Origin of the sequence: Aureimonas jatrophae (assembly GCF_900104035.1) — a bacterium.
GTDB lineage: Bacteria > Pseudomonadota > Alphaproteobacteria > Rhizobiales > Rhizobiaceae > Aureimonas > Aureimonas jatrophae.
The window spans coordinates 1-54,483 of sequence record NZ_FNIT01000015.1; the positions used below are offsets into that span (position 1 = coordinate 1).

64 protein-coding genes and 1 tRNA gene (1 of these 65 only partly in view) are annotated in these 54,483 nt (G+C 65.0%); 58 read left to right on the plus strand and 7 right to left on the minus strand.

The window, feature by feature from the left end:
- From BLQ76_RS19960 to BLQ76_RS20130, 35 genes are all read left to right on the plus strand, one after another.
- Window positions 1–407, plus strand: a 407-nt coding sequence (locus BLQ76_RS19960; RefSeq protein WP_139184076.1) for an EF-Tu C-terminal domain-related protein, incomplete at its 5' end; no start/stop codon positions are given.
- 164 nt (window positions 408–571) lie between these two features.
- A complete protein-coding gene (gene rpsJ / locus BLQ76_RS19965; RefSeq protein ID WP_006205468.1) occupies window positions 572–880 on the plus strand; it encodes a 30S ribosomal protein S10 in 309 nt (102 codons plus the stop codon).
- A gap of 64 nt (window positions 881–944) precedes the next feature.
- Window positions 945–1,655: a 50S ribosomal protein L3 gene (gene rplC / locus BLQ76_RS19970; RefSeq protein ID WP_090676893.1), complete on the plus strand. Its 711-nt coding sequence runs from the start codon at window positions 945–947 to the stop codon at window positions 1,653–1,655.
- Entirely contained in the window at window positions 1,655–2,275 is a 621-nt protein-coding gene (rplD, locus tag BLQ76_RS19975) for a 50S ribosomal protein L4 (protein ID WP_090676895.1), read from the plus strand. Before rplC ends, rplD begins: the two co-directional genes overlap by 1 nt.
- On the plus strand, window positions 2,272–2,565 hold the full coding sequence (locus BLQ76_RS19980) for a 50S ribosomal protein L23 (protein WP_062016697.1): 294 nt from the start codon (window positions 2,272–2,274) through the stop codon (window positions 2,563–2,565). Before rplD ends, BLQ76_RS19980 begins: the two co-directional genes overlap by 4 nt.
- A gap of 26 nt (window positions 2,566–2,591) precedes the next feature.
- Window positions 2,592–3,428 carry a 50S ribosomal protein L2 gene (gene rplB, locus BLQ76_RS19985; protein ID WP_090676896.1) on the plus strand — a complete coding sequence of 279 codons (837 nt, stop codon included), beginning with the start codon at window positions 2,592–2,594 and terminating at the stop codon, window positions 3,426–3,428.
- An 11-nt stretch (window positions 3,429–3,439) separates the two neighbouring features.
- The gene (gene rpsS / locus BLQ76_RS19990; protein WP_061936381.1) at window positions 3,440–3,718 is read left to right on the plus strand and encodes a 30S ribosomal protein S19; all 279 of its coding nucleotides are present in this window, start codon (window positions 3,440–3,442) and stop codon (window positions 3,716–3,718) included.
- Between the two features lie 2 nt (window positions 3,719–3,720).
- Window positions 3,721–4,107, plus strand: coding sequence for a 50S ribosomal protein L22 (gene rplV / locus BLQ76_RS19995; RefSeq protein ID WP_062016701.1), 387 nt, complete (start codon window positions 3,721–3,723; stop codon window positions 4,105–4,107).
- On the plus strand, window positions 4,107–4,829 hold the full coding sequence (gene rpsC, locus BLQ76_RS20000; RefSeq protein WP_090676898.1) for a 30S ribosomal protein S3: 723 nt from the start codon (window positions 4,107–4,109) through the stop codon (window positions 4,827–4,829). Before rplV ends, rpsC begins: the two co-directional genes overlap by 1 nt.
- A gap of 25 nt (window positions 4,830–4,854) precedes the next feature.
- A complete protein-coding gene (gene rplP / locus BLQ76_RS20005; protein WP_062016705.1) occupies window positions 4,855–5,268 on the plus strand; it encodes a 50S ribosomal protein L16 in 414 nt (137 codons plus the stop codon).
- 12 nt (window positions 5,269–5,280) lie between these two features.
- A complete protein-coding gene (rpmC, locus tag BLQ76_RS20010; RefSeq protein WP_062016707.1) occupies window positions 5,281–5,481 on the plus strand; it encodes a 50S ribosomal protein L29 in 201 nt (66 codons plus the stop codon).
- Between the two features lie 15 nt (window positions 5,482–5,496).
- Entirely contained in the window at window positions 5,497–5,742 is a 246-nt protein-coding gene (gene rpsQ, locus BLQ76_RS20015) for a 30S ribosomal protein S17 (protein ID WP_090676899.1), read from the plus strand.
- Between the two features lie 68 nt (window positions 5,743–5,810).
- A complete protein-coding gene (rplN, locus tag BLQ76_RS20020; protein WP_055885514.1) occupies window positions 5,811–6,179 on the plus strand; it encodes a 50S ribosomal protein L14 in 369 nt (122 codons plus the stop codon).
- A 12-nt stretch (window positions 6,180–6,191) separates the two neighbouring features.
- A complete protein-coding gene (gene rplX, locus BLQ76_RS20025) occupies window positions 6,192–6,515 on the plus strand; it encodes a 50S ribosomal protein L24 (RefSeq protein ID WP_090676901.1) in 324 nt (107 codons plus the stop codon).
- Window positions 6,508–7,068, plus strand: coding sequence for a 50S ribosomal protein L5 (rplE, locus tag BLQ76_RS20030; protein ID WP_090676902.1), 561 nt, complete (start codon window positions 6,508–6,510; stop codon window positions 7,066–7,068). The genes rplX and rplE overlap by 8 nt, the downstream gene beginning before the upstream one ends.
- 21 nt (window positions 7,069–7,089) lie before the next feature.
- Window positions 7,090–7,395 (plus strand): 30S ribosomal protein S14, encoded by a 306-nt coding sequence (rpsN, locus tag BLQ76_RS20035; RefSeq protein ID WP_090676904.1) that lies wholly within the window; start codon window positions 7,090–7,092, stop codon window positions 7,393–7,395.
- Between the two features lie 12 nt (window positions 7,396–7,407).
- Complete coding sequence (gene rpsH, locus BLQ76_RS20040; protein WP_090676905.1) at window positions 7,408–7,806, plus strand: 30S ribosomal protein S8; 399 nt, start codon at window positions 7,408–7,410, stop codon at window positions 7,804–7,806.
- Window positions 7,807–7,844: 38 nt separating this feature from the next.
- Window positions 7,845–8,378: a 50S ribosomal protein L6 gene (gene rplF / locus BLQ76_RS20045; protein WP_090676907.1), complete on the plus strand. Its 534-nt coding sequence runs from the start codon at window positions 7,845–7,847 to the stop codon at window positions 8,376–8,378.
- A gap of 10 nt (window positions 8,379–8,388) precedes the next feature.
- Entirely contained in the window at window positions 8,389–8,751 is a 363-nt protein-coding gene (gene rplR / locus BLQ76_RS20050; protein ID WP_090676909.1) for a 50S ribosomal protein L18, read from the plus strand.
- Between the two features lie 153 nt (window positions 8,752–8,904).
- A complete protein-coding gene (rpsE, locus tag BLQ76_RS20055; protein ID WP_062016722.1) occupies window positions 8,905–9,456 on the plus strand; it encodes a 30S ribosomal protein S5 in 552 nt (183 codons plus the stop codon).
- Between the two features lie 73 nt (window positions 9,457–9,529).
- Window positions 9,530–9,733 (plus strand): 50S ribosomal protein L30, encoded by a 204-nt coding sequence (gene rpmD / locus BLQ76_RS20060; RefSeq protein ID WP_090676910.1) that lies wholly within the window; start codon window positions 9,530–9,532, stop codon window positions 9,731–9,733.
- 15 nt (window positions 9,734–9,748) lie between these two features.
- Entirely contained in the window at window positions 9,749–10,228 is a 480-nt protein-coding gene (gene rplO, locus BLQ76_RS20065; protein ID WP_090676912.1) for a 50S ribosomal protein L15, read from the plus strand.
- Between the two features lie 235 nt (window positions 10,229–10,463).
- Window positions 10,464–11,807, plus strand: a complete 1,344-nt coding sequence (secY, locus tag BLQ76_RS20070) for a preprotein translocase subunit SecY (RefSeq protein WP_090676913.1) — start codon at window positions 10,464–10,466, stop codon at window positions 11,805–11,807.
- The gene (locus BLQ76_RS20075) at window positions 11,804–12,397 is read left to right on the plus strand and encodes an adenylate kinase (protein WP_090676915.1); all 594 of its coding nucleotides are present in this window, start codon (window positions 11,804–11,806) and stop codon (window positions 12,395–12,397) included. Before secY ends, BLQ76_RS20075 begins: the two co-directional genes overlap by 4 nt.
- A gap of 198 nt (window positions 12,398–12,595) precedes the next feature.
- Complete coding sequence (gene rpsM / locus BLQ76_RS20080) at window positions 12,596–12,964, plus strand: 30S ribosomal protein S13 (RefSeq protein WP_090676917.1); 369 nt, start codon at window positions 12,596–12,598, stop codon at window positions 12,962–12,964.
- 103 nt (window positions 12,965–13,067) lie between these two features.
- Window positions 13,068–13,457, plus strand: coding sequence for a 30S ribosomal protein S11 (rpsK, locus tag BLQ76_RS20085; RefSeq protein WP_060601060.1), 390 nt, complete (start codon window positions 13,068–13,070; stop codon window positions 13,455–13,457).
- A 142-nt stretch (window positions 13,458–13,599) separates the two neighbouring features.
- A complete protein-coding gene (locus tag BLQ76_RS20090) occupies window positions 13,600–14,619 on the plus strand; it encodes a DNA-directed RNA polymerase subunit alpha (protein ID WP_090676919.1) in 1,020 nt (339 codons plus the stop codon).
- 144 nt (window positions 14,620–14,763) lie between these two features.
- On the plus strand, window positions 14,764–15,186 hold the full coding sequence (gene rplQ / locus BLQ76_RS20095) for a 50S ribosomal protein L17 (RefSeq protein WP_090676921.1): 423 nt from the start codon (window positions 14,764–14,766) through the stop codon (window positions 15,184–15,186).
- Window positions 15,187–15,276: 90 nt separating this feature from the next.
- Window positions 15,277–16,290, plus strand: a complete 1,014-nt coding sequence (locus BLQ76_RS20100) for an NAD-dependent epimerase/dehydratase family protein (protein ID WP_090676923.1) — start codon at window positions 15,277–15,279, stop codon at window positions 16,288–16,290.
- A 659-nt stretch (window positions 16,291–16,949) separates the two neighbouring features.
- On the plus strand, window positions 16,950–18,344 hold the full coding sequence (locus tag BLQ76_RS20105; RefSeq protein ID WP_090676985.1) for a DegQ family serine endoprotease: 1,395 nt from the start codon (window positions 16,950–16,952) through the stop codon (window positions 18,342–18,344).
- Between the two features lie 18 nt (window positions 18,345–18,362).
- Window positions 18,363–19,709, plus strand: coding sequence for a replication-associated recombination protein A (locus BLQ76_RS20110; protein WP_090676924.1), 1,347 nt, complete (start codon window positions 18,363–18,365; stop codon window positions 19,707–19,709).
- A 27-nt stretch (window positions 19,710–19,736) separates the two neighbouring features.
- A complete protein-coding gene (gene crcB / locus BLQ76_RS20115; RefSeq protein WP_090676986.1) occupies window positions 19,737–20,114 on the plus strand; it encodes a fluoride efflux transporter CrcB in 378 nt (125 codons plus the stop codon).
- Window positions 20,115–20,186: 72 nt separating this feature from the next.
- On the plus strand, window positions 20,187–21,179 hold the full coding sequence (locus BLQ76_RS20120; RefSeq protein WP_090676926.1) for an RluA family pseudouridine synthase: 993 nt from the start codon (window positions 20,187–20,189) through the stop codon (window positions 21,177–21,179).
- Window positions 21,180–21,184: 5 nt separating this feature from the next.
- Entirely contained in the window at window positions 21,185–21,880 is a 696-nt protein-coding gene (locus BLQ76_RS20125) for an HAD-IA family hydrolase (protein WP_090676927.1), read from the plus strand.
- Window positions 21,881–21,887: 7 nt separating this feature from the next.
- Window positions 21,888–22,610 (plus strand): ATP12 family chaperone protein, encoded by a 723-nt coding sequence (locus tag BLQ76_RS20130; protein WP_090676928.1) that lies wholly within the window; start codon window positions 21,888–21,890, stop codon window positions 22,608–22,610.
- 97 nt (window positions 22,611–22,707) lie between these two features.
- Here the strand turns inward: BLQ76_RS20130 and BLQ76_RS20135 are convergent, their stop codons facing one another.
- The 4 genes from BLQ76_RS20135 to lipB all read right to left on the minus strand — a co-directional run bounded on the left by BLQ76_RS20135 (window position 22,708) and on the right by lipB (window position 25,586).
- Window positions 22,708–23,487, minus strand: coding sequence for a molybdopterin-binding protein (locus BLQ76_RS20135; protein ID WP_090676930.1), 780 nt, complete (start codon window positions 23,485–23,487; stop codon window positions 22,708–22,710).
- Entirely contained in the window at window positions 23,484–24,308 is an 825-nt protein-coding gene (locus BLQ76_RS20140) for a cytochrome b/b6 domain-containing protein (protein ID WP_090676988.1), read from the minus strand. The genes BLQ76_RS20135 and BLQ76_RS20140 overlap by 4 nt, the downstream gene beginning before the upstream one ends.
- 73 nt (window positions 24,309–24,381) lie before the next feature.
- Entirely contained in the window at window positions 24,382–24,846 is a 465-nt protein-coding gene (locus tag BLQ76_RS20145) for a YaiI/YqxD family protein (RefSeq protein WP_090676931.1), read from the minus strand.
- Window positions 24,843–25,586 (minus strand): lipoyl(octanoyl) transferase LipB, encoded by a 744-nt coding sequence (gene lipB, locus BLQ76_RS20150; protein ID WP_090676933.1) that lies wholly within the window; start codon window positions 25,584–25,586, stop codon window positions 24,843–24,845. Before lipB ends, BLQ76_RS20145 begins: the two co-directional genes overlap by 4 nt.
- A gap of 153 nt (window positions 25,587–25,739) precedes the next feature.
- Between lipB and BLQ76_RS20155 the strand changes: the two genes are divergently transcribed.
- The 7 genes from BLQ76_RS20155 (at window position 25,740) to BLQ76_RS20185 (ending at window position 34,936) form a co-directional block, all read left to right on the plus strand.
- Window positions 25,740–25,824 (plus strand) — tRNA-Leu (locus BLQ76_RS20155).
- A gap of 152 nt (window positions 25,825–25,976) precedes the next feature.
- A complete protein-coding gene (locus BLQ76_RS20160; protein WP_090676934.1) occupies window positions 25,977–26,630 on the plus strand; it encodes a protein-L-isoaspartate O-methyltransferase family protein in 654 nt (217 codons plus the stop codon).
- Between the two features lie 217 nt (window positions 26,631–26,847).
- Window positions 26,848–28,266, plus strand: a complete 1,419-nt coding sequence (locus BLQ76_RS20165) for a TolC family outer membrane protein (protein ID WP_244977958.1) — start codon at window positions 26,848–26,850, stop codon at window positions 28,264–28,266.
- Window positions 28,267–28,400: 134 nt separating this feature from the next.
- A complete protein-coding gene (locus tag BLQ76_RS20170; protein ID WP_090676936.1) occupies window positions 28,401–29,240 on the plus strand; it encodes a DUF2497 domain-containing protein in 840 nt (279 codons plus the stop codon).
- Between the two features lie 101 nt (window positions 29,241–29,341).
- A complete protein-coding gene (locus BLQ76_RS20175; RefSeq protein ID WP_090676937.1) occupies window positions 29,342–32,119 on the plus strand; it encodes a valine--tRNA ligase in 2,778 nt (925 codons plus the stop codon).
- Window positions 32,120–32,420: 301 nt separating this feature from the next.
- Window positions 32,421–33,761: a long-chain fatty acid transporter gene (locus tag BLQ76_RS20180; protein ID WP_244519752.1), complete on the plus strand. Its 1,341-nt coding sequence runs from the start codon at window positions 32,421–32,423 to the stop codon at window positions 33,759–33,761.
- Between the two features lie 374 nt (window positions 33,762–34,135).
- The gene (locus BLQ76_RS20185; RefSeq protein ID WP_090676939.1) at window positions 34,136–34,936 is read left to right on the plus strand and encodes a tetratricopeptide repeat protein; all 801 of its coding nucleotides are present in this window, start codon (window positions 34,136–34,138) and stop codon (window positions 34,934–34,936) included.
- Between the two features lie 39 nt (window positions 34,937–34,975).
- Here the strand turns inward: BLQ76_RS20185 and xth are convergent, their stop codons facing one another.
- Window positions 34,976–35,758, minus strand: coding sequence for an exodeoxyribonuclease III (xth, locus tag BLQ76_RS20190; RefSeq protein WP_090676940.1), 783 nt, complete (start codon window positions 35,756–35,758; stop codon window positions 34,976–34,978).
- 21 nt (window positions 35,759–35,779) lie between these two features.
- Window positions 35,780–36,121 (minus strand): iron-sulfur cluster insertion protein ErpA, encoded by a 342-nt coding sequence (gene erpA / locus BLQ76_RS20195; RefSeq protein WP_090676942.1) that lies wholly within the window; start codon window positions 36,119–36,121, stop codon window positions 35,780–35,782.
- A gap of 145 nt (window positions 36,122–36,266) precedes the next feature.
- On the opposite strand from erpA, the gene BLQ76_RS20200 reads away from it, so the two are divergent.
- The 11 genes from BLQ76_RS20200 (at window position 36,267) to BLQ76_RS20250 (ending at window position 48,080) form a co-directional block, all read left to right on the plus strand.
- On the plus strand, window positions 36,267–37,478 hold the full coding sequence (locus BLQ76_RS20200) for a deoxyguanosinetriphosphate triphosphohydrolase (protein WP_090676943.1): 1,212 nt from the start codon (window positions 36,267–36,269) through the stop codon (window positions 37,476–37,478).
- 73 nt (window positions 37,479–37,551) lie between these two features.
- Window positions 37,552–39,303 carry an arginine--tRNA ligase gene (gene argS / locus BLQ76_RS20205; RefSeq protein WP_090676945.1) on the plus strand — a complete coding sequence of 584 codons (1,752 nt, stop codon included), beginning with the start codon at window positions 37,552–37,554 and terminating at the stop codon, window positions 39,301–39,303.
- Between the two features lie 196 nt (window positions 39,304–39,499).
- Complete coding sequence (locus tag BLQ76_RS20210; protein ID WP_090676946.1) at window positions 39,500–40,984, plus strand: SPOR domain-containing protein; 1,485 nt, start codon at window positions 39,500–39,502, stop codon at window positions 40,982–40,984.
- A gap of 89 nt (window positions 40,985–41,073) precedes the next feature.
- Entirely contained in the window at window positions 41,074–42,102 is a 1,029-nt protein-coding gene (nagZ, locus tag BLQ76_RS20215) for a beta-N-acetylhexosaminidase (protein ID WP_170842688.1), read from the plus strand.
- Between the two features lie 271 nt (window positions 42,103–42,373).
- The gene (locus BLQ76_RS20220) at window positions 42,374–42,604 is read left to right on the plus strand and encodes a twin-arginine translocase TatA/TatE family subunit (RefSeq protein ID WP_090676949.1); all 231 of its coding nucleotides are present in this window, start codon (window positions 42,374–42,376) and stop codon (window positions 42,602–42,604) included.
- A 49-nt stretch (window positions 42,605–42,653) separates the two neighbouring features.
- Entirely contained in the window at window positions 42,654–43,118 is a 465-nt protein-coding gene (tatB, locus tag BLQ76_RS20225; protein WP_090676951.1) for a Sec-independent protein translocase protein TatB, read from the plus strand.
- Window positions 43,115–43,927 (plus strand): twin-arginine translocase subunit TatC, encoded by an 813-nt coding sequence (tatC, locus tag BLQ76_RS20230; RefSeq protein ID WP_090676952.1) that lies wholly within the window; start codon window positions 43,115–43,117, stop codon window positions 43,925–43,927. The genes tatB and tatC overlap by 4 nt, the downstream gene beginning before the upstream one ends.
- 43 nt (window positions 43,928–43,970) lie before the next feature.
- The gene (gene serS / locus BLQ76_RS20235) at window positions 43,971–45,248 is read left to right on the plus strand and encodes a serine--tRNA ligase (protein ID WP_090676953.1); all 1,278 of its coding nucleotides are present in this window, start codon (window positions 43,971–43,973) and stop codon (window positions 45,246–45,248) included.
- The gene (gene surE, locus BLQ76_RS20240; RefSeq protein WP_090676955.1) at window positions 45,248–46,003 is read left to right on the plus strand and encodes a 5'/3'-nucleotidase SurE; all 756 of its coding nucleotides are present in this window, start codon (window positions 45,248–45,250) and stop codon (window positions 46,001–46,003) included. Before serS ends, surE begins: the two co-directional genes overlap by 1 nt.
- A gap of 9 nt (window positions 46,004–46,012) precedes the next feature.
- Entirely contained in the window at window positions 46,013–46,663 is a 651-nt protein-coding gene (locus tag BLQ76_RS20245) for a protein-L-isoaspartate(D-aspartate) O-methyltransferase (protein ID WP_090676956.1), read from the plus strand.
- Window positions 46,664–46,745: 82 nt separating this feature from the next.
- On the plus strand, window positions 46,746–48,080 hold the full coding sequence (locus BLQ76_RS20250; RefSeq protein ID WP_090676958.1) for a M23 family metallopeptidase: 1,335 nt from the start codon (window positions 46,746–46,748) through the stop codon (window positions 48,078–48,080).
- A gap of 57 nt (window positions 48,081–48,137) precedes the next feature.
- Here BLQ76_RS20250 and BLQ76_RS20255 read toward each other — a convergent pair whose 3' ends face one another.
- Window positions 48,138–49,004 carry an ATP-binding protein gene (locus tag BLQ76_RS20255; RefSeq protein WP_183193181.1) on the minus strand — a complete coding sequence of 289 codons (867 nt, stop codon included), beginning with the start codon at window positions 49,002–49,004 and terminating at the stop codon, window positions 48,138–48,140.
- A gap of 135 nt (window positions 49,005–49,139) precedes the next feature.
- Here BLQ76_RS20255 and yajC point away from each other — a divergent pair, with 135 nt between their 5' ends.
- The 5 genes from yajC to BLQ76_RS20280 all read left to right on the plus strand — a co-directional run.
- The gene (gene yajC / locus BLQ76_RS20260; RefSeq protein ID WP_090676961.1) at window positions 49,140–49,481 is read left to right on the plus strand and encodes a preprotein translocase subunit YajC; all 342 of its coding nucleotides are present in this window, start codon (window positions 49,140–49,142) and stop codon (window positions 49,479–49,481) included.
- A gap of 127 nt (window positions 49,482–49,608) precedes the next feature.
- A complete protein-coding gene (secD, locus tag BLQ76_RS20265) occupies window positions 49,609–52,182 on the plus strand; it encodes a protein translocase subunit SecD (protein ID WP_090676962.1) in 2,574 nt (857 codons plus the stop codon).
- A gap of 6 nt (window positions 52,183–52,188) precedes the next feature.
- Complete coding sequence (locus BLQ76_RS20270; RefSeq protein ID WP_090676964.1) at window positions 52,189–52,578, plus strand: Mth938-like domain-containing protein; 390 nt, start codon at window positions 52,189–52,191, stop codon at window positions 52,576–52,578.
- Window positions 52,579–52,582: 4 nt separating this feature from the next.
- The gene (locus BLQ76_RS20275; protein ID WP_244519753.1) at window positions 52,583–53,425 is read left to right on the plus strand and encodes a phytoene/squalene synthase family protein; all 843 of its coding nucleotides are present in this window, start codon (window positions 52,583–52,585) and stop codon (window positions 53,423–53,425) included.
- Window positions 53,422–54,483 carry the 5' portion of a DUF4153 domain-containing protein gene (locus BLQ76_RS20280; protein WP_090676965.1) on the plus strand. 711 nt of this gene lie beyond the right edge of the window, so 1,062 of the gene's 1,773 nt are visible here — the first part of the coding sequence; its start codon is at window positions 53,422–53,424; the stop codon falls past the right edge of the window. The genes BLQ76_RS20275 and BLQ76_RS20280 overlap by 4 nt, the downstream gene beginning before the upstream one ends.

Here is a 54,483-nt window from a genome sequence, read left to right on the forward strand (position 1 = left end):
AGATGTTCCGCAAGCTGCTGGACCAGGGCCAGGCGGGCGACAACATCGGGGCTCTCGTTCGCGGCGTGGACCGCGAGGGCGTGGAGCGCGGCCAGGTTCTGTGCAAGCCGGGTTCGGTGAAGCCGCACACGCGCTTCATGGCCGAGGCCTACATCCTGACCAAGGAGGAGGGCGGCCGCCACACGCCGTTCTTCACGAACTACCGTCCGCAGTTCTACTTCCGCACGACGGACGTGACGGGCGTGGTCACGCTGCCCGAGGGCACCGAGATGGTGATGCCGGGCGACAACGTGACGATGGACGTCAAGCTGATCGTTCCGATCGCGATGGAGGAAAAGCTGCGCTTCGCCATCCGCGAGGGCGGTCGCACCGTCGGCGCCGGTATCGTCGCGAGCATCGTCGAGTAAATTGCTGGCTTGGCGCGACACACTCGTGTCGCGCCAATCTTGCCCTCCAAGTCGAGGGCGGTTGGGTCGCTTCCTCAGCGGCCCGTTTGAGTCGGCTGAGACAAGTTTCAAGCGCTCGGAAAGCACCGGCCATCCGGTAGATCTCCGACGAGAGGACGTACGCAATGAACGGCCAGAATATCCGCATCCGCCTGAAGGCGTTCGACCACCGGGTTCTCGACGCTTCCACGCGCGAAATCGTTTCCACGGCGAAGCGGACCGGCGCCAACGTGCGCGGGCCGATCCCGCTGCCGACGCGCATCGAGAAGTTCACCGTGAACCGCTCGCCCCACGTCGACAAGAAGTCGCGTGAGCAGTTCGAGATGCGCACCCACAAGCGCCTTCTCGACATCGTCGACCCGACCCCGCAGACGGTCGACGCTCTGATGAAGCTCGACCTCGCCGCAGGCGTCGATGTCGAGATCAAGCTCTAAGGAGCGACATGAACCGAACGGACCCGTAAGGGCTCTTAAGGTTCCTCTGAAGGAAGAACGACATATGCGTTCAGGTGTCATTGCACAGAAGGTCGGCATGACTCGCATCTACAACGATGCGGGTGAGCACGTGCCGGTCACGGTTCTCAAGATCGAGAACCTCCAGGTCGTCGGTCAGCGGACCGAGGAAAAGAACGGTTACACGGCGCTGCAGCTCGGCGTCGGCCTCGCCAAGGTCAAGAACACGACCAAGTCCATGCGCGGCGTCTTCGCGCAGGCCTCGGTCGAGCCCAAGCGCAAGGTCGCCGAGTTCCGCGTCACCGAGGACAACCTCGTGGACGTCGGCGCCGAGATCACGGCCGAGCACTTCGTCGCTGGCCAGCTGGTGGACGTCACCGGCACGACGATCGGTAAGGGCTTCGCCGGTGCGATCAAGCGCCACAACTTCGGTGGTCTGCGGGCCACGCACGGCGTATCTGTCTCGCACCGCTCGCACGGTTCGACCGGTCAGCGCCAGGATCCCGGCAAGGTCTTCAAGAACAAGAAGATGGCCGGTCACATGGGTCAGACCCGCGTCACGACCCAGAACCTGGAAGTCGTCCGCACGGATGCCGAGAAGGGTCTCATCCTCATCCGCGGCGCCGTCCCGGGGTCGAAGGGCGGCTGGATCTACGTTCGCGACGCCGTGAAGGCGAAGCTTCCCGACAACGCGCCGAAGCCTGCCGCCCTGCGCCAGGCGGCCAATGCCTCCGCCGCCGCCGAGGGAGCCGAGTAATGGACATCACCATCAAGACGCTTTCCGGCGGTGAAGCCGGTTCGGTCACGCTGAACGACGCCATCTTCGGTTTGGAGCCGCGCGAGGATATCCTTCAGCGTATGGTCCGCTACCAGTTGGCCAAGCGACAGCAGGGCACGCATCAGACGCTCGGCCGCGCCGAGATCGCCCGCACGGGTGCCAAGCTCTACAAACAGAAGGGCACCGGTCGCGCTCGTCACGGTTCGGCCCGCGCCCCGCAGTTCCGCGGCGGCGGCAAGGCCCATGGTCCGGTTTCGCGCAGCCATGCGCATGACCTGCCCAAGAAGGTTCGTGCGCTCGCTCTGCGACATGCCCTGTCGGCCAAGGCGAAGTCCGGTGCGATCCTTGTGATCGACGACCTGACGTCGGCTGAGGGCAAGACCAAGGCGACGCTGTCGCAGTTCACGGGACTGGGCCTCACCAATGCGCTGATCATCGGCGGTGCCGAGGTGAACGAGAACTTCGCCCGTTCCGCGCGCAACATCCCGAATATCGACGTCCTGCCGATCCAGGGCATCAACGTTTACGACATCCTCCGTCGCCAGACGCTCGTTCTGTCGAAGGCGGCGGTCGACGCCCTCGAGGAGCGGTTCAAGTGAGCGACCTTCGCCATTACGACGTCATCACGAGTCCGGTCATCACTGAAAAGTCGACGCTGGTCTCCGAGCACAATCAGGTCGTCTTCAACGTTCCGAAGACCGCGACCAAGCCGCAGATCAAGGCGGCCGTCGAGGCTCTGTTCGGTGTAAAGGTGACCGGCGTGAACACGCTGATCCGCAAGGGTAAGCTCAAGCGCTTCAAGGGGCGTCTCGGGCGCCAGAGCGACCAGAAGAAGGCGATCGTGACGCTGGCCGAGGGCCAGTCCATCGACGTCTCGACCGGTCTCTGACCGCAGCGCCGCGAGGATAGAAGATCATGGCACTGAAGAGTTTCAACCCGATCACCCCGAGCACGCGCCAGCTCGTGCTCGTCGATCGCTCGGGTCTGTGGAAGGGCAAGCCGGTCAAGCAGTTGACCGAGGGTCTGACGCAGAAGGGCGGTCGCAACAATACCGGTCGCATCACGGCCCGCTACCAGGGTGGCGGTCACAAGCGCACGTACCGCGTGATCGACTTCAAGCGTCGTAAGTTCGACGCGGTCGGCACGGTGGAGCGGCTCGAGTACGACCCGAACCGCACCGCCTTCATCGCGCTTATCCGCTACGAGGACGGCGAACTCGCCTACATCCTGGCGCCGCAGCGCCTGGCGGCTGGAGACAAGGTCGTGTCGGGACTGTCGGGTATCGACGTGAAGCCTGGCAACGCGATGCCGCTCTCGACCATGCCGGTCGGCACCATCATCCACAATGTGGAGATGAAGCCGATGAAGGGTGGACAGATCGCTCGTTCGGCCGGTGCCTACGCGCAGCTCGTCGGTCGCGATAGCGGGATGGCGATCCTGCGACTGAACTCGGGCGAGCAGCGCCTCGTGCCGAGCTCGTGCCTGGCCACCGTCGGTGCCGTGTCGAACCCTGACCATGGCAACATCAACCTCGGCAAGGCCGGTCGCTCGGTCTGGCTCGGTCGTCGCCCGCACGTTCGCGGCGTCGCGATGAACCCGGTCGACCACCCGCACGGTGGCGGTGAAGGTCGCACCTCGGGTGGCCGTCACCCGGTCACGCCTTGGGGCAAGCCGACGAAGGGCAAGCGCACGCGTCAGAACAAGTCGACCGACAAGTTCATCGCCCGCTCGCGCCATCAGCGTAAGAAGTAAGGAGAACCACCATGACACGTTCCGTCTGGAAGGGTCCGTTCGTTGATGGCTACCTGCTGAAGAAGGCAGAGAAGGTCCGCTCGGGTGGCCGCAACGAGGTGATCAAGATCTGGAGCCGTCGCTCCACCATCCTGCCGCAGTTCGTCGGTTTGACGTTCGGCGTCTACAACGGCAACAAGCACATCCCGGTCTCGGTGAACGAGGACATGGTCGGACACAAGTTCGGCGAGTTCTCGCCCACCCGCACTTATTACGGCCACGGCGCCGACAAGAAGGCGAAGAGGAAGTAATCATGGGCAAGGCGAAGGCCGAGCGCGTACTGAAGGACAACGAGGCGAAGGCAGTCGCCCGTACGATCCGCGTCAGCCCGCAGAAACTGAACCTCGTCGCGCAGCTGATCCGCGGCAAGAAGGTCGATCGCGCTCTGGCCGATCTGACATTCTCGCGCAAGCGCATCGCCGAGACGGTGAAGAAGACGTTGGAGAGCGCGATCGCCAACGCCGAGAACAATCATGACCTCGACGTCGACGCACTCGTCGTCGCCGAGGCCTTCGTCGGCAAGTCGATCACCATGAAGCGTTTCCACGCCCGGGGCCGTGGTCGCGCGAGCCGGGTCGAGAAGCCCTTCTCGCACCTGACGATCATCGTCCGCGAGAAGGCTGAAGAGGAGGCCGCGTAATGGGTCAGAAAGTCAATCCGATCGGCCTTCGTCTTGGCATCAACCGGACGTGGGACTCCCGCTGGTTCGCCAACACGGGCGAGTACGGTCAGCTGCTCCATGAGGACCTTGCGATCCGCAAGTACCTGCTCGCGGAGCTGAAGCAGGCTGCGGTCTCCAAGATCGTCATCGAGCGCCCCCACAAGAAGTGCCGCATCACGATCCACTCGGCGCGCCCGGGCATCGTGATCGGCAAGAAGGGTGCCGACATCGAGAAGCTTCGCAAGAAGCTGTCCGCGATGACCAAGGCAGAGACGCACATCAACATCGTCGAGGTCCGCAAGCCCGAGACGGACGCCACGCTGGTCGCGCAGTCAATCGCGCAGCAGCTCGAGCGCCGTATTGCGTTCCGCCGCGCGATGAAGCGTTCGGTTCAGTCGGCGATGCGTCTGGGAGCTGAGGGCATCCGGATCAACTGCGGTGGTCGTCTCGGTGGAGCGGAAATCGCTCGCATGGAGTGGTATCGCGAGGGTCGCGTTCCGCTTCACACGTTGCGCGCGGACGTGGATTACGGTACGGCCGAGGCCCACACCGCTTATGGCGTCTGCGGCGTCAAGGTGTGGATCTTCAAGGGCGAGATCCTGGAGCATGACCCGATGGCGTCCGAGCGCCGCGCGGTTGAGGGCGATGCGTCGGGTGGCGGCAACAACCGTCGTCGCGAACGCGAGCGTGAGCACGCCTGATCGGGCGGGATTGAGGTAGAACGAGATGTTGCAGCCAAAGCGCACCAAGTTCCGCAAGGCGTTCAAGGGGCGTATCCACGGAGCGACGAAGGCCGGTGCGGTTCTCAGCTACGGGACCTTCGGTTTGAAGGCTCTGGAGCCCGAGCGGGTCACCGCTCGTCAGATCGAGGCGGCTCGCCGCGCGATCACTCGCCAGATGAAGCGTCAGGGCCGCGTGTGGATCCGGATCTTCCCGGATCTCCCGGTCACCGCCAAGCCCACCGAAGTCCGCATGGGTAAGGGCAAGGGCGCGATCGAGTACTGGGCGGCCCGTGTCGCCCCCGGTCGTATCATGTTCGAGATCGACGGCGTGGCCGAGGACGTCGCCCGCGAGGCGCTTCGTCTGGGTGCCGCCAAGCTGCCGATCCGCACGCGCTTCATCGCGCGCATCGCCGAGTAAGGAGACGAGACGATGAAAGCCTCCGATCTCACCACGAAGTCCCAGGACGAACTGACCGCCGAGCTGACGAAGCTCAAGAAGGAGCAGTTCAACCTTCGCTTCCAGGGCGCCACCGGCCAGCTCGAGAACACGTCGCGTGTTCGCGAGATCCGCCGTGATATCGCCCGGATCAAGACGGTCGCCCGCCAGAAGGCGACGGCAACCAAGGCCTGAAGGTAAGAGACAACTATGCCGAAACGCGTTTTGCAGGGGACTGTGGTCTCCGATAAGAATGACAAGACGGTCGTCGTGCTCGTGGAGCGTCGCTTCACGCATCCTCTCTTCAAGAAGACCGTTCGTCGGTCCAAGAAGTACAAGGCGCACGACGAGACCAACCAGTACAAGGTCGGCGACGCCGTCTCCATCGAGGAGACGAAGCCGATCTCGAAGGATAAGACCTGGATCGTCGTCGCTGCTCAGGCAGCGGCTCAATAGAACCAACAGCCGGGTGCGGCGCGGACGATCGCGCCCCCTGGCGGCTCGTGATTTGAAGGCGGCCTGACATGATTCAGATGCAAACAAACCTCGATGTGGCGGATAATTCCGGTGCACGTCGTGTCATGTGCATCAAGGTGCTGGGCGGCTCGAAGCGGAAGTATGCCTCGGTCGGCGACATCATCGTCGTCTCGATCAAGGAGGCTATTCCGCGCGGCCGCGTGAAGAAGGGTGACGTGATGAAGGCCGTGGTGGTTCGTACCGCCAAGGACATCCGTCGGCCCGATGGCTCGGTGATCCGCTTCGACCGTAATGCGGCCGTGCTGATCGACAACAAGAAGGAGCCGGTCGGCACACGTATCTTCGGACCCGTTCCGCGCGAACTGCGCGGCCGGAACCACATGAAGATCATTTCGCTGGCCCCGGAAGTGCTGTAAGGAGCCGGACGGATGCAGAAGATCAAGAAGGGCGACAACGTCGTCGTACTCGCCGGCAAGGACAAGGGCCAGTCGGGCAAGGTTCTCCAGGTGATGCCGAAGGAGGACAAGGCTGTCGTTCAGGGCGTCAACCTGGTGAAGAAGCACCAGCGCCAGACCGCCAGCCAGGAGGCCGGTATCGTCTCGAAGGAGGCGCCGATCCATCTGTCGAACCTTTCGGTCGCCGACCCGAAGGACGGGAAGCCGACCCGCGTCGGGTTCAAGGTCGTCGGCGAGGGCGAGAACGCGAAGAAGGTTCGCTTCGCCAAGCGTTCCGGAGAACAGATCGATGGCTGAAGCCGCTACCTACACGCCGCGTCTAAAGGCGGTCTACAACAGCGAGATCCGCGCCAAGCTGCTCGAGGAGTTCAAGTACTCCAACGAGATGCAGGTGCCGCGCCTCGATAAGGTCGTCATCAACATGGGCGTCGGTGAGGCCACCGGCGACTCCAAGAAGCCGACCGTCGCAGCCGAAGACCTCGCGCGAATCGCCGGCCAGAAGCCGGTCATCACCCGCGCGCGCAACTCGATCGCTGGCTTCAAGGTCCGCGAGAACATGCCGATCGGCGCGAAGGTCACCCTTCGCAAGGATCGGATGTGGGAGTTCGTCGATCGCCTGGTTCAGATCGCGCTGCCGCGCGTTCGCGACTTCCGCGGCTTGAACCCCAAGAGCTTTGACGGCCGTGGCAACTTCGCCATGGGCATCAAGGAGCACATTGTGTTCCCCGAGATCAACTACGACAAGGTTGATCAGATGTGGGGCATGGACATCATCGTGTGTACGACGGCACAGACGGACGATGAGGCGCGAGCACTGCTCAAGGCGCTGAACTTCCCGTTCCGCCAGTAACGGCAGGCGAAAGGAAACGTTATGGCCAAGAAGAGCGCCATCGAGAAGAACAAGCGTCGCCAGAAGCTGGTGGCGAAGTACGCTGCCAAGCGCGAGGCGCTGAAGGCGGTGACGACGAACCAGGACGCGACGATGGAGGAGCGCTTCCGCGCTCAGCTTCAGCTCGCCGAGTTGCCCCGCAACTCCGCAGCGGTGCGTGTTCGTAACCGCTGCGAAGTGACGGGCCGTCCGCGCGCCTACTACCGCAAGCTGAAGATGAGCCGTATCGCCCTGCGCGACCTCGGCAACACCGGGCAGATCCCCGGCATCGTCAAGTCGAGCTGGTAAGGAGACACGCACATGGCACTGTCCGATCCTCTCGGCGATATGCTGACCCGCATCCGCAATGCGATGCAGCGCAACAAGAACACCGTTGCGACTCCTGCTTCGAAGTTGCGGGCTCGCGTGCTCGACGTCCTGAAGGACGAGGGCTACATTCGTGGTTACACGGAGACGAAGTTCGAGAACGGCACCGCCGAGTTCTCGATTGAGCTCAAGTACTACGAAGGCGCCTCGGTGATCCGCGAGATCAGCCGCGTCTCCAAGCCAGGTCGCCGCGTCTATGTCTCGGCCAAGACCATTCCGCACGTCGCCAACGGCCTCGGCATCTCGGTTCTGTCTACGCCGAAGGGCGTGATGGCCGATCATGCCGCGCGTGAGCAGAACGTCGGCGGCGAGATCCTGTGCCGCGTCTTCTGACGCGGTACTGATCTCTAGCGAACAGAAGCAGGTTTCCCATGTCTCGTATTGGTAAGAAGCCGGTCAGCGTGCCGGCGGGCGTGACCGCCTCAGTCGACGGTCAGACGGTCAAGGCGAAGGGTCCCAAGGGCGAGCTGTCGTTCGTTGTGAACGATGAAGTCCTGGTGAAGATGGAAGAGGGATCGATCAAGGTCGATCCTCGCGACGACTCGAAGGACGCTCGCTCGAAGTGGGGCATGAGTCGCACGATGATCGTCAACATCCTGTTGGGTGTGAAGGACGGTTTCGAGAAGCGTCTCGAGATCAGCGGCGTCGGTTATCGTGCGGCCATGCAGGGGAAGAACCTGCAGCTCGCTCTCGGCTTCAGCCACGACGTCCTCTACCCGATCCCGGACGGTATCCAGATCACCGTTCCGCGTCCGACCGAGATCGTCATCACCGGCATCGATAAGCAGCAGGTCGGGCAGGTGGCAGCCGAAATCCGCGAGTATCGCGGTCCCGAGCCCTACAAGGGCAAGGGTGTGAAGTACGCGGGCGAGAAGATCGTCCGTAAGGAAGGCAAGAAGAAGTAAGGCGACGGCGATGGCTACCCAGAAGGAACTCACCCGGCGCCGCGCCAACCGCGTTCGCCGTTCACTCAAGGCAGTCGCGAACGGGCGTCCGCGCCTGTCGGTGCACCGCTCGTCGAAGAACATTTACGCGCAGGTCATCGACGACGCCGAAGGCCGCACGCTCGCGGCCGCTTCGACGCTCGACGCCTCTCTGCGTACGAGCCTCAAGACGGGCGCCGACGTCGGCGCCGCGTCGGCGGTTGGCAAGCTCCTCGCGGAGCGCGCCAGGGAAGCCGGGGTGACCGACGTCGTGTTCGATCGCGGCGCCTTCATCTACCACGGCCGCATCAAGGCGGTTGCCGAGGCGGCTCGCGAGGGCGGCCTCAACTTCTGATCTGCTGGGGCGCTGCGGCGTCCCGGAGATCGATCGGCGCGAAATCGGCGAAGCGGGTTCACCTGCTCCGCCTTTTGTGCTTTAAGCGCGCCGCCGCGTCCAACGAGACGCTCGGCATTCCCAGACGCCACCGGAAAAGAACAAGGATAGGATATGGCGCCTCGTAACGAACGCAATGACCGCGAAGAGCGCGACGACGGCTTCGTCGACAAGCTCGTTCACATCAACCGCGTCGCGAAGGTCGTGAAGGGCGGACGTCGCTTCGGCTTCGCCGCGCTCGTCGTCGTCGGCGACCTGAAGGGCCGCGTCGGCTTCGGCCACGGCAAGGCTCGCGAAGTGCCGGAAGCGATCCGCAAGGCGACCGAAGCTGCCAAGCGGGACCTGATCTTCGTGCCGCTGCGCGATGGGCGTACGCTTCATCACGATGTGCACGGTCGTCACGGCGCGGGCAAGGTGATCCTGCGCACGGCGGAGGCCGGTACCGGTATCATCGCCGGTGGTCCGATGCGCGCCGTCTTCGAGGCGGTCGGCATGCACGATGTCGTCGCCAAGTCGCTTGGCTCCTCCAACCCCTACAACATGGTGCGCGCCACGTTCGACGCTCTGAAGGGTCAGATGCACCCCAAGGACGTCGCGGCTCGTCGCGGCATCAAGTACTCGACCCTTCAGGCGCGTCGTCGCGACCTGGTTGGCGCCGAGGACTGAGGTTTGCAGCAGGGTGGGGCATGGGTCCCGCCCGCTCGCCTCGCGTAGGAACTAGAGGATCAGGAGTCGCGCCATGGCCGACAATCACCCCACGGGCAAGACCGTCACCGTCGAGCAGATCGGTAGCCCACTTCGCCGCCCTGCCGATCAGCGTCAGACGCTGGTTGGTCTCGGTCTCAACAAGTTGCACCGCGTTCGCACGCTGGAAGACACGCCGGCCGTGCGTGGCATGATCCGCAAGGTCAGCCACCTCGTGCGCGTCGTCGACGGCCAGTAAACCGGGAGACATCAGATGAAGCTCAACGAGATCGCCGACAAGGCGGGCGCCACCCACTCGCGCAAGCGCTTGGGGCGCGGCATCGGTTCGGGTTCCGGCAAGACCGGCGGACGCGGTGTGAAGGGTCAGAAGGCGCGCTCGGGCGTTGCCATCAACGGTTTCGAGGGCGGTCAGATGCCGCTCTACCGGCGTCTGCCCAAGCGTGGCTTCGTGAACACGTTCGCGAAGGACTACAACATCGTGTCGCTGGCGCGTATCGAGGAAGCCGTAGCGGCCGGGAAGCTGGACGCAAACGCGACGATCGACGGCGCTGCGCTGAAGGCCGCGGGCATCATCCGGCGCGCGCGCGACGGCGTCCGCGTGCTGTCGGATGGCGACGTGTCGCGCAAGCTGACCATCTCGGTCGAGGGTGCCTCGCGCGCCGCTATCGAGAAGGTCGAGAAGGCGGGTGGAACGCTGACGGTTCCCGCGACCACGAGTGCGGATGAGGCCTGATCGGCCCATCGGCTTCGGTTGAAGATGACAGGCCGCTCACCGGAAACGGTCGAGCGGCCTTTTTCGTGTTCGATGCGGTCGGCCTTCTCGGCCGTCAATCGCGATTTTGCTTGTGTTTCGTCCCGGCAGGACGTTCTAGAGTAGCTACGCTGCGCGTCGTTGACTCGTGCCCGCATGTCCTGGACGGACGGCGTGCGCCGACGCGCTTGAGGGGCAACCCGGAGAGATTTCGACCATGGCATCGGCAGCGGAACAACTTGCCGCGAACCTCAACTTCGCGGCCTTCTCGAAGGCCGAGGACCTCAAGAAGCGCATCTGGTTCACGCTAGGCGCGCTTCTGGTCTACCGCCTCGGTACCTACGTGCCGATGCCCGGTATCGATCCGCAAGCGCTGGCCCAAGCGTTCCAGCAGCAGTCGACTGGTATCCTCGGCCTGTTCAACATGTTCTCCGGCGGTGCGGTCGGTCGCTTGGCGATCTTCGCTCTCGGAATCATGCCCTACATCTCCGCTTCGATCATCATTCAGCTGATGACGTCGGTGATCCCGTCGCTTGAGACCTTGAAGAAGGAGGGTGAGCAGGGACGCAAGGTCATCAACCAGTACACGCGCTACGGCACGGTGCTGCTCGCAACGGTCCAGGCCTACGGCATTGCGGCCGGGCTTCAGTCCGCCAGCAACATCGTGACCAACCCCGGCACATTCTTCATCATCTCAAGCGTCATCACGCTGGTCGGCGGGACGATGTTCCTGATGTGGCTGGGCGAGCAGATCACGGCGCGCGGCATCGGCAACGGTATCTCGCTGATCATCTTCGCCGGCATCGCGGCGAACCTTCCGGCGGCGATTGCGCAACTCCTCGAACTTGGAAGAACCGGCGCGCTGTCCACGGCCATCATCCTCCTGGTGATCGTCGTTGTGGTCGCGTGTATCGCGGGCGTCGTCTTCTTCGAACGCGCGCAGCGAAAGCTTCTGATCCAGTACCCGAAGCGCCAAGTCGGCAACCGTATGTTCCAGGGCGACACCTCGCACCTGCCGCTCAAGCTCAACACGGCGGGCGTGATCCCCCCGATCTTCGCGTCCTCGCTCCTGCTGCTGCCGGTGACGGTCGCGAACTTCTCGGACACCAGCAATCTCCCGGGCTGGGCGACCGCCATCATCGCGTCGCTGGGTCATGGCCAGCCGTTGTATATGATCCTGTACGCGGCGATGATCGCTTTCTTCGCCTTCTTCTACACGGCCATTGTGTTCAACCCGAAGGATACGGCCGACAACCTGAAGAAGCATGGTGGCTTCATTCCCGGCATCCGGCCTGGTGAGCGCACCGCCGACTACATCGATTATGTCCTGACGCGCATCACGGTCGTCGGCGCGATCTACCTTGTGGTCATCTGCCTCCTGCCCGAAATCCTGATTTCGGCCGCTGGTATTCCATTCTATCTCGGTGGCACCTCGCTTCTGATCGTGGTTTCGGTCACGATGGACACGGTGGCGCAGATTCAGGGTCACCTGTTGGCCCATCAGTACGAGGGCCTCGTGAAGAAGGCCAAGCTGCGCGGCGGCAGACGGGGAGTGAGATGAGACTGATACTTCTGGGCCCGCCGGGTGCGGGGAAGGGGACCCAGGCCCAACGGCTGATCGATCGGCACGGGATACCGCAGCTCTCGACCGGCGACATGTTGCGCGAGGCGGTTGCGCGTCAGACCGATATCGGACGCCGCGCGCAGGCGATCATGGATGCGGGACAGCTGGTACCGGACGAGGTCGTCATCGGCATCGTCGCCGATCGCATCGCCGAGAACGATGCGAAGGGCGGATTCATTCTGGATGGGTTTCCTCGCACGGTGCCGCAGGCCGAGGCCTTGGACGATCTCCTGTCCCGCAAGGGACTGAAGATCGATGCCGTTCTGGAATTCCAGGTCGACGAGGACGCTCTTGTTTCCCGGATCGAGAAGCGAGCGGCGGAAACGCTGGCGGCGGGGAAGCCTGTCCGGAAGGACGACACCCCGGATGTCTTCCGGCGTCGCCTGCAGGAGTTTCGGCAACTGACCGCCGCCGTCGTTCCCTACTATCGGCAACGCGGGCTCTCGCATGCGATCGACGGGATGGCCCCGATCGACGACGTCACCCGGCAGATCGAGTCTGCCTTGGCCATCGACGTTCGCGTCTGAGCGGATCTGGCGGCGGGATTGACGGATAGAGTGCGACTCCTATAAGGAGCGTTCCAAATCGCGTCATGGCGGATGGGTTGGCGGGCGTGCCATTGGGTGCGTCTGGCGCCGGCCCTCCGTCGTTTCAGGGAGCGGTCTTGCTCGACCAGCTCCCGCAAGAATGCGTCGTGGCGGATCCACGACCAGAGGAGAACGAACTTGGCCCGTATCGCTGGCGTCAATATTCCAACCAACAAGCGCGTCGTCGTCGCGCTGCAGTACATTCACGGCATCGGCCCGCGCTTCGCGCAGGAGATCATGGACAAGGTTCGCCTGTCCGCCGAGCGTCGCGTCAACGATTTGTCGGACGCCGAAGTCCTGCAGATCCGCGAGATTATCGACCGCGACTACCGGGTCGAGGGCGACCTGCGTCGCGAAACCTCGATGAACATCAAGCGGCTGATGGATCTCGGTTGCTACCGTGGCCTGCGTCACCGTCGCGGCCTGCCGGTCCGCGGTCAGCGCACGCACACGAACGCTCGTACCCGCAAGGGTCCGGCCAAGGCGATCGCCGGCAAGAAGAAGTAAGTCCGGCAGCTGCGAGGCGGCTGTCGTATGTAAGCCCGGGCCGCGGTCCGGGCTGGTGGAGCCGCCGGAATTACGGCGGTGTCGAGATCGAACAGGATAGAACATGGCCAAGGAAGCCCAGCGCGTTCGCCGTCGCGAGCGCAAGAACATCACGTCCGGCGTCGCCCACGTGAACTCCTCCTTCAACAACACGCTGATCACGATCACTGATGCGCAGGGCAATGCCATCGCCTGGTCGTCGGCGGGCGCGCAGGGCTTCAAGGGCTCGCGCAAGTCGACACCCTTCGCCGCTCAGATCGCGGCCGAGGATGCGGCCAAGAAGGCGCAGGAGCACGGCATGCGCACGCTCGAGGTCGAGGTGTCGGGCCCCGGGTCGGGACGTGAGTCTGCTCTGCGCGCGTTGCAGGCTGCGGGCTTCACGATCACGTCGATCCGCGACGTCACCCCGATCCCGCACAACGGCGTTCGCCCGCGCAAGAAGCGCCGCGTCTGACGCCGGCTTTCGGGCCGCATGACCTTTGGCCGCGCTGCCCCGATCGGGCAGCGCGGCTTTCGCCGTAGTTCGGGAAGCCGATTCTTCCCTCAGACCTATCGCCACGATTGGATGGTGGCGAGGCAGCTGAAAGGCAAGCGCGATGATCGCGAGCAACTGGCAGGACCTGACCAAGCCCAACCAGGTCGTTTTCAAGAGCGGTGGAAGCCGTACCAAGGCGTCGCTGGTCGCCGAGCCACTGGAGCGCGGCTTCGGCCTGACGCTCGGCAACGCGCTACGCCGCGTCCTTCTCTCCTCGCTGCAGGGTGCGGCGGTGACGGCCGTTCAGATCGACGGCGTGCTGCATGAGTTCTCCTCGATCGCCGGCGTGCGCGAGGACGTGACCGACATCGTCCTCAACATCAAGGAAATCGCCATCGGCATGCAGGGCGAAGGCCCGAAGCGGATGGTCCTGCGCAAGTCCGGCCCGGGGGTCGTCACGGCTGGTGACATCCAGACCGTCGGCGACATCGAGATCCTGAATCCGGACCATGAGATCTGCACGTTGGACGACGGTGCCGAGATCCGCATGGAGTTCACGGTCAACACCGGTAAGGGCTATGTGCCCGCGGACCAAAGCCGGGCCGAGGATGCACCGATCGGCCTGATCCCGGTCGATGCGCTCTTTTCGCCGGTCAAGAAGGTCTCCTATCGCGTCGAGAACACGCGCGAGGGCCAGGACCTCAACAAGGACAAGCTGACCATGGAGATCGTCACCGACGGCTCCATCACCGGCGAGGATGCTGTGGCCTACGCTGCGCGCATCCTGCAGGACCAGCTGTCGGTGTTCGTGAACTTCGAGGAGCCGCAGCGTGAGACGCGTGGCGCCGAGGAGCACATCGCCGAACTCGCGTTCAATCCGGCGCTGCTCAAGAAGGTCGACGAGCTCGAGCTTTCGGTGCGTTCGGCCAACTGCCTGAAGAACGACAACATCGTTTATATCGGCGATCTGATCCAGAAGACCGAGGCGGAGATGCTGCGCACCCCGAACTTCGGGCGCAAGTCGCTGAACGAGATCAAGGAGGTTCTGGCCTCCATGGGTCTGCACCTCGGCATGGAGGTCAGCGCCTGGCCGCCGGAGAACATCGACGATCTGGCCAAGCGCTACGAGGATCAGTACTGATCCCATTCGACGGGCTGCCCGACGGCGACGAGCCGCCGGGCAGCAAGACTGCCCCATAAGATTCAAAGGCACATGCGCCCGTGTTTGCGGGATTGCGAGGATGCCGTCCCCGGCCCCGGCCGGACCTTTTCAAGGAGAAGACCCATGCGTCACGGAAATCGCGGTCGTAAGCTCAACCGCACCCACGAGCACCGCAAGGCAATGTTCGCCAATATGGTCGCCTCGCTCATCGAGCACGAGCAGATCGTCACAACGTTGCCGAAGGCGAAGGACCTGCGTCCGATCGTCGAGAAGATGATCACGCTTGGCAAGCGCGGTGACCTCCATGCACGTCGCGAGGCCATCAGCCGCGTGCGGGACGAGACGGTCATCAAGAAGCTCTTCGATACGCTTGCGCCGCGCTACGCCGGCCGCAACGGCGGCTACACGCGCGTTCTGAAGGCCGGCTTCCGTCGTGGTGACAACGCTCCGCTGGCGGTGATCGAGTTCGTGGACCGCGATGTCGACGCGCGTGGCGCGGTCGATCGCGCCCGTACCGAGGCGGCCGGCGAGCAGGATGCCGCCTGATCGATCCTCGATCGTAACCGAATGTGAAGGGGCCCGCTGGGCCCCTTTTTCGTTTCCGATCGTTCGTTCAGGACCCAACGGAGGATCGATATGACGGACCGCGTCCTCGTCACCGGAGCGTCCGGTTTCATCGCGAAGCACATCGTGCTGCAGCTCGTGCGCGATGGTGTCGCCGTTCGTGGATCGGTTCGAAGCGCATCGAAGGCGGACGAGGTTCGTGCCGTACTGCGTCGCCACGGATGTGATCCCGAGTTGTTCGAACCGATCGAACTCGATCTGGCGCAGGAGGCAGGCTGGCAAATCGCTGCGCGGGATTGCCGCTATGTGCTGCACACGGCATCGCCGTTCCCGGGTCGTCAGCCACGCGGCAAGTTCGCCCTCGTGCCGGCTGCACGCGACGGAACCCTGCGAGCGCTCAAGGCCGCTCGCGAAGCCGGATGTGAACGGGTTGTCGTGACCTCTTCGGTGGCCGCGGTCTTCTATGGTTACCCCCGAGACGACGCACGGGTCTTCGGGGAACAGGACGTCTCGCGAATCGAGAGCGACGCGATTTCGCCTTATGCGGTCTCGAAGACCGTTGCCGAGGAAGCGGCCTGGGCCTTCAGCCGCGAGCACGGTCTATCCCTGGCTACGGTCAACCCGGCACTCGTCTTCGGACCGGCGCTCGACAGCGTGCTGGGTACGTCGGCGATGCTTGTCGACTGGATGGCGCGTCGTCGTATCCCCTTCCTGCCGGACGTGACCTTCGGCATCGCGGATGTCCGTGATGTGGCGACCGCGCATGTGAGAGCGATGCCTCATCCCGAGGCGGCCCGACGTCGGTTCATCGTCAGCGGAGGCGAGCGAACGCTCCGCTCGGTCGCCGCAACGGCTCGAGCCGCCAATCCGGGAGCGTTGGGGTTTGCGCCGTTGCCGATCCCATCCGGCTTGGTGCGAGCCGGAGCGCGTGTCGTGCCACCATTGGCGATGCTGGCGGAAGAAGTCGATCGTATCAAGTCGTTGGATACGACCCCGCTTCGCGAACTGTTGGGAATAACTCCACGGTCGCCGGAAGTCGCGGTGCAGGATCTCGTTGAGAGTATCATGCAGTATGGACGGTCTTGATACTGTCGTCGAAACCTAAAGGCGTTGGTTGCGGTCCCGGGAATGGACATGTCTCGCACGCGATGCCGTCTGTACCATGTTTGAACGCACGGATGGCCGAGATCGTTACCAAACCCCTGTCAGCGTTCGGTTCCCCGCATCCTGCATAAGACAGGAGATGTTGCAGTTGGGTGATAGCTGAATGGGCAAACCCGTGCGATACGGGACTCGCACCGCCTGATGCTCCCCAAAATGAAATCATGACGCAACCAAGCTGCGTTAGATCCATTTCCTTGTCGAATGGGGACATGACGCTGCCAAAGTCGCGGCGAGTTTACACGGATTAAACGAATACTATGGAAGATACCGGGGCTCTCAACAACACGAGCGGGTTCTCGATGCGTCGCACGGTCCTTACGCTTCTCGGTGCGTTCTTTGCGTTTGGCGTACTGACCGCCAGCTACGCAACCGCTGAACTGCCGGAGACCCCGGCTGCCATCGAAATGGGGATGCAGTCGCGCTGATCTCGCGGCGATCCTCGACTTCGATGTGAAAGGGCCCTTGGGGCCCTTTTTTCGTGCCGGTTCCTGTCCTATTCCGACCACGTGCCAAGGCGCACTTAGGCAGCTGGCAGGTGAATCATGGGACGATCGCTCTCGGTACTGATGGCCTCTGCGGTGATGCTCGGCTTCTCGCCAGCAGCAGCGGTCCATGCGCAAGAAGCGACGGCACCGGTCGCGTCGCAACCGATCACATCGGGGGCTCGCGCCCCGACGAGCCAAGCCGAGATCAAGCTGAGCTTTGCGCCTCTGGTGAAGACGAGTGCGCCAGCGGTCGTCAACGTCTACGCGGCGCGGGCCGTGGCGAACCGGAGCCCGTTCGCCGGAGACCCGTTCTTCGAACAGTTTTTCGGGCGACAGCCATCGCGTCCCCGGATGGAGTCGTCGCTGGGTTCCGGCGTGCTGGTCGAATCCTCAGGCGTTCTGGTGACCAACAACCACGTCATCGAGAATGCGGACGAGATTCGCGTGGCCTTGGCCGACGGGCGCGAGTTTGCCGCGAAGTTACTCCTCAAGGACGCACGGACCGATCTGGCCGTCTTGAAGATCGAAGGCGACGAACCGTTCCCGGTCGTTCCGATCGCCGACTCGGACGCGGCGCAGATCGGTGATCTGGTGCTGGCCATCGGCAACCCGTTCGGTATCGGTCAGACCGTGACCAACGGTATCGTGTCCGCGCTCGCGCGCACGCATGTCGGCGTCAACGATTTCGGCTACTTCATTCAAACCGATGCCGCGATCAATCCCGGCAACTCGGGTGGCGCGTTGATCGATATGCGAGGCCAACTGGTCGGCATCAACACGGCGATCTTCTCGCGCTCCGGGGGGTCGAACGGGATCGGCTTCGCGATTCCGTCCAACATGGTCCGGGCGTTCGTCGAGGCGGCGGAGCGAGGGACGCGGTTCGAGCGTCCCTACATCGGTGCTGTGTTCACGCCCGTAACCGCCGAGATCGCGGAAGCGCTTGGCCTGCCTCGGCCAAACGGTGCCCTCGTACAGACCGTCCGACCCGGTGGTCCGGCCGAAGACGCCGGGTTGCGGGAAGGGGACGTCGTTCTCGCCATGAACGGCTTCACCATCGATAACCCTGATACGCTGGGCTACCGACTAGCCACGGCCGGGATCGGGCGCGATGCCGAGTTGCGGGTCGAGGGGAGCGGAGGCGAAGAGACACTGCGACTTGCCTTGCAGGCGGCTCCGGAAACGCCCGCCCGTGACGAGCGCCGCATCGAGGGGGAGACGCCCTTTGCCGGCGCGAGCGTGGCTAACCTGTCCCCCCGTCTGGCGGAGGAACTCGACATGCCCGACACGCGCCAAGGCGTCGTGGTCATGGAGGTCGAGCCCGGCACCCCGGCGGCTCGTCTGGGCTTTCAACCGAAGGACGTCATCCTCGCACTGAATGGCCGAAAGATCGATTCGTCCGCCGATCTGGAGCGGCGTGCCGAGGATGGGCGGCGAGGATGGGAGATCGAGGTCGAGCGCGACGGCAAGACCCTGGTGCAACGGGTGCGTTAAGGCGCGGAGCGAGGCAGCATGGCCGATCTTTTCGGCTCCACCGAACCGGACCACGGTGCGCGCCGTGTCGTGGACGACGATTGGGTAGGGCGCCCGCTTGCCGATCGTCTGCGTCCGCGCGTCTTGAGCGAGGTTGTCGGTCAGGAGCATCTCACGGGGCCAGACGGTGTTCTCTCCCGCATGCTGGCAAGTGGCACGCTGGGATCGCTGATCCTCTGGGGGCCGCCCGGCACCGGCAAGACGACGCTGGCGCGACTTCTCGCGAACGAGACCGAGTTCGCGTTCGAGCAGATTTCGGCGATCTTCTCGGGCGTTGCGGACTTGAAGAAGGTCTTCGAGGCAGCGCGTATGCGCCGTCGGAGCGGGCGGCGGACGCTGCTTTTCGTGGACGAAATCCACCGCTTCAACCGAGCTCAGCAAGACAGCTTCCTGCCGGTTCTCGAGGATGGTACCGTCGTGCTGGTCGGCGCGACCACCGAAAACCCGAGCTTCGAGCTGAACGCGGCGCTCCTGTCGCGGGCCCGGGTTCTCGTCCTTCATCCCCACACGCAGGCCAGCCTGGCGCAACTGCTGGAACGCGCGGAACAGGCGGAGGGGCGAGAGCTGCCGCTGGACGAGACCGCTCGGCTCTCCCTTCTCCGCATGGCGGACGGCGATGGACGCGCGGTGCTCACGCTCGCGGAAGAAGCCTGGAGAGCAGCGCGACCCGGTGAACGCCTGGACGAGGCCGCGTTGCAGCGCGTTCTCCAGCGCCGGGCTCCGATCTACGACAAGTCGCAGGATGGGCACTACAATCTCATCTCGGCCCTGCACAAGTCGGTGCGCGGGTCGGATCCGGATGCAGCGCTTTACTATCTTTGCCGGATGCTCGACGCCGGTGAGGACCCGCTGTTTCTGGCTCGCCGCCTCGTGCGCATGGCGGTCGAGGATATCGGCCTTGCGGACCCCCAGGCGCTGGTCGTCTGCAACGCGGCGAAGGATGCCTACGATTTTCTCGGTAGTCCGGAGGGCGAACTCGCGCTGGCGCAGGCCGCCATCTATCTCGCGAGCGCCCCGAAGTCGAACGCCGTCTATGTCGCCTATAAGTCCGCGGTTCGCACGGCGAAGCAGAATGGTTCGCTTCCGCCGCCGGCGCACATACTCAACGCACCCACGAAGCTGATGAAGAGCGAAGGCTACGGCCAGGGCTACGAATACGACCATGACGCGCCGGGTGCCTTCTCCGGACAGGATTACTTTCCGGAGCGGCTGGGTCGGCGAACCTTCTACGAACCGACGGACCGCGGCGCGGAACGGGAGATCGGGCGGCGATTGCAGCACTGGGATGCCCGGCGTCGCGAGCGGGACGATCGCTCGCGTGACTGAGAGGCTTTTGCCCGGAGATCGAGCTTGTTGCTGAATGTCCTGCTTGTCGCGGTCGGCGGCGCGTGCGGTTCCGTGCTCCGCTATCTTGTGACGCTCGCCGGTACGCGCTGGCTGGGTCCCGACTGGCCTTCGGGGACAGTTTTCGTGAACGTCAGCGGCTCTCTCCTAATGGGCGTCGCGGTCGAGATGATCACCCGGCGCTTCGGCGGCTCCGGCGAGTTGAGGCTACTCCTCACGACCGGCTTCCTTGGGGGGTACACGACATTCTCGTCGTTCTCCCTCGATGCAGCCGTCCTGTGGGAGCGCGGCGACACGCTGGCGAGCCTCGTCTACGTCCTGGGCAGCGTCGGCTTGGGCCTGGTCGCGCTGTTTGCAGGGCTGGCGCTCGCTCGCCACATGCTCTGAGGTCAGCGGCGACACCGTTTCGGTTTCGTTCCGGATAGGCTATTGCGGCGCTGAACGCTTATAGGAGCCGGTATGTCGTCCGTTGAACAGATCAGAGTCGAGCCCGACGAGGCGGGTCTACGCCTCGATCGCTGGTTCAAGCTGCACTATCCCGGCCTTGGCTTCGGTCATCTGCAGAAGCTTCTTCGCTCCGGTCAGGTACGCGTGGACGGAGGGCGCGCCAAGACCGATACGCGCATCGCGCCCGGACAGGTCATCCGCATCCCGCCCATGGGCGCGGACGCCGCGCGTTTGAAGGTCGCTCCGCTGACGGCCAACACGATGCGCGACCGCAACGATGCCGACGTGCTCAGCCAGATGCTGATCTACGAGGACGAGAAGGTCTACGTGTTCAACAAGCCCGCGGGTCTGGCGGTGCAGGGGGGATCCGGCGTCTCGCGTCACGTCGACATGATGCTTGAGGCCTGGCGGAACCGGAAGGGCGAGAAGCCACGGCTGGTCCATCGCATCGATCGCGACACGACGGGCATTCTGGTCGTCGCGCGGACCCGAGGCGCGGCGGTGGCGTTGACCAAGGCGTTTCGCGAGCGCGACACGCGCAAGACGTATTGGGCTCTGGTGAAGGGCGTGCCGGCGCCGCATGAGGGTCGCATCTCGACCTATCTCGTCAAGGAACAAACGCCGGACGGCGACAGGATGCGGGTGGCTCGGCATGGCGACGAGGGGGCGGACCACGCGCTCTCGCACTACCGCGTCATCGACCAGGTCGCCCAGAACTACGCCTGGCTGGAGATGGAGCCCCATACCGGACGGACCCATCAGCTGCGCGTTCACGCCGCTCATATCGGACATCCGATTCTCGGCGATCCGAAGTATTTCGAGGCCGATACGAACTGGGACTTCCCGGGCGGCGTTCAGAATCGCCTGCATCTTCATGCCCGACGAATCGTCATCCCGCATCCCGACGGCGGTGGCCGTATGATCGACCAGATCGCGCCGCTACCGCCGCATATGGTTCAGACATGGAACCTCTTCGGTTTCGACGAGGCGGCGGAGAACGACTGAGCGGCATGAAGGCGATCCTTTTCGACTGCGACGGCACGCTCGCCGACAGCTTCGGCCTGATTTGCGAGACGATGCGGCGCTGCTTTGCGACCGCTGGGTTGCCGGTGCCGGAACGTCGAGCGATCGAAGGCATCATCGGTCTGTCGCTCGACCTGGCCATTCATCGGCTGGCGCCGACGGTGCGCGAGGACGAGTTGCCGAGCCTCGTCGCGATCTACCGCCAGGAGTTCATGGCGGCGAAGATCGAGCCGGCCTTCCGTGAAGCGCTGTTCGCGGGCATCGAGCCGATGCTCCGCCGGCTTGCGTGTCGCGATGACGTGGTGCTCGGCATGGTGACCGGTAAGTCGCGTCGGGGCGTCGCCAACGTCGTAGCGGCTCATCAGCTCGACGGCATGTTTCTCGCTGTTCGAACGGCCGACGATTGCCCCTCCAAGCCTCACCCGGCGATGGTTCTGGAATGCTGCGCCGAGCTTGGGATCGAGCCGTCTCAAACGGTGGTCGTGGGTGATGCCATTTACGACATGCAGATGGCGGTCTCGGCGGGTGCGCGAGCGATCGGCGTTGCTTGGGGGGCGTGCGAGCCGGCAACGCTGGTGGCGGCAGGAGCCGACGACGTCGTTCCCGATCCAGCGGCCCTCGAGGTTGCTCTTGGATCGTTCCTCGAGTCGCCATCATCGATGATGCAACCCGTTCTGGATTAGGACTGCCATGTCCAACGTGCCGGCTCGCCCGGAACTTCCGAAGCGCTTCTACGCAAGTGTCGACATCGCCGACGAGCCGAACGGCTTTGCCGTACGCCTCGACGGCCGGCCCGTGCGCACGCCCGCCCGTTCGCCCCTCACGCTTCCCACCCGGTTGTCTGCAGAGGGTGTCGCCGATGAATGGCGGAGCCAGCGTGATGTGATTGATCCGGCGACGATGCCGCTCACCCGGCTGAGCAATACGATCATCGATGGGATTACGCCCAATCCCGAACCCATCCGGCAGGATCTGGCTCGCTATGCCGAGACGGACCTGTTGGCCTACCGTGCCGATGGACCGGATCGTCTGGTGCAGCGTCAGGCCGAGCGCTGGGATCCCGTCGTACGTTGGGTGGAGGAGGAAATCGCCGCTCTGTTTGCGGTCGGGCAGGGCGTAATCTATGTCGCGCAGCCCGCCGAAACGGTTGCCGCTCTGCGCGTTCGTTTGGAGCGGGAGACGGACCCGTTCCGCCTTGGCGCTCTCCATCAGGCGACAACGCTTACGGGATCGCTGATGCTCGCGTTGGCTCTGGCGGCCGGACGGCTCGATGCGGCCACGGCATGGTCCTTGGCGCATATCGACGAGGACTGGAACATCGAGCAGTGGGGCGAGGACGAGGAAGCGAACGCGCGTCGAACCGCGCGCTTCGCCGATATGCGCGCGGCGGCGCTTCTCCTCGGCAGGAACTGAGCCAAGGCCTACCTTGAACGAATAGCGGCCCGTTTCCTGGTTCAACCAACCTGGTGCAGAAGACGGGCGCCTTGCCGCCCGAGCATCAAGCCCATGGCTAGATCCCGGCGAACCATTCGTAGCCGCGATCTTCCCAGTAGCCGCCGCTGCCGTCACCGAACGCCTGCAGACTGTCGGTCAGGGTGATTCCGCTCAGGAACTTCGCCATCTTGTAGCCGAGCTGCCGCTCGACCCGCACGCGCAACGGCGCCCCGTTGGCGACCGGCAACGCAGCATCGTTCAGTCCATAGGCCAGGATGGTCTGCGGATGGCGTGCATCCACAAGGTCGATCGACTCGTAGTACCGCACCGGACCCAGGAAGCCGTTCTCCATGGTATCGAGGCAGTTGAAGACGACGTAGCGCGCCTGCGCCTTGACGCCCGCCTGATCCAGAAGCCCGGCAAGGGGCGTCCCCGTCCACTTGGCGACGCAACTCCAGCCCTCCACGCAATCGTGCCGCGTGATCTGCGTGCGGGAGGGCATCGCGCGCAGTTCGTCCAGCGAGACGCGCATCGGACGCTCGACCATGCCGTCGATCGTGAACCGCCAGGAAGCGAAGTTCTCCCGGACGAGAACCATGTAGTCCGCGTCCTGTGGGCTGACCGTGCCGTTCGGACGCATCGGCTGGCGGATCTCGCTGGCCGCGAACTCCGGCGCGAGCTGGTCCGATCGCAGGAGGAGACGTTGCGCGCGATAGGTGAGATCGTTTGCCTTTTCGAGAACGTTGCGCGCTGTCGAGTCGCTCGCGACGAGCGGATCGAAACAACCCGACAGCGGCAGCGCGGATGCGAGTCCGAGTCCCGTCAGGAAGCGGCGGCGGTCGAGGCGCAAGGTCACGGTTGGGTCTCCTCGGGATCGATTCGCATGCGGCCCGTGATCATCGATCGCAGCTCGTTGAAGGGGCCGGCGAGGACGACCATCGCGATGTGGACGACGAAGAAGGCCACCAGCGACAGCATCACGACGAAGTGGATGGTGCGCGCCGTCTGCCGGCCGCCGAACAGATCCAACGTCCAGGGTGCAAGCGCGTTGAAACCCGGCGACATCGTCAGGCCCGTCAGGATCATCAGCGGTAGCGCGACGAAGAGGACTGCGAAGTAGGAGACCTTCTGCAGCGGATTGTAGGAGCGGCCGTGGTGCAACCGAAGCCGTACGTGATCGGCGACATCGCGTGGCAGAGCCTTGAGGTCGCGACCGCGAGGAAGGACATCGCGCACGAGGTGGCGGTTGACGAGACTGCTGATCAGCCACACCAGAAGCGTCGCGCCCAGAACCCAGGCGAAGAAGAAGTGGACGACACGGCCCGAGGCGAGATCCCGATAGGTCGGGATCACCATCCATCCGGGAAATGACTGCGGAACGAGTTGGCCGTTCTGCCATACCGCGCCGAGCCATCCCGTCGTGTCGAAGCGGTGACCGAAAAGATCCGTGACGCCGCGCAAGACGCCGTTTTCGACCACGGCACCGATCGAGAAGATGCTGTTGTCGAACGCAAAGCCCGATTGCGTCCCGATGTAGAGGTCGGGGCGAGCCATGAAGATCTGGAGGCCCGACAGCAGCAGGAAAAACAGCGCAATGGCCCAGAGCCAGTGCGTTGCGCGCGTCCAGACCGATTGTCGTCGGACAACGGGGCCGTCTCGTGGAGCAATCAGCTTCATGGCGAACATCCGGGTCGGAATGAACGGAAGATACGTTGGGTCGTCGCCGATGGTTTCGGCACGATCCCGCGGGCTAGGTCACCTGTGCCAAGCGTCGCAGCGCGAGATCGAGCTGCCCGCGGAACCGGGCCCGATCCGCGCCGGTGAAGGCTGCATTCAAGCCGCGGCTCTCACCGGTTTCTCGCAGATGCTGGTTGAACGCTCGCATCGAGAGGGCCGTACCGATCGACTCCGCGGTGAAGGGACGCCCGTTGGGGTTGATCACCGCCGCCCCTCGCTCGAGGGCACGAGCCGCCAGCGGAATATCGGCCGTGACCACGACGTCTTTGTCGCCCGCTTCCGCCGCAATCCAGTCATCCGCCGCGTCCGCGCCAGCCGACACGACAACGATGCGGGCTCCGGGATAGCGGGAGGGGCGCATACCGCCGTTCGAGACCAGCACGAGTTCAGCCTCGAAGCGACGGGCGATCTCGAGAGCCTCGTCCTTCACGGGACAGGCGTCGGCATCCACCAGCACCCGCAGCGCCGAGACCGTCACGTCGGTCGTCCCGAAGCGGCCTGTGACGGACCGAACACTTTCTCGAAGCTGCCGCGCAGCACCATATCGACCTCCGGCATCGAGACAGGAACGCCGAGATCGATGAGGCTCGTGACGCCGTATCCCTGAATGCCGCAGGGCACGATGCCGCCAAAGTGGGACAAGTCGGGATCGACGTTCAGGCTGATGCCATGGAAACTGACCCAGCGGCGAACGCGAATGCCGATCGCCGCGATCTTGTCCTCGGCCGGCGAGCCATCGGCGAGGGGCGCACGCTCCGGCCGGCGCACCCAGACACCGACCCGATCCTCGCGTCGCTCGCCCCGTATCTGATAATGCGCCAGCGTATCGACGATCCAATGTTCCAGCGCCGCAACGAACCGCCGTACGTCGGAACCGCGCCGCCGCAGGTCGAGCAGCACGTAGGCAACCCGCTGGCCGGGACCGTGATAGGTGTACTCGCCGCCGCGTCCGGTCTGGAACACGGGGAAGCGGGCGGCGTCGAGAAGGTCGCTCGCGCGGGCGCTTGTGCCGGCCGTGTAGATCGGCGGGTGCTCCAGAAGCACGACCACCTCGTTCGCCTCGCCCGCCGCAATCGCCGCCGCCCGCGTTTCCATGAAGGCGAGCGCGGTCTCGTAGGGTACCAGCTCGTCGAGCACGATCCATTCCACGGCCGCGTTGTCGTCGCGAGGGAGCGTGGCGGTCTCGACTTGCAGGCGGGAAGGAGCGGGGATGTCCATGGAAGGGTTCTAACGTTTCGTGCTCGGGCGATCCAGTTTCGCGCCAGCCCCGCTCCCGTCTTTCGCACGACCAACCGGCTTTTGGGGCTTGTGCCCCCGATAAGCGTTTGTTACATCGCCGCCACCGCACCGGATGGCGCGGGAACACGGCGTGCGGTCGTGGCGGAATTGGTAGACGCGCAGCGTTGAGGTCGCTGTGGGGCAACCCGTGGAAGTTCGAGTCTTCTCGACCGCACCAGCCTTCTTCGGCAGACCTCGCCGACTTCCTTAATTCAACAGCTGCCCTCGACGCTCACCGGCTGTTTCCGGATGAGCGTTTTGCCGTGCTTGCCAGCATGGGTTCCGACGCCTAAGGAACGGCACCCGAACCCAACGACGCCGGAACCTGACATGGACTTCGCTGCCGCCCGCGTGAAGATGGTCGATAACCAGATCCGCACGACGGACGTCACGTCCCACGAACTGCTGCGCGCCTTTCTGACCGTCGCGCGGGAGCGCTTCGTGCCCGATGCCCGCAAATCGCTGGCCTATATCGACGAGGATCTCCCGCTCGGCGTCGCCGGTCGCTACCTCATGGAGCCCTCGCCGTTGGCCAAGCTGCTGCAGATGGCCGCGATCCTGCCAGACGATACGGTGCTCGACGTCGGTTGCGGCACTGGCTACGGCGCGGCGGTGATGGCGCAGGTCGGCTCGCATGTGGTTGCCCTCGAAGAGGACGAGGCCCTCGCCGAAGCGGCTCGTTCCGCTCTGCAGGAGATCGGCGTCGCCAACGCGGAGGTCGTGACAGGCCCGCTCACGACCGGTCATGCCGCAGGTGCGCCGTATGACGTCATCGTTCTCGAAGGGGCGGTCGATGAGGTGCCCGACGTCTTCTTCGAGCAACTGCGCGATCGCGGTCGCCTGGTGACCGTCGTCGGCTCGGGCCTATCCGCCATGGCGAAGCTCTACACGAAGGAGGACGGCATCGTCTCCGATCGGTTCGGCTTCAACTGCAGTCTGAAGCCGCTTCCCGGCTTCCGTCGCGAGCGCGGCTTCGTCTTCTAGCCGGTATCGGTGCGACGCAAGCTTTACGTACGGTTTGTGTTTTAGACGGGTCACACTCGGTCGCGATTCCGGTGTACTTCGCAACTCCACGCTGGCGTTTTGCCAGCGTGCGGTTCATGTCGGTGGGGAAGCATATCCTGTTCGCCCGTCCCGTTTTCCGTTGTCGCGGATGCGGGGTCTCGTATCGGCTTGCGACGGGAGAACTCGGAGTAAGCATTTGCGCAAGCGTTCCTGGATCCTGGCAGCCGTCTCCTCGGCTCTTCTCGTCGGAACAGCGCCGGGCGCAAGCGCAGAAACCCTTCGGGGTGCGCTGGCGAAGGCCTATACGAATAACCAAGACCTGAACTCGGCTCGCGCGCAGCTCCGCGCGACCGACGAGAATGTCACGCAGGCTCGTGCCGGCCTTCGGCCCACGGTCGCCGCGACCGCCGACGCGCAGGCTTCGCGCTCGCGCACGACGTTCGGCGACCGCATCCGCAGTTCGGACGGTCGCTCCGAGGCGCTGGTCGGCGGCATCCAGATCAACCAGACCATCTTCGACGGGTTCCAGACGCCCAACAACGTCAATGCGCAGCAGGCGCAGGTGAGGGCCGCGCAGGAGAATCTCGTCAACACGGTCCAGAACACGCTTCTGAGCACCGTCCAGGTCTACATGAACGTTCGTCGCGACCGGGAGATCGCGGCGTTCCGCCAGCAGAACCTCAACTTCCTGAACGAGCAGGTCCGAGCGGCCGATGCCCGCTTCCAGGTCGGCGAGGGCACGCGCACGGACGTGGCGCAGGCGCAGGCCGAGCAGGCTCTTGCGACGGCGCTTCTCAACACCGCGCTCGCGCAGGTCGCCTCGAGCGAGGCACAGTATCTCGACGTCGTCGGCGATCCCCCGACGCGTCTCGAGGCCGGCAACCTGCCGCCGTCCGCGATCATCCCGCCCAGCGTGGCCCGTGCGCTCGACATCTCGCAGCAGGAGCATCCGGCGATCCTGGCGAACCAGTTCGCCGTCGATGCCGCCTCCTTCCTCGTCAAGGCGGCCGAGGGACGGCTCCTGCCGACCGTCGCGGTTCAGGGATCGGTCAACAACACCTACGCGCTCTCGGAGTCCGATCCGGACAGCAATCAGTTGCCCGGCGTCGTCAACACGCAGAACGAGATCTCGGGCACGGTGACGGCCCGGTTGACGGTTCCGATCTACCAAGGTGGATTGGTGTCGTCGCAGGTTCGGCAGGCCAAGGAAGTCGTAAGCCAGCGGCGCATCGAGGTCGACGGGATCCGCGATCAGGTCCGCTCCGCGGTGGCCACCGCCTGGGCTCAACGGCAGGCCGCCGTTGCCAACGTTCAGGGCTATACCGCCCAGGTTTCCGCCGCGCAGTTGGCGCTCAACGGCGTCGTCGAGGAGCGCAACGTCGGGCAGCGAACGACTCTCGACGTCCTGAACGCGCAGTCCGACGTGATCACGGCGCAGATCCTTCTCGCGGGTGCGCAGCGCGACGCCGTGGTCGCCGCCTACCAGCTGGCTTCGGCCATCGGCCGTTTGTCGCCGCAACGCTTGGCGTTGAACGTCGAAGCCTATGAGCCGGAAGAGCATTACCAGCAGGTTCAGGACAAGTGGTACGGGCTTCGCACGCCGGACGGGCGCTGAACCCGGCGTCAAAATCCGGTTGCGAACGCATTTCCTCTCGCTCGCGCATTCAAATCCCCGCTCATCGGCGCTAGCTTGATCCGATGAGGAATCGGCGCGGGCAGGGCGCCGGCTAGGGCGGATGCGGTAACGTCATGAGTAAATCCACCGTCGCGCAGGAACCATCCATGGATGAGATCCTGGCATCGATCCGCCGGATCATCGAGACCGGAGAGGATCGCACAAGCTTGGCGCCTCGTCCGGAGGAACCGGCAGCCGATACGCCGCCCGAGCGGCCGGTGCCTTCTTCTGCGCGCCTTCCGGACCGCTTCGACGCACGGGACCTGTCGGGTAGTCGCCGAGCCCCCAACCCAGTTCTCGCGGCCGCCGCCTCCGACGTATCGAGCCGCATCACGGCGTCCGTACCAGAGGCGAAGTCGCTTTCCGAATCGAGCGCATCTGCAACGGAACTCGATGACGAGGCACGCCTGACGGCCGATCTCGAACAGGAGCTGGCCGCGTCCTGGGGGCAGCCGGCAACCGAGGCCGAACGTCAGCCCGAACCGGACGTCACCATCCCGCCGGAACTCCCGTCGCCAACGGAAGGCCCCCAAACCATGTCCGACCTACCGTCCTTCGACCGTCGAAACGACCCGCCATCCTCGCCAGCAGCCGAAACGCGACCCGAACCGGCTCCGGTCGACCGCGGCGGTTTCAGCCCGGCCAACAGCGACCGCCCGCTGGCATCGAGCGAGGAGCGCTACGAGGCGGTCACGCTGCCTTTGACGTCGGAGACGACCAGCACGCTCGTCGCCGCTTCGTTCAGCGACCTCGCGCAAGCGATCCGGTCCGGTGAGCTGCGGTCCATCGAAGCCATGGCGCAGGAGATGCTTCGGCCGATGCTGCAGGAATGGCTGGACGATAACCTTCCTCGCATGGTCGAGCGTCTGGTCCGTGAGGAGATCGAACGCATGTCGCGCGGCGGCCGCCGGTAAACGCGGCGATCCGAAGTTAGCAGATGCACAGGGGCCGGTTTCGTTGATTCCAGCCCCTGTTCGCGTTAACCGGGGCGGCTTGTGCCAACTCGGATAATCCCATGATCGACAAGACCTTCGACGCCGCCGCCGTGGAACCGCGCATCGCGGAGCGGTGGGAGGCGGCGGACGCCTTCCGTGCCGGTGCGGGCGCACGCCCGGGTGCACCGGCCTTCTCGATCGTGATCCCGCCGCCCAACGTCACGGGCTCGCTTCATATCGGGCATGCGCTCAACAACACGCTGCAGGACGTCCTCGTCCGGCATCGCCGCATGCTGGGCGACAACGTTCTTTGGCAACCCGGACTCGACCACGCCGGCATCGCGACGCAGATGGTGGTCGAGCGACAGCTGGCGGAGCGGGGGGAACCGCATCGACGCGAGATGGGGCGTGACGCCTTCGTGGAGCGCGTCTGGGCCTGGAAGGGCGAGTCGGGCGGTGCGATCCTGCGCCAGTTGCGGCGCCTCGGCGCATCGTGCGACTGGTCGCGCGAGCGGTTCACGATGGATGACGGGCTGTCGCGCGCGGTGCGGCGCGTCTTCGTCCAGCTCTATCGCGACGGCCTCATCTACAAGGACCGGCGGCTCGTCAACTGGGATCCGAAGCTGCGCACGGCCATCTCGGACATCGAGGTCGAGCAGCGCGAGGTGAAGGGCTCGCTCTGGCATTTCCGTTATCCCGTCGAGGGCCGGAACTACGATCCCGAGAACGCCAACACCTTCATCACGGTCGCAACCACACGGCCCGAGACGGTGCTGGGCGACACGGCCGTGGCCGTGAACCCGGACGATGACCGCTACCGCGATCTCGTCGGGCGCCATGTGCGTCTGCCGTTGATCGGCCGTGTCATTCCGATCGTGGCCGATGACTATGCCGACCCCGAGGCCGGGTCGGGCGCGGTCAAGATCACGCCGGCCCACGACTTCAACGATTTCGAGGTCGGCAAGCGCCACGACCTGCCGCGCATCAACGTCCTGTCGCCGGACGCGCGTATCGCGATCCGGGACAATCCGGACTTCGCGGAGGGTCTGTTTACGGACGATGCCGAGCGGGCGATCGGCATGTTCGAGGGCCTCGACCGCTTCGCGGCCCGTAAGCTTCTCGTGGAGTGGATGTCGGAGGAAGGCTATCTCGCCAGGGTCGACGACCATGTCCACATGGTCCCGCATGGCGATCGCGGCGGTGTTCCGCTGGAGCCCTTCCTGACCGACCAATGGTACGTCGACGCTGCGACCCTGGCGCGCCCGGCGATCGCGGCGGTGCGCGAAGGACAGACCACCTTCGTGCCGCGAAACTGGGAGAAGACCTACTTCGACTGGATGGAGAACATCGAGCCCTGGTGCATCTCGCGCCAGCTCTGGTGGGGTCACCAGATTCCGGCGTGGTATGGACCGGACGGAACGGTCTTCGTGGACGAGGATGAAGACGCGGCCGCGGCCGCGGCGCTCGCTCACTATGTGACCAACGGTACGATCACCGACGCCCGCGCTCGGGAACTCGCCGAGAACGCCGACGAGCGGGCGACGTTCCTGACGCGTGACGAGGATGTGCTCGACACCTGGTTCTCGTCCGGACTGTGGCCCTTCTCGACGCTGGGCTGGCCTGACGAAACCCCGGAGCTGAAGACCTACTACCCGACCAATGTCGTGGTGTCCGGTTTCGACATCATCTTCTTCTGGGTCGCCCGGATGATGATGATGGGCTTGTACGTGACGGACGAGGTGCCGTTCCGCACGGTCTACATGCATGCGCTCGTTCGCGACAAGAACGGCGCGAAGATGTCGAAGTCCAAGGGAAACGTCATCGATCCGCTCGATCTCGTGGACGAGTTCGGCGCCGATGCCTTGCGGTTCACGCTGACGATCCTCGCCGCGCAAGGTCGCGACGTGAAACTCGATCCGCAACGGATCGCGGGCTATCGCAACTTCGGCACGAAGATCTGGAACGCGACCCGCTTTGCCGAGATGAACGGGGCGGTCCACGGCGCGGTCGTCGATCCCGGCGCGTTGAGCGAACCCGTGAACCGCTGGGCGCTCAGCGAGCTATCGCTGGCGATTCGCGAGGTCGACGACGCATTGGCGGCTTACCGCTTCAACGATGCTGCCAGCGCCGTTTATCGTTTCGCCTGGAACGTCGTTTGCGACTGGTATGTTGAGCTGACGAAGCCGATCTTCCTCGGTGCGGACGAGGCCGCGAAGGAGGAGACGCGCCGCGTCACGGGCTTCATCCTCGACCAGTTGTATGCGCTGCTGCACCCGATGATGCCGTTCCTCACGGAAGAGCTTTGGGCTGTGACAGCGCCAGCCGGCTCGCCACGCTCGACGCTTCTGTGCCACGCGCCATGGCCGGCACTCGACTACCGCGACGAGGAGGCAGCCGAAGATCTCAACTGGCTCGTCGAGATGGTGGGAACGATTCGCTCGGTCCGCTCGCAGATGAACGTTCCGCCGGGTGCCGAGGCCCCGTTGGTGGCCGTCGGTGCTACCCCGATGGCGGTCGAACGGCTGGATCGCCACAAGGCGGCACTCGGGCGACTGGGTCGCGTGAGTTCCGTCTCGGTTGCCTCCACGGCGCCCGAGCAAGCCGCACAGTTCGTCCTGGGCGGAGAAACCTACGCTCTCCCACTGGCCGGCATGATCGATATCGCCGCGGAGAAGACCCGTCTCGGGAAGGCCGCCACGAAGGCACGAGGCGAGGTTGAGCGAATCGACCGCAAGCTGGCCAACGAACGGTTCGTCGCGAGTGCGCCCGACGAGATCGTCGAGCAGGAACGCGAGAAGCGGCGCGACTACGTCGCGGAAGTCGAGAAGCTCGAAGCCGCGATCGCCATGTTGGGCTAGCGGTCGGCGTCAGATTCTGTCTCCTACCGGCAACTGTCTCGAACTCTTCCGTTAACGGAAGAGTTTGTGGCGGTTTGGCGACACGTCGACCAGCCTTGCCGTAAGCCAGCGCGGGTGTCCGAATTCCCAATTGTGACAGGGTTTTCGCGGCCGGTTTTCGCCTGATTCCTGAATGTCGAGTCAGCCTGCGAGGCGGTGCACAGCGCAGGATTGCCATATTCCCATCGCGTACCCGACATGACAGGTTTGTTCCAGATGGGGACCTTAGAGTTCCCGCGGGACGGCAATCGGGGGAACGATCATGGCACATTGGGGACGTTGGCTGGCGGGAACCGCACTGGCCTTCGGCTTGGGAAGCGGCACGGCGTTGGCCGGCGGCTTCCAGCGTGGCGTAGCCGATACCGACACCCTCTACGAGCCGGGCGAATTCGTCACCCGACTGGGCTTCACCTACGTCTCGCCGGAGCGTGGCTTCACCAGCGTCAATGGCGTCTCGGGTGACTTCGGCGACTACACCGGTACGTACCGCATCCCGAGCGTTGCCCTGAAGTATGGCGGCGACATGGGCGCATGCGTCGGGAACTATACCGAGTCCTTTGCTGCAGAAGGCGACTACTCGGGCTTGCCGGGCGGGGCCCAGCCGGCGCCGATCGGTGGCGGGTCGCGTGTGCGCAACCTCGAGTTCCAGTCCAACGAGGTGAGCGCGACCTGCCGCGTCAGCTACTCCGCCAACGGCATGCGCTTCAGCCTCCTGGGCGGCATCTACGGGGAGGACTTCGATTTCCAGGGCGAGAGCCTGGCCACGCGCAACATCGGTGCGACGCTTCCGGTCGCGCTGCAGGGCGCTCTGACGCGGGCCAACGCGCAACTCCTCCTTCCGGTCTCGGTCAGCGTCGACACAAGCGACGACATGACCGTCGGCTACCGGATCGGCGCGGCGTTCGAGATCCCGGAATACGCGGTCCGGGCGCAGGTCCTGTACCGGTCCGAGGTCGAGCACGACAGCATCACCGGAACCGGAAACGTCGCGTCCACTGGGTCGGCCTTCGTTCGGCTCGCGAATGGCCGGGAAGTGTCCGTCCCGACCGCGCTTGGCGCGCTCGGCATCACGGCGCCGCCGGCGCTGCTGGGAGCCCTTCCGGCGCCCGGCACGGTGCTCGCGTCCGGCCTGCCGGCGTTCCAGAACACGGCAACCAGTCCGCAAAGCCTCTACGTCAATGCGCAGACGGGCATCGCCGAGGGCACGCTGCTTCTCGCTTCGTTCCGCTGGACCGACTGGAGCACCAACCGTGCCGTCGTCACGACCACCGCGGGTGCATCGAGCGTGAGCCCCTATTACTGGGACGACGGATATACGGCCTCGATCGGTATCGGCCGGGCTTTCAACGAGCGGATCTCGGGATCCGTCTCGATCGGATACGACACGGGCGTCTCGACCGGCGCCGAGACGACCTACACTGATCTCTACACGCTGTCGGGCGGTCTCTCGCTCAAGGATACCTGGGCGGAACTCCGAGTCGGCGGCCTGATCGGCTACTGGACCGATGGCAGCCAGAGCATCGACAGGGGCGCCATCTATAACGGTACGGTCGGTGACGATTGGGTTTACGCGGCGTCTGCCTCGCTGAAGCTGACCTTTTGAGTCTTATCCCCGCGATCCACACACCGAAGGCGCTCCGTATGGGGCGCCTTTTTGCTTTGGAAACAGGCACTTCAGCCGCGAACTTCCATCGCGGTCCGGGGATGTTGGAAAGCTGCAACAGTATGGCGACGTTGCATCGCCTATGATCGTGAAGTCGTATTCGACGCCGTGGTCCCGCCATAAAGCCGGGGCACGCCGTAGGGTAAGACGAACGGCGGGCAAGAGCTGCGCCGTCAGCGGTACGGGCCCGAACGTTTCGCGGCTCGGGCGAGGGACGATGAACGCTACCAACCAGATTGTGCGAACGATCGCGAGCGGGCCCGTTCCGTTCCTTCGTTCCATGTCGCGTTCGTCTGTTGGCCAGATGGGTGCCCATGCGCATTAGCCGGATACTTGCGGCAGGCGTCGTCTCGGCGTTGGTTCTGAGCGCCACGCCGGTCTTTGCGCTCGACCCGGCTGTGCTCGCAGCGACGCCGCCGTCCCCGTCGCCGCGCGAGATGCTGTCGATGGGTTTTGCGGCCTATAAGCGCGGCGAGAAGGCCGAGGCCATCGAGGCGCTGCAACAGGCTGCGGAGCGTGGGCATCCCGGTGCTCGCTGGAAGCTCGGCATGATGTACGCCGCCGGCGATGGCGTGAAGGAAGACGACTACCAAGCCTTCCAGATGTTCGAAGACATTGTGCGCGACCAGGAGGACGACACGGCCTCGTCTCCGAATGCGGCCTATGTCGCGAGCGCGATTGTCTCTCTGGCGACCTACATGCGCGACGGTATACCGAACAGCCCGGTCGCCGCTGATCCGGGCCAGGCCCGGCAACTTTACTCCCATGCCGCGACCTACTTCGGCGATGCCGAAGCGCAGTTCGAGCTGGGGCGTATGCTGCTGGCCGGCGAGGGCGGAAAAAGCAATCCGCGTCAGGCGGCTCGGTGGCTGAAGCTGGCCGCGGCGAAGGGCTATGCGAAGGCCGAAGCCTTGCTCGGATACCTTCTCTTCGACGGGGAAGCCATTTCCATGCGGGCCGATCCCGCGCGCGGTCTCGCGATGCTGACGAGAGCTCTCAAGCTGGCCTCCGTGAAGGATCGGGAATGGATCCGACCCTTGCAGGAAGAAGCCTTCTCGTTGTCCACGGAAGACGATCGCCGGCTCGCCCTATCGGACGGCGAAGCGTCACGCTGACGCCTCGTCGGGTTTCGGCTGGCGCTTACCGCTTGAGGCTTACGATCTGAGGTCGACGACGACCGGCACGTGATCCGACGGCTTCTCCCAGCCCCGTACGTGACGGTCGATCGACACGCCCTGCAGAAGGATCGCCGCTTCCGGCGACAGAAGGACGTGGTCGATGCGGATACCGTTGTTCTTCGGCCAGGAACCGGCCTGATAGTCCCAGAACGTATAGGTTTCCGGCGCATCGCTGGCGGCGCGCACGGCGTCCGTCAGGCCGAGGTGCAGCAGCCGACGATAAGCGGCCCGGCTTTCCGGTTGATACAAGGCGTCGTTCACCCAGGCGGATGGATCGCGGACATCATCGGGTTGCGGGATGACGTTGTAGTCGCCCATCAGGACGAATGGCAGCTCTTCGCCCAGACGCGTGCGCGCATGCTGCTCAAGCCGTGCCATCCAGTCGAGCTTGTAGGAGAATTTCTCGGTCCCCAACGGGTTGCCGTTCGGTAGATAGAGGCAGGCGACACGCACCCGCCGGTCGCCGATGGCATACACCGCCTCGATGAAACGCGACTGTTCGTCTTCCGGTGCACCGGGCAGGCGCCGCTCGACGCGGATCGGGGCCTCCTTCGACAGAAGGGCGACACCGTTGAAGCCCTTCTGGCCGTGCGTCTCGACGTGCCAACCGCGCTTTTCCAATTCGGCGCGGGGAAACTGCTCGTCGACGCTCTTGATCTCCTGCAGACCGACGACGTCCGGCTGACGCTCGTCGAGCCAGGCGAGAAGGGCATCGAGACGCGCCTTGACGCCGTTGATGTTCCAGGTGGCGACAAGCATGCGCGTTCCTGCTCGGCGGGTTCAGACGGCGAACGACGTTCCGCAGCCGCAGGAAGCGACGGCGTTCGGGTTCCGAATCTGGAAGGACTGACCCATCAGGTCGTCGACGAAGTCGATTACGGCACCGTCCATGAAGCCGACCGAGACGGGATCGATCAGAACACGCGCACCCGCATGCTCGATGACGACGTCGTCGTCTTCGCGCTCGTGCGTGAGATCGAACTTGTAGGAAAAGCCGGAGCATCCGCCGCCCTCGACCGAGATGCGAAGCGCGTCGTCATCATGGGTCTTGGCCAGGATCGCGACGATCCGGCGGGCGGCAGCATCGGAAACGGTGATCGGAGCGGCGAGCGTCTCGCTCATGGCGTTGGATCCGGCGGGAGGAGCCGGCCTTCTGCTTGTTGGAGGCTACCCGCTAACGTATGGACGAGGGGGACGAGGGTCAACGTCGCGGTCCGGGAATGGACCGTTTCGAACGGCCGTCGAACCGCCGATACCGGACACGACCATGGCTGCCTTCTCCCCGTCGACGATCGGCTTCGGCCGCGATGGTCTCGCGCCCTTTGCCGTCCGTGCGGACACGAGCCGCGGGCGCCTTTTTCCCGAACCCGCGAGCCGTACGCGGACGCCCTTCCAGCGCGATCGCGACCGCATCGTCCATTCCACGGCGTTCCGGCGATTGAAGCACAAGACGCAGGTTTTCGTCGCCTACGAGGGCGATCACTTTCGTACGCGGCTCACCCACACGATCGAGGTGTCGCAGATCGCCCGCGCCTTTGCGCGCGCTCTTCGTCTCGACGAGGACCTGACCGAAGCGGTCGCCTTGGTCCATGACTTCGGTCATACGCCGTTCGGGCATGCCGGCGAGCGGGCGTTGAACCGCTGCATGGCGGGGTTTGGCGGCTTCGACCACAACGCGCAGTCGCTGCGCATCGTCACCGCCCTTGAGCGCCGGTATGCGGAGTTCGACGGCCTCAATCTCTGCTTCGAGACCCTGGAAGGGCTGGTCAAGCACAACGGCCCCCTGGTCGGGACCCATGCGTCCGTGTCTGATTCCGTGCCGGCAGCGATCCTCGACTTCGATCGCGAGTTCCCGCTGGACCTCCACCGTTTTGCGAGCCTCGAAGCGCAAGCGGCTGCGATCTCTGATGACATTGCCTACAACACCCACGATCTCGACGATGGGCTGCGAGCCGGTCTCATCCAACTCGATGATCTGGCCGAGCTAGATCTGGCCGGCGATATCCTTCGCGAGGTTCGAGCGCGCTATCCCGGTCTCGATCCCGTGCGCGCGTCGCACGAGATCATGCGTCGTCACATCACGCGCATGGTGGAGGACGTGATCGACGCCACGCAGAGGCGATTGGCGGAGGATGACGTCGGATCGCGGGAGGACGTGCAAGGGGCTCGGCGAACCCTTCTCGACTTCTCGGCAGACATGCGTGCCGCCGTCGCGCAGACGCGGAGCTTTCTGTTTGCACGCGTGTATCGCGATCCCAGCGTGATGAGCGTGATGGACCGAGCCGAGGTCGTGGTTGAGGAGTTGTTCGACGCTTTCCTGGCCGATCCGCAACTCATGCGCGGCGATTGGAATGCAGCCGTTCCGCTGGAGGGCGAGCGGTTGGCGCGGCATGTGTCGGACTACCTGTCCGGCATGACCGACAGCTACGCGATGGGCGAACACCGCCGCCTGTTTGACGCTTCGGGCGAATTGGGCTAGCGCGCCGGTTTCGCTGCGCCGCCCAAATCTGTGGGCATGCGGAGCGCACCCTCGCAACAGCCGGAACGCGTCCATGAACATCTTCGCCGACTTCGAGCAGCGCGTCGCGCGGACCGTGCGTGCGACGCTCGACGGGTTGGGTATCGGTGAAGCCGATCTGTCGCGTATCGCCGTCGAGCCGCCGCGCGACGCGGCGCATGGCGATCTCGCGACGAACGCGGCGATGGTCCTGGCCAAACCACTGGGGCAGAAGCCGCGCGATCTGGCGGAACGCATCGCGGAAGGATTGCGTGCCGACGGCGATGTGGCGGCGGTCGAGATCGCCGGACCTGGTTTCATCAACCTGCGGCTCGAGCGGAGCTTCTGGACCCGGCATCTCCACGACATCCTGCGGCTCGGAGCCGACTATGGTCGCGGCACGCCGACGGGACACCGGCTCAACGTCGAATACGTCTCGGCCAACCCGACCGGCCCCCTTCATGTGGGGCATTGCCGCGGCGCGGTCGTGGGCGACACGATCGCCAATCTCGCGGCCTTCGCCGGCGACGAGGTCGCCAAGGAATACTACATCAACGACGCCGGCGAGCAGGTGAACGTCCTCGCTCGCTCGACCATGCTGCGCTACCGCGAAGCGCTCGGCGAGACGATCGGTGAGATACCGGCCGGCCTGTATCCGGGTGACTACCTCAAGACGGTCGGTGCGGCGCTGGCCATTCGCTACAAGCGCGAACTCCTCGACATGGACGAGGCGGCTTGGCTTCCGATCGTGCGGTCGTATGCGATCGCCGCGATGATGATGGGCATTCGCGACGACCTGAAGGCGCTCGGCATCCAGCAGGATGTCTTCTTCTCGGAGCGCACTCTGCACGAGGGCGATGAAAGCCGTATCCAAACGGCGATCGCTGATCTGCGCGAGCGTGGCTTTGTCTACGAGGGCCGTCTGCCGCCGCCCAAGGGCCAGCTTCCCGAAGATTGGGAAGATCGCGAACAGACTCTTCTGCGCTCGACCGATGTCGGTGACGACGTCGATCGGCCTCTCGTGAAGTCGGACGGCGCGTATACCTACTTCGCGGCTGATGTCGCCTATTTCGCCGACAAGTTCGCGCGCGGCTTCGACGAGATGGTCTACGTGCTGGGCGCCGACCATGGCGGCTACGTCAAGCGCCTCGAGGCGGTCGCCAAGGCGGTGGCCGGCGAGAAGGCGACGGTCGACGTGATCCTGTGTCAGCTCGTCAAGCTGTTCCGCGACGGTGAGCCCGTCCGGATGTCCAAGCGGGCCGGCGAGTTCGTGACGCTGCGCGACGTCGTGGACGAGGTGGGGCGCGACGCGGTGCGCTTCATGATGCTGTTCCGCAAGAGCGACGCCCCGCTCGACTTCGACTTCCGCAAGGTGACGGAGCAGTCCAAGGACAACCCCGTCTTCTACGTGCAGTATGCCCACGCGCGGACCGCCTCGATCATGCGTCAGGCGACCGGCGAGGGCATCGACGTTGGGAACATCGCCGAGCTGGACGCGAAGGCTCTCGATCTGCTCACCGACGAGGGCGAGATCGCGCTGGTACGCAAGCTCGCGGAGTTCCCTCGTCTGGTTCAGGCAGCGGCCGCATCGCGTGAGCCGCATCGTCTGCCCTTCTACCTCTATGATCTCGCGCAGGCCTTCCACGCCCAGTACAATCGCGGCAAGGACCAGACGGACCTGCGCTTCGTGCGTGCGGAGGCCCGCGATCTGACCCTTGCACGACTTGCGCTCGTGCGGGCGGTCGGCACCGTCGTTGCCTCGGGATTGGGGCTCACGGGCGTTTCGGCGCCGGACGAGATGCGCTGACGCGGACCCGCGCAACCATCCTTTAGACAACATCGCTTGCCACTCGTCAGGTCGGGGACCTGGCGAGCCGAACCGAATCGATACCGAACGCACGCGTTGGCGTTTCCGTTCGGTGTTGCTCCATGCGCAAGGTTCGCCCGGCATAATAGGCGTTCGGAAGGGGCGGGCCGTTCAGTCCCGCGAGGGGTCGATTGCGATGAAGCCTACAAACGAGTCTTTGGGCGGCGGCACGCCGCGAAAGGATCCGTTCGGCGACCTCGTGCGCGCGGTCGAGGGCGGCGGTGCTCGAACGGTAGCCGGTTCGGAGCCGATCTACGCTGGCTTCGAACCCGTCGAGGTTCCGCTTCAATCCAACTGGGACAGCTTCACCTACGATCGCGGCAGTGCGCCGCGTCGTTCTCCGGCCCAGTCCGGCTCGATGGCGTCGGTCGCGGTTCCCTCGGTGTCCGGCGAGATGCGGCTCGATGGCCCGGATGCCGATCTCCAGATCGACGAAGCTCTTCGCGGCCTCAGCAGTCCGGCCCGTCCGCGTGTCAACGCGCCGGCGGAAACGCAGTCCTTCGCCCCGGCGCGGCAGGCCGATGAACACGCGCCGACCGGTGGCCGGACGCTCGACGACTTCGACGAGTTGATCGCCAGCGAACTCGCGGCGATGCGAACCGTGCCGGCCCACGACGAGGACGACGGCTACTACGCGGACTACGACGACGAGGAGGCCTACGAGGCGCCGCGTCGAATCGTACGCGGGCGAAGCCTTGCTATGACGGTCGGCGGTGTCGCGGCTGTTGTCGTGCTCGGCGCGGTCGGTGTTCTTGCGTGGTCGGGCGCAGTGCCGGTCGGCGGCAGCGCGGATGGACCGCTTCTCATCAAGGCGGACGCCGAGCCGTTCAAGATCGCGCCGGCCGATCCCGGCGGACGCTCCATTCCCAACCAGAACAAGGCGGTCTACGGCAGCGTCGCCGGCGGCCCCATCGCCGCACCGACTCAGCATGAGCTGGTGACCGCGATCGAGGAGCCACTCGAGATCGCCGAAGACGAGCCGGCAGCCGATGCTCTGCCCGGGGTCGAGGTCGGCGACGAGGTTCCGCTTCCCGGCGAAGCGGCGAGCCAAGTCGCTGAACGCGAGCCGGAAAGCGAGACGTTGCAGCCGCGCAAGGTTCGCACGCTCACGGTGCGCCCCGACGGGACGCTCGTGGCCTCCGACGCGCCGGCTGATGCGTCCGGCGCCTCCGCGCTTCTGCCTGCGTCGTCGACCGCCCATGCGGCGGTGCTGGATCCCGTTGCCGGTATCGCGCCGTCCATGCCGTTCGGCGATGATGCCGCCATGACCACCGCGTCCACGATGCCTGCCGCCGAGCCGGTAGCGCAGGAGGTCGCCGCTGTAGCGACTCCTGCTTCGCCCACCGCCGGTGAATTGGCGGATGCGCCACGCGTCGGCGACGGCTTCTACGTCCAGATCTCGTCGCAGCCGAACGAAGCCGCAGCCCGCGACTCCATGTCGAGCCTGACGCGCCGCTTCTCCAGCCAGATCGGAACGCGGGGCGTGGGGATCCGGACCGCGGAGATCCCCGGCAAGGGAACCTTCTACCGGGTCCGGATTGCGGCCGAATCCCGCGACGAGGCCGTCGAGCTGTGCGAAACCCTGAAGTCGGCCGGCGGAAGCTGCTTCGTGACGCGTTGACGATCGGTGCAGCCGCCGTGTTCGCTCGCGCGGGCACGATTCCGGCTCCCCGATCCGATTCCTTCGATGCGCCCATTCGAGAGCCGATCATGACGACATCCAAAAGCTGGATCGCCGGTTGCAGCGGCTGGTCGCTGACGCCGGACGAGCGCGCCTTCTTTCGCGACGAACGCCCCTGGGGCTTCATCCTCTTCGGACGCAACATCGGCGAGGCCGCGCAGGTGCGCGACCTCGTGGCGGAACTGATGGAGATCGGGGGGCGCGATACCGTTCCCGTTCTGATCGATCAGGAAGGCGGGCGCGTCCAGCGGCTGCGTCCGCCGCTCAGTCCCCGCATGCCACCTTCCGCTGAGATCGGTCGCGTGTTCGCCGTATCGCGTGAGGACGGGCTGCGGGCGGCCTGGCTGCAGGGCCGCCTTCTGGCCGCCGAACTGCTGGGTGGGTTCGGGATCAACGTCGACTGCATCCCCTGCCTCGATGTCCTCCAACCCGGCGCCCATACGGTGATCGGCGATCGCTCTTATGCCAACGACGGTGCAAGCGTCGCGGCGCTCGGCGGTGCAGCCGCGGCAGGCCTGGCTGCAGGGGGAATGCTGCCGGTCATGAAGCATCTGCCCGGTCACGGCCGCAGCGAGGTGGACAGCCATCTCGAACTGCCTCGCGTGTCCGCGCCGCTTGAAGCGCTACGGCGCGACGACTTCATCCCGTTCCAAGCTCATCGCGACCTTCCGGCCGGAATGACCGCCCATCTCCTGTTCGAAGCGATCGATCCGGATCGGCCGGCAACGCTCTCGCCGACGGTGATCGGAGATATCATTCGTGGTGAGATCGGCTTTGGCGGCCTTCTCATGACCGACGATATGTCGATGAAGGCGCTTCAGGGCGACATCGGCGATCTGGCAGCCCGCGCGATCGACGCCGGCTGCGATCTGGCACTCCATTGCAACGGCGACATGGCGGAGATGCGGTCGATCGCAGCGATGGTCCCCGAGCTGACGGGATCCGCCCTTCGGCGAGCGGAGCGGGCGCTCGACGTGATCCGTGCCGGTCCGACCGAAACGGGCGACGCGAGCGTCTGGCGAGCCGAGTTCGACCAGCTCCTGTCGCGATTGGCCTGAACCATCGACGGATCGACGTATCAGGTCGCAAGACCGGACCTGTCGCAGACTCGCCACGATCCCGGCCTAGCGTCGTGACTGCCGCGCTCGTGCCGCCGACCTCCCTGCTTGTCTGGTAACTCATGGCAACGGAAAGGTGACCGCGAACGCGCGGCACCGGGTCATGGATGGGGCGCTATCCGTTGATCCTGCGAATGTTTTCGTGTTTGAAGGCACGAACGACAGGTTTTCTGGCCCGCGACTCGCATGCGGGACGCAACGGAGGCATGAGATGGGTAGCTTCAGCATCTGGCATTGGCTCATCGTTCTGGCCGTCGTGCTGCTGCTGTTCGGCCGCGGCAAGATTCCGGAGCTGATGGGCGACGTCGCCAAGGGCATCAAGAACTTCAAGAAGGGCATGGCCGACGACGAGACGACCGCCGCGCAGGAGCGTCGCTCGCTCGAAAGCGGCAAGGTGGACCCGCTGGCTCACGACACCACCGTCGAGAAGACCCGGATCTGATTGATCCGCAGACGCCGTTGGACGTCGGAGCCGGCAGGAGGCGTCAATTATGTTCGATATCGGTGGGCTAGAGCTTCTGGTCATTGCCGTCGTGATGATCGTTGTGGTGGGTCCCAAGGACCTGCCACGCATGTTGCGGACCTTCGGCCGTGTAACCGGGCAGATGCGACGCATGGCTGGCGACTTCCGGCGCCAGTTCGACGACGCCCTGCGCGAAGCGGAGATGGATGAACTGCGCAACACGGTCAACGACGTGAAGTCGCTCGACCCGCGCGAGGACATTCGCAAGGCAATGAACCCGATCCGTGCCGTCGGCGACGAGATCCGGTCTTCTCTCAAGGCCGCCACGGTCGCGCCCGAACCGACCGTGGCGCGCCCGGATGCGGCGGCGGCACCGATGCCGTCGCCCGAGCCGGCTGATGCGGCCGATTCCAAACCCATCCACATGAACGGCAGCGGTCATCCGTTGCCGGCCGAGACGCCGCAGGGCGGTGGCAGCAGGAGCAACACGTGAGCCGATCCGAGTCCGAGATCGAAGCGTCTTCCGCGCCGCTCATCGAGCATCTGATCGAACTGCGTCGCCGACTGATCTGGGCGATCCTCGGCTTCTTCGGCATGTTCCTGATCTGCTTCTTCTTCGCCAAGCAGATCTTCAACGTCCTGGTCGTCCCATATCAGATCGCCTCGTCCTGGGCCGGTCTCGATCCGGCCAGCGTCGAGCTGATCTACACCGCGCCGCAGGAGTATTTCTTCACGCAGGTGAAGGTGGCGGCGTTTGGTGGCTTCTTTCTGGCCTTTCCGCTGATCGCCATCCAGGTCTACAAGTTCGTGGCGCCCGGTCTCTATCGCGACGAGCGGGAAGCCTTCCTCCCGTTCCTTGTCGCGACGCCTCTCCTATTCCTGCTGGGCGCGCTGCTCGTCTACTACTTCTTCACCCCCATGGTGATGTGGTTCTTCCTCTCGATGCAGCAGCCGGGCGAGGGCACCGACGCCGCGATCCTGCTACTGCCGCGGGTGTCGGAATACCTGTCGCTGATCATGACGCTGATCGTGTCGTTCGGCCTCGTGTTCCAGCTGCCGGTGATCTGCTCGCTCCTCGTGCGGACCGGCATGGTCACTGCGGACTCGCTGGCTGGAAAGCGCAAGTGGGCGATCGTCCTGTCGTTCATCGTCGCAGCCGTCCTCACTCCGCCCGATCCGCTGTCCCAGATCGGTCTTGCGATCCCGGCGATCCTTCTCTACGAGGTCTCGATCATCGTGGCCCGGATCATCGAGAAGAAGCGGGCCGAGCGGCTGGCGCAGACCGAGGCGAGCGCCGACTAGAGGTGCCGCCTTCCCACGGCCGCCAGATGCGGACTGGGGAAGCATGCTGGATCTCAAATGGATACGCGAGAACGCTCAACGCTTCGATGAGGCGATGGGCCAGCGCAACTCGACCGTGCGTGCGGAGGCGCTCCTTCGTCTCGATGAAGAGCGACGCTCGCATCTGAAGTCGCTCCAGGACCTCCAGAGCCAGCGCAACGACGCCTCCAAGGAGATCGGTCGCGCCAAGGCCTCCGGTGATGCCGCCAAGGCCGACGAGGTCATGGCGCGGGTCGCCGATCTGAAATCCCGTATCCAAGACGGCGAGGCCCGCGAGCGCGACCTCGACGCCCGAATCGCGATCTTCCTTGCGGCTGTCCCGAACATTCCCTTCGACGAGGTGCCGGTTGGCGCCGATGAGACCGATAACGTCGAGGTACGCCGGGTCGGCACGAAGCCGAGCTTCGATTTCAAGCCGAAGGAGCACTTCGAGATCGGCGAAGCGCTCGGCCTGATGGACTTCGATCGGGCCGCCAAGATCGCCGGGTCGCGCTTCACGGTGCTGCGTGGCGCGATGGCGCGCCTCGAGCGCGCCCTCGGTCAGTTCATGATCGACATCCATACGCGCGAGTTCGGCTACGAGGAGGTGTCTCCGCCTCTTCTCGTGCGAGAGGACGCGGCCTTTGGTACGGGCAATCTGCCGAAGTTCGCCGAGGATCTGTTCCAGACGACCGACGGACGCTGGCTGATCCCGACTGCCGAGATCTCGCTGACCAATCTCGTCCGTGAGGAGATCACGGAGGAGGCGAAGCTGCCTCTGCGTTTCACCGCGCTGACGCCGTCGTTCCGTTCCGAAGCGGGTTCAGCCGGGCGCGACACGCGAGGCATGCTGCGCCAACACCAGTTCTATAAGGCCGAACTCGTCTCCGTCACGACAGCGGAGACGGCGCTGGAAGAACACGAGCGTATGACGCGCGCGGCCGAAACGGTTCTGGAGCGGCTCGGCCTTCATTTCCGAACCGTCGTTCTCTGCACGGGCGATATGGGTTTTGCATCCCGAAAAACCTACGACATCGAGGTCTGGCTTCCCGGACAGGACGCGTTCCGTGAGATTTCCTCCTGCTCGGTCTGCGGTGACTTCCAGGCGCGCCGCATGAACGCGCGCTATCGTCCGGCCGGCGAGAAGCAGGCGCCCCGCTTCGTCAACACGCTGAACGGCTCGGGAACCGCCGTTGGGCGAGCCCTCATCGCCGTGGTCGAGAACTATCAGAACGCAGATGGATCGGTCACCGTGCCGGATGTCCTGCGGCCCTACATGAACGGTCTGGAGAGGATCGGCTGATGCGGATCCTCCTGACCAACGACGACGGCATCCATGCGCACGGGCTGAAGGTGCTGGAGCGCATCGCGGCGGAGCTGTCCGACGAGGTCTGGACCGTCGCGCCGGAAACCGATCAGAGCGGGCTTTCGCACTCGCTGACGCTATCGTCGCCGCTGCGCGTGCGGCAGGAAGGCGAGCGGCGGTTCGCCGTGACCGGCACGCCGACCGATTGCGTGATCATGGCCGTGAAGCGCCTGATGCCCGAGCCGCCGGATCTGGTGTTGTCGGGTGTGAACGCCGGCCAGAACATCTGCGACGACGTCACCTACTCGGGTACGGTTGCCGGCGCGATCGAGGGCACGATGCTCGGTTTGCGCTCGATCGCCCTCAGCCAGGCCTTCCTACCGGGTCAGGATCGCGAAGCGACCTGGAAAGTGGCCGAGCTGCACGGCGCCCCGACCATTCGTCGTCTTCTGGATGCGAACCTGCCGCGCGGATCGCTTCTGAACGTGAACTTCCCTGCGGTCGATCCGGATGCGGTCACTGGCCTCGAGGTGACGCGCCAGGGCAAGCTCGACTATGCGCTCGGTATCGAGGAGCGGCAGGACGGACGCGGCTTCCCCTACTACTGGCTGAAGTTCGGCCGCCAGGCGGGCGAGCGGATGGACGGGTCGGATATGGAGGCTTTACGCGCCGGCGCGATTTCGGTCACGCCGCTGCAGCTCGATCTGACCCACCACGATCTGCTCGAATCGCTGCGCGCGACGCTCCGGTAGTCGCAGCCGATGCCGAACAGCCAAGGCGACCGCGAACGACTGGCCTCGTTCCTGATGACGCTGCGTTCCGTCGAGGGCGTGGCAGGACGTCTGATGGCGGCGGTGGAAGCCATTCCGCGTCGCCGCTTCATGCCCGACGAGATTGCCGACCCCTATGAGGATCACGCGGTTCCGATCGCATGTGGACAGACCATGCCGAGCGCACGCCATGCGATCCGCCTCGTTGCGGCGCTCAAGGTCCAACCCGAAAGCCGCATCCTCGAAATCGGTACGGGCAGCGGCTACGTGACGGCGCTCCTTGCACGCCTCGGTCTGCATGTCACGACGCTGGAGCGATACAAGTCGCTGGTCGCGGCCGCGTCGGATCGCCTGAAGGCGACGGCGCTGACCAACACGACGTTCGTCCAGGAGGACGGGCGAAACGGTTACGCCGAGATGGGACCGTTCGATCGGATCGTCGTGCATGGATCGTTCGAGACGGTTCCCCGGTCCTTGCTCGATCAACTCGCATCCCACGGGATCCTGATGGCCGCCATCGGTCCGGCCGAAGGGGAGCAGCGCATCACGCGGTTTCAGAAGTTCGGTTCGCGCTTCGAGGAGGACGTCGTCTTTCCCGCGCGGCTGCAACCGCTCGAGAGCGGCGTCGCGAGCTTTCTTTAAGCTCCTGCCACCAAAGCCAGTCTCGCTTAACCCACGGGTAACATTAACGCGCTCTAATGCGGCTCAGGATAGGGGCGTCGGCATGGGGACTGCGATGCGTGCGGACAAGGTGAGAATCACGAGGCTTCGGCTGGTCCGGTCCGCGGCTCTCGTGACAGTGGCGGCTCTGGCGGGCTGCAGTGCGGACGCGACGCGTCTGCAGGACGGGTTCTATACGGGGGCGATCCCGAAGGCTTCGGTCCCGAACCAGGTCGCGGCGGCGCCCGTTGCGCAGCCCAACGCCTCGATGGGCATGGGAACGACCGGAACCTCGCAGACCTATGCGGCGGCGACGCCCCCGGTCACGCGCTCGTCGCTGCCGCCTCCGCCGGCGGCGTCGTACAACGGGGGCGGCTCGACCTACGCGCCGATGGCGCCATCCGCCGCACCGACGTCGAACGCACCGATCGCCAGCCGCGAGATTGGACAGACGCAAGCTGCGCAAGCCATGGACAGCCCGTCGCGGGGTGCGACGGGAGCCGGCGGCATGTGGACCGTCACGTCGGGCGACTCGGTTCTCGGCATTGCCCGCCGCGCCGGCGTCCGGGCGGCGGACCTGCGCGCCGCCAACAATCTGAGCGACGACAACATCCGTATCGGTCAGGTTCTACGCCTGCCGAACGGGGCGAGCGGGCAGGCAACGGCCGCCAACAGCGCACCGGCCGCCAACACGCGTGTCGCCTCGCTCGGCGCGCCTCCCACGACCCTGCAGGCCCAGGCGGCAGCGATCGCGGTGCCTCGCTCGGCACCTGTTCGCAGCGCTGCAGCGCCTGCTGCCGCAGCGACCACGCCGGTTCCCGTCGCCAATACGCCGCACAAGACCGCCAAGACGGAAACGCCGGTCAGCAAGCCCACCGAGCCGGCGCCTGCCATGGCGGCCGCACCGGCTGCGGCGGCTCCCGTTGCAGCGACGAGCGTCGCCTCGGCTCCGGCCGCACCGGCCACGACCGTCGAGAAGGAGGAAACCCGCGAGGTCGCCTCGCTCGCTCCGGCCTCGACCGGTATCGACCAGTTCCGCTGGCCGGTTCAGGGACGCGTCGTGAAGAACTTCGGCGACAAGGTCGGCTCTCGCCGCAACGAGGGCCTCAATATCTCCGTGCCGCGCGGCACGCCGGTCAAGGCCGCGGAGAACGGTGTCGTGATCTATGCCGGCGACGGCTTGAAGGAGTTCGGCAAGACCGTTCTCGTGAAGCACGACAACGGCCTCGTCACGGTCTACGGCCACGCCGACGACATCCTCGTGCAGCGCGGCGCGACCGTGAAGCGTGGTCAGGAGATCGCGAAGGCCGGCATGACCGGCGATACCGAGACGCCGATGCTGCACTTCGAGGTGCGCAAGGACTCGTCGCCGGTCAATCCGATGACCTACCTCCAGTAGGACCATTCGAGACGCGTATCCGACAGGGGCCCGGCGACGCCGGGCCCCTGTCATGCGTCAGGCGATATCGACCCGCCGTCCAAGGCGCCCTGCCAGATCCTGGACGAACTGAAACGCGACGCGGCCCGAGCGGCTGCCGCGCGTCGTCGACCATTCCAGCGCTTCCCCACGGACCGCGTCCGGCTCGGTCTCGATGCCGGCGGCGGCGAGATAGCCGTCCACCATCGCGAGATACTCGTCCTGCGAACATTTGTGGAAGCCGAGCCACAGGCCGAACCGGTCGGACAGAGACACCTTTTCCTCGACGGCCTCGCCCGGGTTGATCGCCGTCGAGCGCTCGTTCTCCATCATGTCCCGCGGCAGGAGATGTCGCCGGTTCGACGTGGCGTAGAACAGGACGTTGTCGGGCCGTCCTTCGACGCCGCCATCCAGCGCGGCCTTCAGCGACTTGTAGGACGTGTCGTCATGATCGAACGAGAGGTCGTCGCAGAACAGAAGGATCGGAAACGGCGCTTCCCTCAGCTTCCCCATGAGTTCGGGCAGGGAGTCGATATCCTCGCGGTGGATCTCGATCAGCTTCAGCGCCGGCGTGCCCGCGTCGCGCTCCGTGTTGACCGTGTGCTGTGCGGCTTTCACCAGCGAGGACTTCCCCATGCCGCGCGCGCCCCATAGGAGCGCATTGTTGGCTGGAAGACCCTTGGCGAAACGACGCGTGTTCTCGAGCAGGATGTCGCGCGCACGGTCGATCCCCTTGAGAAGCGCGACGGGCACACGATTGACGCGCGGCACCGGCGTCAGTCCCGCGGGCGGTGCGAAGACGAAGCAATCCGCAACCGACAGGTCGAGTGGGGCAGGGACCGGCGGCGCCAGTCGCTCCAGCGCACTGGCGATGCGTTCCAGAGCCGAGAGGATGTGTGTGTCCATGTCCCGATCCGCTTCGCCCGATCGTGAGGCGATCCGGACGGACTTGTGTTGCATTCGGGGCGACCGTTCGTATATTTCGCGCGACTTGGACAGGCCCTTTTTGGCCGTCCGCCGTTGTTTCGCGAGGAAATCTGAATGTTCGTCACCCCGGCTTTCGCCCAGACCGGCACCGCTGCGGGAGGGCCGGAGAGCATTCTGATCAGCGTCCTGCCGTTCATCGCCGTCTTCGCGATCATGTACTTCCTGATCATTCGTCCGCAGCGTGCCGCTGCCAAGCGGCGTGACGAGATGCTCAAGAATATCCGTCGCGGCGACACGATCATCACCGGCGGCGGCATCGTGGCGAAGGTCACGAAGGTGATGGACAACGGCGAACTCGAAGTTCAGATTTCCGAGCAGACCAAGATCCGGGTGCTCCAGGGCATGGTCGCCGACGTCCGCGTGAAGGGCGAACCTACCGCGGCCAACACGAAATAGCCGCAAGCGGCGCGCAACTGGCCTGGGTCCGGCGTCGTAGCCGGACTGGCCGCTCTTTGCCGAGAGGCATTCAAAGGGGATCTCGGTGCCGCGGCGCCTGGGATCCCGTTCGACGTTCAGGATACCGATGCTGTATTTCGCGCGCTGGAAGACCATTCTCATCTGGCTGGCCGTCCTGGCGGGTATCCTGTTCGCGCTGCCGAATGTTCTGACCGAGAGCCAGCGCGCCAGTCTTCCCGGTTTCCTGCCCGATCGGCCGATGACGTTGGGTCTCGACCTTCAGGGCGGATCCTACGTCCTGCTGGAGGTCGATCGCGCCTCGCTCGTCAACGATCGACTACAAAGCCTCCGCGACGACGTGCAGGTCAGTCTGCGTGGCGCGAATGTCGGCTTCAACAGCGTCACCGAGCAGAATGGCGGCGTTCAGTTCACGCTTCGCGATCCGACGCAGGGCGACGCGGCGCGCACCGCGCTGCAGGGCCTGACGTCCCCGATCTCCACCAGCCTCCTGGCGGGCGGCTCCGTGACGGAGACGGAACTCGCCGAGATCCAGCCGAACACCTACCGGCTGACGCTGACCGACGCCGGCATCAACTACCGGCTGTCCACGGCGGTATCGCAGTCGATCGAGGTCGTGCGCCGCCGCGTCGACGAGCTTGGCACCACCGAGCCGGTGATCCAGCGCCAGGGCCTTGATCGCATCATGGTGCAGGTGCCGGGCTTGCAGGATCCCGATCGCCTCAAGAATCTTCTGAATCAGACCGCTCGCCTGACCTTCCGCTTGGTGGACGTCAACAACTCCGCACAGGCCGTTGCGGCCGGTCAGCAACCGGCACCGGCCGGATCCGAGTTGCTGCAGACCACCGACAACCCGCCCGCTCCGATCCTGGTGCAGCGCCAGGTGATGATCGCCGGCGACAACCTGACCGACGCGCAGGCAGGGTTCGACCAGCAGACCAATCAGCCGGTGGTCAACATCCGCTTCAACTCCGTCGGTGCCCAGCGCTTCGGACAGGTGACACGCGACAACGTGAACCGGCCCTTCGCGATCGTTCTCGACGACAAGGTCCTGTCCGCTCCCAATATCCGCGAGCCCATCCTCGGTGGGCAGGCTCAGATCTCCGGCAACTTCACGGTCCAAACCGCCAACGATCTGGCGGTGCTGCTTCGTGCCGGTGCCTTGCCCGCGACACTCGATATCATCGAGGAGCGGACGGTCGGTCCCGGCCTCGGCGCGGACTCGATCGCCGCCGGCCAGAACGCCGGCATCATCGGCGGCGTCTTCGTGATCGCCTTCATGCTGATCGCCTACGGGTTCCTCGGCATCATCGCGAACATCGCGTTGATTGTGAACGTCATTCTTCTCGTGGCGGTCCTGTCGGTTCTCGGTTCGACGCTGACGCTTCCCGGTATCGCCGGCATCGTGCTCACCATGGGCATGGCGGTCGACTCCAACGTTCTGATCTACGAGCGCATCCTGGAAGAGCGGCGACAGGGTCGGTCCGTCGTCCAGTCGATCGACGCTGGCTTCCACAAGGCCCTCGGCACGATCATGGACGCGAACATCACGACGCTGATCGCGGCTGCCGTTCTCTTCTTCCTGGGTTCCGGTCCCGTGCGCGGCTTCGCCGTGACGCTGGCGCTCGGCATCTTCACGACGATCTTCACCGCGCTGACCCTGACGCGCTGGATGGTGGCCTTCTGGGTTCGCCGTCGCCGTCCGAAGGAGGTGCCGCGCGGCTACAACTTCATTCCGCATGGAACGAAGATCCGGTTCATGGCGATCCGCAAATGGGCCTTCGCCACAACGCTGAGCCTGTCGATTCTGGCCATTGCCAGCGTCTTCGTCGGCGGCCTTAACTTCGGTATCGACTTCACGGGCGGCACCGTTCTCGAACTGCGCGCCAAGGGCGAGGCGGCGGATGTCGGGAAGATCCGCGACGACCTGTCGCCGATCGTCGAGGGCGACATCCAGGTTCAGGAGTTCGGCAGCCCACGCGACGTTCTGATTCGCTTCGCGGTGCAGCCACAGGATGCGACCACCCCTCAGGCCAGCGTCAACGCCGTTCGTGGCGCCTTGGCTCAGGACTACGATTTCCAACGCGTCGAGGTGGTCGGTCCGACCGTGTCCGGCGAGCTCGCTTGGGCCGCGATCTTCGGTGTCGGAGCGGCGATGCTTGCCATTGCCGTCTACGTCTGGCTTCGCTTCGAATGGCACTTCGCGATTGGTGCGTTGCTGGCGACCGCGCATGACGTAGCGATGGCGATGGGATTCCTTGTCGTCTCGCAACTGGAGTTCAACCTATCGACCATCGCAGCGCTGCTGACGATCGTCGGCTACTCGTTGAACGACACCGTGGTCGTGTTCGATCGCATCCGCGAGAACCTCCGCAAGTACAAGAAGATGCCGATCTCGGACATCATCGACCTGTCATTGAACGAGACGCTATCCCGCACGATGCTGACGGCCGTCACGCTCGTGCTGGCGCTGGTCGCGCTCTACGGCTTCGGCGGGGACGTTATCCGGGTCTTCGTCGCGCCGATGCTCGTGGGCGTCCTGGTCGGCGTCTACTCGTCGATCTTCATCGCGGCGCCGGTCCTTATCTACTTCCGGCTGCGGCCCGACAGCATCAAGGGCGGTACCGCGGACGAGGGGGCGGCGGCCCCGCCATCGGGTGGCGCGACGGCCGGCAAGGTCTGATCGGGTATGGCCAGCGAACAGGTCATCCGCGAGGCGCATTACCCGCGTCGCGCACCGATCGACGCTTACGGGTCGGGCGGTTTCCGATTTGCCGACATGTCGCATCGCGGCTCCGTGCTGTGTCTGCCGTCCGGCATCTGGGGTTGGGACGCGACCGCGGAGGCTGCGTTCGGCGGCGAGCGTCTCCTGAAGGTCTTCGAGGAACGCGACGAGATCCGGTTTTTTCTCTACGGAACCGGTCGGGACATTCGTCGCCTGCCTGCGGCGCTGACGGACCGGTTCCGTTCGGCCGGCATTTCGGTCGATCCGATGTCGACCGGTGCAGCCGTGCGGACCTACAACATCATGCTGGCCGAGGGGCGGCCGGTCGGCGCTGCCCTGATCGCGGTGGACTGAGCCCGTGAGTTCCGCTGGTCATGCCGTTGCGCTGGACGGCTTCGCGGAGTGTGCGCGGCTTGTGGCGGACGGCGATCCGGACCGGGCGGTATCGGTCGGCTTTGCGCCGGCGGACCGACGGGACGCGCTCAACGCGCTCTATGCCTTCAATCTCGAAACGGCGCGCGTCCGCGATCATGTCAGCCAACCGTTGCCCGGCGAGATCCGGTTGCAGTGGTGGCGCGATCGCATCGAGGCCGAAAGAGGCTCCGAGAATCCGGGGCAGGGATCTCCGGTGGCAGCCGCGCTCGTCGAGACGATCCGGCAGCACGATCTTCCGGTCGACGCCTTTGATCGGTTCCTGGAAGCGCGCATCTTCGATCTCTATGATGACCCGATGCCCTCGGTCGTGGATTTCGAGGCCTATGCCGGACACACCGCATCGACGCTAATCGTTCTGTCGTCGATGATTCTCGGCCGGGACGACGCTCACCGCGTTACGGAAGCAGCTGGGCACGCCGGCGTCGCCCAGCTCGCGGTCGGCGTCCTGCGACTGGCACCGCTGCACCGTCGTCGCAACCAGGTCTTCGTGCCACTTGACCTGCTGGAAGCGGCGGGGACCGATCCGGCCGGTTGGCTCGAGGGTGGCGTTGCTGCGAAGCGAGCGGAGGCGGCGATGATGGCGATGGCGTCCGATCACCTCGAAAAGGCTCGGAGGCAGTTGCAGTCCGTGCCACGTCAGTTCCGTCCGGCCTTCCTGCCGGCCTTGCTCACGGCCCGGCATCTCGCCAAGTTGCAGGGTGGTGCATCGGGCCCTGTCGGTCCGGTCGACCGTCTCTGGTTCTACTGGCGGAGCATGCGCGGTTGACCGCAGCGCTGCGTGGCGCAGGCACGGGACGTATCGCCAACCTCGCACGCGCGTCGGTGCGGGCTTTGCAGCAAGCGACCGCTCGCTTTCCGATCACGACGCTTCTGATCACCGCTTTCGGGCTGCTTGCCGTCATCGAAGAACTCAGCGCAACGCCTGCTGCCGTGCCGACCGCCCGCCTTCTGGCGGTTTTGAGCGGTGCGGCGGCCGCCTCGCTGGCCGGCCATCTTCTGGTGGAAGGGCGATGGGCAGGCGCGGTGGGGCGTTCACTGGTCGCGGCGGCCTGCGCCGCGGTGGCCGGATGCGCGCTTTGGATCGCGGAACCGTTCGCGCTCTACGGGCCGATTCTGATCGCCACATGCGTTGGGGCGGTGCCGGTGCTCGGGATGGCCGGACGGGGTACGGCGGCCGACTACTGGAGTTTCGTGCTCTGGACCACGGCCGGGATCGCACTCGCCTTTTTGGCCGTCCTGGTCTTTTCGATCGGCGTGTATGCGATCCTTCAGATGCTCGAATATCTGTTGGACGTTCCGCGCTTCTATCGCGTCGAGTCCGCCGTATGGGTCGCCGCCATCACATGGGTCGGGCCGCTGGTCGCGTTGGGCCGGGTGCCGCACACCGGCGGTCCCGACATCGCGTTCAACCCGCAGGATCGGTTCGCCCGTACGGTTCGGCCGCTCACGGATTGGGTGCTGGCACCGCTTGTTCTGGCGGCGGCCGTGGTGATCCACCTGTATGCCGGACGCATTCTGGTGACCGGCGAGGTTCCGAGAGGCCAGGTCGGCTGGATCGTGTCGGTCTACCTGCTGGCGGTTTTCGCGCTTCGCCTGGCCATCGATCCCTTTGACGCGGAGGAAGCTGCCCCCGCTCGTGTCTTTCGCCGCGCGTGGGCTTGGCTTCTCGTCGTCCCGCTTGCGCTCCTCGGCTGTGCGCTGTGGCTGCGCGTCGCAAGCCAGGGCGTCACCGATAGCCGCTACTTCCTCGGCCTCTGGTGGTTGGCGGGAACGCTGATGCTGCTGGCGCAGGCGATACCCCGATGGCGCGGGGATATCCGCGTT

Bases quoted from the DNA above. Each gene is read 5' to 3' on its own strand.
- rplX (WP_090676901.1), top strand. From the start codon at position 6,192: ATGCAGAAGATCAAGAAGGGCGACAACGTCGTCGTACTCGCCGGCAAG.
- rplF (WP_090676907.1), top strand. From the start codon at position 7,845: ATGTCTCGTATTGGTAAGAAGCCGGTCAGCGTGCCGGCGGGCGTGACC.
- rpsC (WP_090676898.1), top strand. From the start codon at position 4,107: ATGGGTCAGAAAGTCAATCCGATCGGCCTTCGTCTTGGCATCAACCGG.
- rplB (WP_090676896.1), top strand. From the start codon at position 2,592: ATGGCACTGAAGAGTTTCAACCCGATCACCCCGAGCACGCGCCAGCTC.
- rpsN (WP_090676904.1), top strand. From the start codon at position 7,090: ATGGCCAAGAAGAGCGCCATCGAGAAGAACAAGCGTCGCCAGAAGCTG.
- rpsH (WP_090676905.1), top strand. From the start codon at position 7,408: ATGGCACTGTCCGATCCTCTCGGCGATATGCTGACCCGCATCCGCAAT.
- BLQ76_RS20140 (WP_090676988.1), bottom strand. From the start codon at position 24,308: ATGAAGCTGATTGCTCCACGAGACGGCCCCGTTGTCCGACGACAATCG.
- erpA (WP_090676942.1), bottom strand. From the start codon at position 36,121: ATGAGCGAGACGCTCGCCGCTCCGATCACCGTTTCCGATGCTGCCGCC.
- BLQ76_RS20185 (WP_090676939.1), top strand. From the start codon at position 34,136: ATGCGCATTAGCCGGATACTTGCGGCAGGCGTCGTCTCGGCGTTGGTT.
- nagZ (WP_170842688.1), top strand. From the start codon at position 41,074: ATGACGACATCCAAAAGCTGGATCGCCGGTTGCAGCGGCTGGTCGCTG.
- rplP (WP_062016705.1), top strand. From the start codon at position 4,855: ATGTTGCAGCCAAAGCGCACCAAGTTCCGCAAGGCGTTCAAGGGGCGT.
- yajC (WP_090676961.1), top strand. From the start codon at position 49,140: ATGTTCGTCACCCCGGCTTTCGCCCAGACCGGCACCGCTGCGGGAGGG.
- BLQ76_RS20180 (WP_244519752.1), top strand. From the start codon at position 32,421: ATGGCACATTGGGGACGTTGGCTGGCGGGAACCGCACTGGCCTTCGGC.
- secY (WP_090676913.1), top strand. From the start codon at position 10,464: ATGGCATCGGCAGCGGAACAACTTGCCGCGAACCTCAACTTCGCGGCC.
- BLQ76_RS20255 (WP_183193181.1), bottom strand. From the start codon at position 49,004: ATGGACACACACATCCTCTCGGCTCTGGAACGCATCGCCAGTGCGCTG.
- rpmD (WP_090676910.1), top strand. From the start codon at position 9,530: ATGGCCGACAATCACCCCACGGGCAAGACCGTCACCGTCGAGCAGATC.
- rpsJ (WP_006205468.1), top strand. From the start codon at position 572: ATGAACGGCCAGAATATCCGCATCCGCCTGAAGGCGTTCGACCACCGG.
- secD (WP_090676962.1), top strand. From the start codon at position 49,609: ATGCTGTATTTCGCGCGCTGGAAGACCATTCTCATCTGGCTGGCCGTC.
- BLQ76_RS20170 (WP_090676936.1), top strand. From the start codon at position 28,401: ATGAGTAAATCCACCGTCGCGCAGGAACCATCCATGGATGAGATCCTG.
- rpsQ (WP_090676899.1), top strand. From the start codon at position 5,497: ATGCCGAAACGCGTTTTGCAGGGGACTGTGGTCTCCGATAAGAATGAC.
- rplD (WP_090676895.1), top strand. From the start codon at position 1,655: ATGGACATCACCATCAAGACGCTTTCCGGCGGTGAAGCCGGTTCGGTC.
- rplC (WP_090676893.1), top strand. From the start codon at position 945: ATGCGTTCAGGTGTCATTGCACAGAAGGTCGGCATGACTCGCATCTAC.
- rplR (WP_090676909.1), top strand. From the start codon at position 8,389: ATGGCTACCCAGAAGGAACTCACCCGGCGCCGCGCCAACCGCGTTCGC.
- BLQ76_RS20090 (WP_090676919.1), top strand. From the start codon at position 13,600: ATGATCGCGAGCAACTGGCAGGACCTGACCAAGCCCAACCAGGTCGTT.
- rplN (WP_055885514.1), top strand. From the start codon at position 5,811: ATGATTCAGATGCAAACAAACCTCGATGTGGCGGATAATTCCGGTGCA.
- BLQ76_RS20200 (WP_090676943.1), top strand. From the start codon at position 36,267: ATGGCTGCCTTCTCCCCGTCGACGATCGGCTTCGGCCGCGATGGTCTC.
- rplO (WP_090676912.1), top strand. From the start codon at position 9,749: ATGAAGCTCAACGAGATCGCCGACAAGGCGGGCGCCACCCACTCGCGC.
- rplV (WP_062016701.1), top strand. From the start codon at position 3,721: ATGGGCAAGGCGAAGGCCGAGCGCGTACTGAAGGACAACGAGGCGAAG.
- BLQ76_RS20075 (WP_090676915.1), top strand. From the start codon at position 11,804: ATGAGACTGATACTTCTGGGCCCGCCGGGTGCGGGGAAGGGGACCCAG.
- BLQ76_RS20100 (WP_090676923.1), top strand. From the start codon at position 15,277: ATGACGGACCGCGTCCTCGTCACCGGAGCGTCCGGTTTCATCGCGAAG.
- BLQ76_RS20245 (WP_090676956.1), top strand. From the start codon at position 46,013: ATGCCGAACAGCCAAGGCGACCGCGAACGACTGGCCTCGTTCCTGATG.
- BLQ76_RS20120 (WP_090676926.1), top strand. From the start codon at position 20,187: ATGTCGTCCGTTGAACAGATCAGAGTCGAGCCCGACGAGGCGGGTCTA.
- surE (WP_090676955.1), top strand. From the start codon at position 45,248: ATGCGGATCCTCCTGACCAACGACGACGGCATCCATGCGCACGGGCTG.
- rpsE (WP_062016722.1), top strand. From the start codon at position 8,905: ATGGCGCCTCGTAACGAACGCAATGACCGCGAAGAGCGCGACGACGGC.
- BLQ76_RS20250 (WP_090676958.1), top strand. From the start codon at position 46,746: ATGGGGACTGCGATGCGTGCGGACAAGGTGAGAATCACGAGGCTTCGG.
- lipB (WP_090676933.1), bottom strand. From the start codon at position 25,586: ATGGACATCCCCGCTCCTTCCCGCCTGCAAGTCGAGACCGCCACGCTC.
- rpsK (WP_060601060.1), top strand. From the start codon at position 13,068: ATGGCCAAGGAAGCCCAGCGCGTTCGCCGTCGCGAGCGCAAGAACATC.
- BLQ76_RS20130 (WP_090676928.1), top strand. From the start codon at position 21,888: ATGTCCAACGTGCCGGCTCGCCCGGAACTTCCGAAGCGCTTCTACGCA.
- serS (WP_090676953.1), top strand. From the start codon at position 43,971: ATGCTGGATCTCAAATGGATACGCGAGAACGCTCAACGCTTCGATGAG.
- BLQ76_RS20160 (WP_090676934.1), top strand. From the start codon at position 25,977: ATGGACTTCGCTGCCGCCCGCGTGAAGATGGTCGATAACCAGATCCGC.
- BLQ76_RS20175 (WP_090676937.1), top strand. From the start codon at position 29,342: ATGATCGACAAGACCTTCGACGCCGCCGCCGTGGAACCGCGCATCGCG.
- rpsS (WP_061936381.1), top strand. From the start codon at position 3,440: ATGACACGTTCCGTCTGGAAGGGTCCGTTCGTTGATGGCTACCTGCTG.
- rpmC (WP_062016707.1), top strand. From the start codon at position 5,281: ATGAAAGCCTCCGATCTCACCACGAAGTCCCAGGACGAACTGACCGCC.
- BLQ76_RS20270 (WP_090676964.1), top strand. From the start codon at position 52,189: ATGGCCAGCGAACAGGTCATCCGCGAGGCGCATTACCCGCGTCGCGCA.
- BLQ76_RS20125 (WP_090676927.1), top strand. From the start codon at position 21,185: ATGAAGGCGATCCTTTTCGACTGCGACGGCACGCTCGCCGACAGCTTC.
- rplE (WP_090676902.1), top strand. From the start codon at position 6,508: ATGGCTGAAGCCGCTACCTACACGCCGCGTCTAAAGGCGGTCTACAAC.
- rplQ (WP_090676921.1), top strand. From the start codon at position 14,764: ATGCGTCACGGAAATCGCGGTCGTAAGCTCAACCGCACCCACGAGCAC.
- BLQ76_RS20105 (WP_090676985.1), top strand. From the start codon at position 16,950: ATGCTCGGCTTCTCGCCAGCAGCAGCGGTCCATGCGCAAGAAGCGACG.
- argS (WP_090676945.1), top strand. From the start codon at position 37,552: ATGAACATCTTCGCCGACTTCGAGCAGCGCGTCGCGCGGACCGTGCGT.
- xth (WP_090676940.1), bottom strand. From the start codon at position 35,758: ATGCTTGTCGCCACCTGGAACATCAACGGCGTCAAGGCGCGTCTCGAT.
- BLQ76_RS20220 (WP_090676949.1), top strand. From the start codon at position 42,374: ATGGGTAGCTTCAGCATCTGGCATTGGCTCATCGTTCTGGCCGTCGTG.
- tatB (WP_090676951.1), top strand. From the start codon at position 42,654: ATGTTCGATATCGGTGGGCTAGAGCTTCTGGTCATTGCCGTCGTGATG.
- BLQ76_RS20210 (WP_090676946.1), top strand. From the start codon at position 39,500: ATGAAGCCTACAAACGAGTCTTTGGGCGGCGGCACGCCGCGAAAGGAT.
- BLQ76_RS20110 (WP_090676924.1), top strand. From the start codon at position 18,363: ATGGCCGATCTTTTCGGCTCCACCGAACCGGACCACGGTGCGCGCCGT.